This window comes from Arthrobacter sp. 01N444 (assembly GCF_056399305.1).
The window spans coordinates 114,156-170,620 of the sequence record NZ_JBFTRB010000005.1; the positions used below are offsets into that span (position 1 = coordinate 114,156).

The window sequence follows — 56,465 nt, forward strand, 5'->3', positions numbered from 1 at the left end:
GTTTTTCGTGGACCCGGGCGACGGCGGCCCGTGACCGGCCGTCGCGGTAGCTGAACGGCGCCGCGACCAGGTCACCGGCGTCGTTGACCAGCCCGTAGTCCACGGCCCAGGTGTCGATCCCGATGCTGGCGATGCTCTCGCCGCGGGCCGCGGCCGTCGTGGCGGCGGCCGCGAGCCCGGCGAGGACCTCGGCGAACAGCGCGTCGAAGTCCCAGCGGAGGCCGCCGTCGAGCTCCTTGACCCCGTTGGGGAACCGGTGCACGGTCTCCAGCTCGGCCCTCGCCCCACCGGGGCTGCCCGCGACCCGGCCGAGGATGACCCGGCCCGAGGACGCACCGATGTCGATTGCGGCAAAAGCACTGCCGGCAAACCGGCCGCCGTCGGTATCCGCTGGTGGCACCGCGTTCATCGCAGGAAGGCTCATCGCAGGAAGGCCGCGGCCACGCCGGCGTCCACGGGGATGTGGAGCCCCGTGGTGTGGGAGAGCTCGCTGCCGGTGAGCACGGCGGCGGCGTTGGCCACGTTTTCGGGCAGCACTTCGCGCTTGAGCAGGGTGCGCTGGGCGTAGTACTTGCCCAGTTCCTCTTCCTGCACGCCGTAGACGGCGGCGCGCTTGGCGCCCCAGCCGCCGGCGAAGATCCCGGAGCCTCGGACCACGCCGTCGGGGTTGATGCCGTTGACCCGGATCCCGTACTCGCCCAGTTCCGCGGCGAGGAGCCTGACCTGGTGGGCCTGGTCTGCCTTGGTGGCGGAGTAGGCGATGTTGTTCGGGCCGGCGAACACGGAGTTCTTGGAGGAGATGTAGATGATGTCCCCGCCCATCTCCTGGCCGATCATCACCTGCGCGGTCGCCTTGGCCACCAGGAACGAGCCCTTGGCCATGACGTTGTGCTGGAGGTCCCAGTCCTTTTCCGTGGTTTCCAGCAGCGGCTTGGAGATGGAGAGCCCCGCGTTGTTGACCACCAGGTCCAGTCCGCCGAAGGCCAGGACGGCTTCCTGGATGGCGGCGGCGATCTGGGCTTCGTCGGTGACGTCGGCCTGGACCCCGATGGCGACGTCGGCGCCGCCGAGTTCCGCGGCCACGGCCCGGGCGTTGTCCAGGTTCAGGTCAGCGATGACCACGCACGCGCCGTCGGCGGCGAAGCGGGTGGCGATCGCTTTGCCGATGCCCGACGCCGCCCCGGTCACCAGGGCGATCCGGCCAACATGGGATTTCGGCTTGGGCATCCGGGCCAGTTTGGCCTCTTCCAGGGCCCAGTATTCGATCCGGAACTTCTCGGCTTCCTCGATCGGGGCATAGGTGGAGACGGCTTCGGCGCCGCGCATGACGTTGATTGCGTTGAGGTAGAACTCCCCCGCCACCCGGGCGGTCTGCTTGTTCGCACCGAAGGAGAACATGCCCACGCCGGGCACCAGCACAATCGCCGGGTCCGCGCCGCGCAGGGCGGGGCTGTCCGGGGTTGCGTGCCGGTCGTAATACCCCTGGTAGTCCTCGCGGTAGGCGGCGTGGAGTTCCTTCAGCCGGGCCACGGAGTCTTCAACCGGGGCGTCGGCGGGCAGGTCCAGGACCAGCGGCTTGACCTTGGTGCGCAGGAAGTGGTCCGGGCAGGACGTGCCCAGGGCGCCGAGCCGCGGGTGCTCGGCGGCTTCGAGGAACGCCAGGACGGCGGGGTCGTCGCTGAAGTGCCCGAGCTGCGGCTTGTCCGTCGAGGCGAGTCCGCGGATCACGGGGGCCAGGGCGGCGGCCTTCGCGCGGCGCTCGGTTTCCGGGAGGGCGGCGTAGCCGGGCAGCTTGGGTCCGAACGGTTCGTTCTTGCCGTGGTCCTTGATGTACTCCTCGGCCTGCTCGATGATCCACAGCGAGTTGGCTTCGGCTTCCTCGCTGGTGGCGCCCCAGGCGGTGATGCCGTGGCCGCCGAGGATGGTGCCGACGGCGTGCGGGTTGGCGTCCTTGATCGCGGCGATGTCCAGGCCGAGCTGGAAGCCGGGGCGCCGCCACGGCACCCACGCCACCTTCTCGCCGAAGATCTCCTTGGTCAGGGCCTCGCCGTCGGCGGCCGTGGCAATGGCGATCCCGGAGTCCGGGTGCAGGTGGTCCACGTGCGCGGCGTCGACCAGGCCATGCATGGCGGTATCGATCGACGGCGCGGCACCGCCTTTGCCGTGCAGGCAGTAATCGAACGCGGCGACCATTTCGTCTTCACGCTCGACGCCGGGGTACACGTTCTTGAGCGCCTGCAGCCGGTCCAGCCGCAGCACGGCAAGGCCCTCGGCCTTCAGCGTGCCCAGGTCACCGCCGGAGCCCTTGACCCACAGGAGCTCGACGTCGTCGCCGGTCACGGGGTCCTTTTCGGTGCCCTTGGCGGAGGTGTTGCCGCCGGCGAAGTTGGTGTTCCGCTTGTCCGCGCCGAGGCGGTTCGAACGGGAGATCAGTTCTTCAACAGTCTTATTGGTCATTATTTAAGCGCCCCATCCGGCCTGGTGGCCGCCGACGCGGTCCTCGTTGATCTTCTTCTGGTAACCGCTGGCCTTGAAGGCGGCCATCGGGTCCGCGGGCAGGCCGCGGGATTCACGCCACTGCGCCAGCGCGGGGCGGACATCGGTGTAAAAGGCATCGTTGAAGATGCCGTTGGCGGCCAGGACGTCGCCGCTGCGCTGGGCCTCGGCCAGCGCATCGGTGTCGATCAGCAGGGCGCGGGCGGTCATTTCCTGGACATTGAGCACGGACCGGATCTGGCCCGGGATCTTTTCCTCCAGGTTGTGGCACTGGTCCAGCATCAGGGCGACGGCTGAATTCTCTCCTGCGGACTTGCCGAACCCGCCGCCGCGGATGACCTCGTGCATGATGCGGAAGAGCTGGAAGGGATCCGCCGCACCGACGATCAGGTCATCGTCCGCGTAGAAGCGGGAGTTGAAGTCGAAGGAGCCGAGCTTGCCCAGGCGCAGCAGCTGCATGACGATGAACTCGATGTTGGTGCCGGGGGCGTGGTGGCCGGTGTCGAGGCAGACAAAGGCTTTCTCGCCCAGGGCCAGGGTCTGGGCGTAGGAGGTACCCCAGTCCGGAACGTCGGTGTGGTAGAAAGCCGGCTCGAAGAACTTGTACTCCAGCACCAGGCGCTGCTCGTCGCCCAGGGCCGCGTAGATTTCCTGCAGCGACTCGGCCAGGCGGTCCTGCCGGCCGCGCATGTCGTCCTGGCCCGGGTAGTTGGTGCCGTCCGCGAGCCAGATCTTCAGATCCCGCGAGCCCGTGGCGTTCATGATCTCCAGGCACTCGAGGTGGTGGTCGATCGCGCGGCGGCGGACCGCAGGGTTCGAGGAGGTCAGGGAACCAAGCTTGTACTCGTCGTCCTGGAAGGTGTTGGAGTTAATAGTGCCGAGTCCCACGCCGAGGCCCGCCGCGAACTCCTTCAGGGCCGCGTAATCTTCCACCTTGTCCCAGGGGATGTGCAGCGCCACGGTGGGCGCGAGTCCGGTGAGTTCGTGGACCTTCGCGGCGTCGGCCAGCTTCTCGTGGACCGTGCGCGGGGTGCCGGGAGTGCCGAACACCTTGAAGCGGGTGCCGGAGTTGCCGTAGGCCCAGGACGGGACCTCGATGGCGAGTTCCCCGAGGCGGCCCAGGGCCGTTTCTGTGGTGTTCATGGTTGTTCCTTCTGCGGTTGGTGGTTGTCCCCGGCGGCGTTGGCCGCGGACAACTGGTCCTCGAGATTGAAGATTTCGGTGAGCTGGAGGAAGCCTTGGTCCGGCGCTCCGGCAAGGTCGTCGAAGAAGCCGGCCATCTCGGCCTGCCAGCGGGCGTTGACGTCAGTGGCTGCCATCCGGGCCTGGGCTTCGGTCAGGCTGTCCGTTTCGAAATAGCCGACCAGGAGCCCGTCGGGCCGGAGGAAGAGTGAGTAGTTGTTCCAGCCCGAGGCCTTCAGGGCCCGGAGCATCTCCGGCCAGACGGCCGCGTGCCGGCGGGTGTATTCCCCGATCAGCGCGGGCTTGACCTGGAGCTGGAAGCAGACGCGTTGCGTGCTCATGAGAGCACCACGTGGCGGTGTTCGATGCCCAGCAGGGATGCGGCAGCCTTGATGTCGGCGGCGCGGTGGCCGACGCATAGGGCCCAGTGGTGGCCGATTCCGGTCTGGCTCCAGACATCCACCCAGAGCCCGGGGTCCCCGCCGAAGTCCACCCGGGAGGTCGTGTTGCCGATCTGCAGGAGCGGGCCGGGAACCACCTCGCCCTCGGAGGTGACGAACACGTAGCTTCCGTCCGGGTCCTGGCCGAGGCCGAAGGTGGTGACGGGGCCGCGGCGAACATCGAATTCGACCGAGACGCCCCAGCCGCGTTTGCCGTGGTAGACGCCGAGTCCGCGCAGGAGCGGGTCCTGGGCGGACACGGCCAGGTGGGCCGGGCCGTCGTGTCCCATTTCGACCACGTTGTCGAGGAAGTTCAGGGCCTGGATCTCGGTAAATGATCCCCCGGCGCCGATCGCCTGGGCCGCCAGCATGGCGATGGAGGTCCGCAGCTCGAACTCGCCGGCCATCGGGATGCCCCGGGCCGTCAGGATGGAGGAGCCCAGGATCATCCCGGCGCCGAGCCGTTCGTGCTGTTCGCCGGCCAGTCCGCGGTGATAGTAGGCCACGGAGTCCAGGTCGAAGTCCTCCACAAGGCGGTCCAGGCCGACGGACACCTTCGCACCCCACGCGAAGTCGTCGTCGTTCACGGAGTCATCCACAACGAAAAGTTCGCGGGCGAGCCCGAGCCGTTCGGTCACCTCCGCCTCCGTGACGGCGTTGACCCGTTCGCGGAGGTCATCGAATTCGAGCACCTCCACGTGGGAGCCGAAGGTGGTGGACACGGTGGTGAGGTCGGTGGCGACATCGAGCATGCCCGGATAGAGGTGGCCCATGAGCCCGTGCCGGGCATTGCGGAGCCGGGCGCGGACGCCGGCGGCGTGGACCCACGCGGTGATCCGCTCCCAGGCGGACTCCTGCTTAAGGTGCCCCGAGACGGAGCGGAAGTCGATCCCGGCCCGGCGGAAGACGTTGGCGACCTCCGGCACCGGGCACTGGCCGCAGTAGGCCAGCCACTTGCCGGTGTCAAAGTTGGCGTGGTCCATCGCTTCGGTTGGCTGCAGGTCGATCACCAGGACGGGGGTCTTCGCGCGCTGGGCGATGGGCAGGACCATGGAGGATGTCAGGTACGTGGTGAGGAAGATGACGATGAGGTCGCAGTCGGCGACGCGGAGCTTTTCGCCGGCCGCGGCGGCCTCCTGCGCGTCGGAGATGAAGCCGGTGTCGACGACGTCGGCGTCGAGCTCCTGGAAGCGGCCGGTGACGTACCGGACGGACTCCCGCAGCTGCGGCAGCAGCTCCGGGAACTGGGGCCAGTAGGCGCCGAGACCGCCGGAGACCAGCCCGATGCGGGTGGGGCGGCGCCGGTGCGGTTGCAGCAGCCGGTCTGCCGGTTGTTTCTGGTTCATGTGGGGGCCTTCCGGCATGAAAAGGGGGATCTGGGGCTCCGGAACGTGGTTTCCGGGCACGGCTGTGGAGTTGACGCCGTGGGCCCGGTGCTGCGGCACCGGTGAAGTGGAACGGAGTGAAGTGGTGAGGTGCCGGGCGGGCTGTCGGCGGCCCGCCCGGCCGCTCGGGATGGGTCAGGAACGGATCAGAAGTTGTACTTGTCGATGTTCTCGGCGTTGAAGACCGTCGGCGGGCCGACGATCACCAGGCCGCCCTTTTCGACCTTGCGTTCGCCCAGTTCGCCGGCGGTGAAGGTATCCCCTTCGGCGCCGGTGATCTTGCCGTCCTTGAGGGCCTTGCCGGCGAACGCCGCCACGTAGCCGAGCTGTGCCGGATCCCAGAGGGCGAACTCCTTGACGGTGCCGTCCTTCACGAAGGGCCGCATTTCATTCGGCAGTCCGAGCCCGGTCAGGGCAACCTTGCCCTTGTAGGCGGACGTTGAGAGGTACCGGGCGGTGGCGGCGATGCCCACTGTGGTGGGCGAGATGATGCCCTTCAGGTTCGGGTGGGCCTGCATGAGGCCCTGGGCTTCCTGGAAGGACTTGGTGTCGTTGTCATCGCCGTAGACCTTGGCCACAAGCTTGATGTCCTTGTACGCGGGGTTGGAGGCGAGCTCCTCCTCCATGTACTTGATCCACTCGTTCTGGTTGGTGGCGTTGGCGGTGGCGGACAGGATGGCGATCTCGCCGCTGCCGCCGATCTGCTCGGAAATCAGCTTGGTCTGGATCAAGGCAACGTCCTTGGCGACGACCTGGCTGATGAAGATGTCGCGGCAGTCGGGATTGGTATCCGAGTCGAACGCGACGATCTTGGCGCCGGCGGAACGGGCTTCGCCGAGGGCGGTGCAGACGGCGTCGGGGTCATTGGCGGCAATCGCGATGACGTTCGTGCCGGCCTGAGTCTCGGCGTTGATGAACGAAACCTGGCTGGAGGCGGAGGCTTCCAGCGGTCCGACGACCTGCGAGGAGGCGAATCCTGCCTCAGTGGCGCCCTTCTTGCCGCCGCCCAGAACAACGTCCGTGTACGGGTTGTTCAGCTGCTTGGGGATGAAGGTGATCTTCTGGTCCCCGCCCCCTGCCGAGGGGCTGCTGGTGTCGGTCGAGGATGCAGAGCCGCTGTTGCAGGCTGTCAGCGCCAGTGCGGCCACGGCGGTGATGGCCACCATGCTTCCCAGTCGGCCGGTCCGGCCCTTGTTCTTGCGGTTCAACATCATTGTTCTTCCCTTTTCCTTCGTGCGGTCGGTACAGCCGGTCCCAGGCGGGCGCGGTTTGTTGTGGTGTGCAGATTTCAGGTGGCCTTGCGGGTGAAACTTCGGCGGACGCGGCGGGTGTGCCGCCATTGCCTGATGGCGGAGCCGATGCTCGGCGCCACCACTGAGAGGATCAGCAGCAGTCCGGTCACCGTGATGAGGACGACGTCGGACACCCGGGCCAGGCGGAGGGCGTAGTTGAGCGTGCCGATCAGCAGGACGCCGGCGATGACGCCGGGGATGGAGCCCTTGCCGCCGAAGATCGACACGCCGCCGAGCAGGACGGCGGCGATGACGGCCAGTTCCAGGCCGGAGGCGTTGTCGCTGCGGGCGCTTGTGTAGCGCAGCGTCCAGTAGATGCCGGCGAGAGCCGAAACGGCGCCGGACCCGACGTAGAGCCAGAACTTGCTGCGGGCGACGTTGATCCCGACGAAGCTGGCGGCTTCCTTGCTGTAGCCCATCGCATAGAGGCCGCGTCCGAACGGTGTGAAGTGCAGCAGCACGCCGAAGAAGACCATCACCACCACGACGCCGATCATCACCGTGGGGATGCCGGTACCGCCGATTTTGGAGGTGAAGAAGGCGGTCAGCGCCTTGGGGAAGTTGGCCACGGCGTTGTCGCCGATGATGACCAGGGCCAGGCCGCGGAACAACGCCAGGGTGCCGATGGTGACCGCCAGGGAGGGCAGTCCGAGGACCGCGATCAGGAAGCCGTTGAACATGCCGGCGGCAATTCCTGCCAGCAGGCTGATTGCCAGGGCCAGCCAGATGTCCGTCCCGCCGGCCCAGAGGACGCCCATCAGGGCGCTGGTCAGGCCGGCGGTGCTGGCCACGGACAGGTCGATTTCGCCCGTGATGATGATCAGCGTCATCGGCATGGCAATCAGCAGGACCGGGATCACGTCCAGGAGCAGGAAGCCGGTGGTGACCGGCGAGGCGAAGCGCGGGATGGCGATGGCGGCGTAGATCAGGAAAGCAATCAGGGCGTAGATGGTGACCGCGTCACGGCCCATCAGGATCCGCGCGGCCCCGGTCCGGCCCTTCGGTTCGCTGGCCAGCGGCTTGGTGTTGTCAGCCACGGGAGCCGGCGCCGTGCTGGTGGTGGACGTGGTTTCAGACATTGCGAGCCTCGCTAATCCGCAGTTTCTTGGCTGTGCGCAGGCTGGCCACGCGGTCGATGATGATGGCGGTGAGGATCAGCACGCCGACGATCGCCTGCTGCCAGAACTTGTCCACCCGCAGGGCGGTCAGGGAGCTGGTGATGGTGGTCAGGAGGACGGCGCCGAGCGCGGCCCCGGTCACCGATCCGCTGCCGCCGAAGATGGCCACACCACCGACGACGGCGGCCGCCACTACGGTCAGTTCCATCCCGGTGCCGGTGGTGGCGCCGACGGAGTTGAAGCGGCTGGCGTAAAGCACACCGGCCAGGCCGGCGAGCGCGCCGTTGGCCAGGAACGCGAGGAACACGCGCTTGGAGACCTTGATGCCGAAGGCGGTGGCCGCGTCCGGGTCCGAGCCGATGGCGTAAAGGTCACGGCCCGGGCGGGTGCCGGACATGTAGATGGCGACGGCGATTACGACGACGATGGCCAGCAGCGTGATGACGGGGAACCCCAGAAAGGTGTTCACCGAGAGGGCGCCAAACTCCTCCGGACGGTCGCCGGCGAAGTACTGCTTGCCGCCGGCCCAGGCGTTGTTCAGGCCGCGGTACACGTAGAGCGTCCCGAGGGTGATGACCAGGGCGGGTACTTTGGCGAGGGTGACCAGTGCGCCGTTGACGGCGCCCAGCAGCGCCCCGAAGGCCATGCCGATCACAAAGACTGCGATGATCGGCACGTCGGGCATGGCCGAGAAAAGGGAGCCGGTGCCGAAGGCGACCAGCCCCAGCATGGAGCCGACGGAAAGGTCGATGTTCCTGGTGATGATCAGCAGGGTTTGCCCCACCGCCAGAATCATGATGATCGTGGCGTTGAGCAGCAGGTCCTTCACGCCCTGCGCGGTGAGGAACAGCGGGTTGATCAGGTAGGTGACGAGTACCAGCAGTGCCAGCGCGATCAGCACGGGGAGTTCGCGCATCCGCAGCAGCGAGGCGACGGCGCCCCGGGCTCCGGCGTCGGGTGCCGGCGTCGTTGCGTTCTTGTGGTCCAGAGCTGAGCTCACAGGGTTCCTCCTGCGGAAGACGTGGCGGCGTGCATGACCGATTCGGGGTTCGCATCGGCACGGTCGAGTTCGGCGGTGATCCGGCCTTCGCGCATGACCAGGACGCGGTCCGCCATGCCGAGGACCTCGGGCAGTTCCGAGGAGATCATCAGGATCGCGATCCCGCGCCCGGCGAGGTCCGATATGAGCCGGTGGACCTCGCTCTTGGTGCCGACGTCGATGCCGCGGGTGGGTTCGTCGATGATCAGCAGCCGCGGGTCCGTGGCCAGCCACTTGGCGAGCACCACCTTTTGCTGGTTGCCGCCGGAGAGCGTGGAGACGGCGTACTCCTGCGAGCCGGTCTTGACCTGGAGCCGTTTGCTCCATTCCTGGGCCGCGCGCCGCTCCGCGCCCCCGTTGATCAGGCCCGCCGTCGTGTACTTGTTGCGCAGCGTGAGCGTGACGTTCCGGGCCACGGACAGGTCCATCACGAGGCCCTGCTTGCGGCGGTCCTCCGGCACGAAGCCCATGCCGGCGGTGATGGCCACCTGGGGATTCCTCGGCCTGAGCTTGCGTCCGTCGAAGGTGATATCGCCGGCGTCGTAGGGGTCGATGCCGAATACGGCACGGGCCACCTCGGTGCGGCCGGCGCCGACGAGGCCGGCCAAGGCAACGATTTCCCCGGCGCGGACCTCGAAGCTGATATCGCGGAACACCCCGGCGCGGCTGAGGCCGTCCACTTTCAGGACCACGTCGCCGATCTCGGCGGGGGTCTTGGGGAACAGGGCGCCAATGTCGCGGCCCACCATCTCGCGAACGACCTGCTCGACGGTGACGTCGGCCGTGCGGTGGGTGGAGATGTACCGGCCGTCCCGCATCACGGTGATGCGGTCGCACAGGTCAAAGACTTCGTCGAAACGGTGCGAAATGAAGAGGATGCCGGTCCCGCGGTCCCGGAGGCTCCGGGCCACGGCGAACAGCCGTTCCACCTCGACGCCGCTGAGGGCTGCCGTGGGCTCGTCCATCACCAGGACTTTGGCGTCCAGCGAAATGGCCTTGGCGATTTCAATGATCTGCTGGTCCGCGATGGACAGGCCTTCGGCGATGCGGGTCGGGTCGATCGGAACGCCGAGCCGCTCGAACAGCTTGCGCGCTTCCCTGACCATGGTCGCTTTGCTGATGAGCCCGAAGCGGCCCTTGGGCTGGCGGCCGATGAAAATGTTCTCCGCGACGCTCAGGTCGGGGAAGAGCGTGGGTTCCTGGTAGATGACCGAGATTCCGGCGTCCTTGCTCTCGGCAACATTGCGGAACTGGACGCTCTGGCCGGCCACCTGGAAGTCGCCGGAATCGGGGTGGTGCAGGCCAGCGAGGATTTTCACCAGCGTGGACTTGCCGGCGCCGTTCTCGCCGACGAGTGCGTGGATTTCGCCAGCCTCGATGTGGATGGTGCCGTCGGCCAGGGCGACCACCGGGCCGAAGGTCTTGGCTGCGTGGGAGAGCGAGAGGACCGGAACCTGCTCCCCCTCAGCGGGGCCGGACCGGGAACTGTGTGTCTGCTGCATAAAATTGACCGCACCTTTGGGGCTTAGTGAACTGTGCCTAGTGAACACGAAATGAATCGTTTCATAACGAGTTGTGATTTGAATCATAAGGTCTTCAAATCAACACGTCAACTGACGTCAGGCATTCGTGACGCTGCTTTTGATTCGTTTCAATAAAAGGGTTCAAAGTGGACCCCGGACGGATATCCTGAAGTGACTATTTTGCGTACGCGCCGCCTGGCCCCAGGGGCTGCGGCGTCCACCTTCAGGAGCACAGGAAATGGTTTCAGCGAGCGTCAAGGACGTCGCGGCACTGGCCGGCGTCTCGGTGGGGACGGTCTCCAATGTGCTGAACCGGCCGCAGAAGGTTTCCGCGGAAGTTACCCTGAGGGTCCAGTCCGCCATCGACAAGCTCGGCTTCGTCCGGAACGACGCCGCGCGCCAGTTGCGCGCGGGCATGAGCCACAGCATCGGCCTGGTGGTCCTGGACGCTGCCAACCCCTTCTTCTCGGATCTGGCCCGGGGCGCGGAGGACCGCGCCGCCGCGGAGAACTTCACCGTCCTCGTCGGCAACAGCAACGAGGACGAAGGCCGGGAATCCGCGTATCTGGACCTCTTTGAGCAGCAGCGCGTGCGGGGCGTGCTGCTGTCCCCGGTAGGAAATGTGATTCCCCGGTTGGAGCAGCTCCGGCGCAGGGGCATCCCTACAGTGCTCGTGGACCGCCAGACAGAGAACGCGAGCTTCTCCTCCGTGGCCGTGGACGACCTGGCGGGCGGGGAGATGGCTGCGGCCCACCTGTTGTCGCTGGGCAGGCGGCGGATCGCGTTTGTCGGCGGACCGGCAAGCATCCGGCAGGTAGCGGACCGTTTGGCGGGGGCGCGGAAGGCCATCGACGCCGTTGCGGGTGCAACGCTGGAGGTCATCGCCACGGAATCCCTGACCGTGCTTTCGGGCAGGGCGGCCGGCGAGTCCATCCAGGCCCGGCCCGAAGCCGAACGCCCGGATGCGATCTTTGCAGCCAACGACCTGCTTGCCGTGGGTGCCCTGCAGGGCCTGATGCTCATGGGCGGCGTCAAGGTGCCGCAGGAGATAGCCCTGATCGGCTACGACGACATAGAGTTCGCCGCCGCCGCCGTCGTGCCGCTGTCCTCCATCCGGCAGCCCAGCGCCCTCATCGGCTCCACCGCGCTGGAACTGTTGCTCCGGGAGGCGGCATCGGAGGACGGCTTTGCACCCACCCAGGTGGTCTTTCCGCCCGAATTGATAGTGAGGGCATCCACGCAGGGCTGAAAGGAGGCCCCGATGGGCAGCACAGATTATGAGTTCCGGACCGTCTGGCGCGTGGCGGGCACGCCGGAGGAGGTCGCGGCCGTCCTGGGCGACGCCACGGCCATGCCGCGCTGGTGGCCATCCGTCTATCTCAGCGTCGAGCCCGTGGCCGGCGGCCCGGAGCCCGGGCCCGGAATGCACAGACTTGTACGCCTCTACACGAAGGGCTGGCTGCCCTATACGCTCCGCTGGACCCTCACGGTTACAGAGCCCGTCACGGCCCGCGGCTTCGCCCTCACCGCGGCAGGCGATCTGAACGGCACCGGCCGCTGGACCTTCGAGCCGGACGGGCCGGAAACGGTCATCACCTACGACTGGCGCGTCAGTACCGCGAAGCCCCTGCTGCGGCGGCTGAGCTGGCTGCTGAAGCCGGCCTTCGCCGCCAACCACCGCTGGGCGATGGCCCGCGGCCAGGAGAGCCTCGCCCTGGAGCTGCGCCGGCGCCGCGCGGCAGCGGGGGGCAGCTCGGGGCGCACGGCGGCCGGGTCAGCGGCTGTCCCACCGCCCCCTCCGCCCACCTTTGCCTGGCTGACCCGCCGCGCAGCCCACACGGACACGTAGACGGCCGCCTAGCGTCCGGACTTCCGCCCGGGGCTCCGGCCCTGGACTTGTGCACAACAGTAAGTCAGTGTCTCATTCACTTGACCATTGAGGCGGGAGGCCATTCCACGGTTAGCTGGGTCACATCCTCGTTTCCCCGTGACCGTTCAGGACTCCTCATGACCTTGCAGAAAAACCGGCCTTCCGGCAGCGCCGCCCATTGGGACGATGTCGAGATCGGCGACGCCGTCCACCTCCACCGTGGCGGCCGCCTTGAGCACGCGGGCCTGGTGGATAACCGCACGCCCGACGGCGACGTCGTATGGGTGCTCTCCGACGGCGGGCACCGTCAGCTGTTCCACGTTGCCGACGGCTTTGAACTGAGCGTGGCAGAACCCGAAGGAGCCGGCCATGCTGGCAACTGACCGGCCAACGGCCCTGGCACGGCAGCCGGAAATCCTGTCCGGGTCCGCGTCCGGGACGGACCCCTGGGCCGCTTCCTGCCCCGACGACTGCCACTACTGCTCGGGGCCCGAGACCGACTAGGGCAGCTGCTCGCCGGCTGCGGAATAGAGCACGCGGCGCAGTTGACCTCGGCCGATGCCGGGAAATCACAATCCGGACATCAATCGGGCTCCGTCGCAGTGGCATCGTTGACTAAGGCAACGGCGGGGATAATGGTTGAGCCATGAGGTCTCAGCGAATGAAGCACGCACTGGTTGTGATAACGGCTGCCGCGGCGGCCCTCCTATTCAGCGGCTGCGGGGGCAGCTCGACGCAGGCCCAGTCGGCCACGTCCCCGCCCAGCCCGTCTGCCACGGAAACCAGCCAGCCGCCCGCGACGTCCGCTGCCGCGCCGGAATCCTCTGCGGCCGCCGCACCGTCCACCGCCAAGGGCGGCCCCCAGCTGTGCAAGGCCGCAAGCCTGACCGGCACCACCGACGCCACGGGCGGCGGCGCGGCCGGCAGCATCTACATGCAGCTGATCCTGACCAACTCCGGCACCGAACCGTGCCTGCTGAAGGGCTTCGCGGGCGTCTCCCTCACAGCAGGGGCCGACGGTGAGCCGATCGGCGCCGCCGCCACCCGCGACGACTCGGGCCCGGTCACCGACGTCACACTTGCCCCGGGCAAGGCCGGCACAGCCACCCTGCGCTACACCCAGGCCGCCAACTACCCGGACTGCACCAAGACACCGGCGGCAGGATTCCGGGTCTACCCGCCCAACGACACCGCGTCGCTGTTCATTCCGCAGCAACTGGACGCCTGCACCAACACGGAGATCAACCTGCTGACCATCGGTGCCTTCCAGCCCAAGTAACACCCGTCCCCCGCGTCTCTGATCCAGCGCGTCTGCGCTCCCGCCCGTCCCGGGGCACCTGGCCCCCGCGGGACCCGCCGCCCCATGATGTGGCCCGGCCAATAGTGTCGGCGGGGTAGGGCATGATGGAGGAATGAAGGGGCAGGAGCTCGCCGGCGGCACACTCGCGGCCGACGCCATGGACCGGTTCAGCCGGCCGACCCGGGACTGGTTCCTGGGCGCTTTTTCCGCGCCCACACCGGCCCAGAACGGCGCATGGAATGCCATCTCCTCCGGTGCGCACGCCCTCGTCGTCGCACCCACCGGCTCCGGCAAGACGCTCGCCGCGTTCCTCTGGGCGCTGGACCGGTTGCTTGTCTCCGCGCCCGCAGAGCCCGAAGCCCTGCCCGGCCTGGACCCGGCGGTCAAGGGTGGGCGCCGGAAGCCTGCTCGAGGCAAGGCGCCCCAGCGCAAGACCCGCGTGCTGTACATATCCCCGCTCAAGGCTCTCGGCGTCGACGTCGAACGCAACCTCCGCGCGCCGCTGATCGGCATCACGCAGACCGCCAAACGCCTGGACCTGCCGGCCCCGCTCATTAGCGTGGGCGTCCGGTCCGGGGACACGACGGCGTCGGACCGCCGCACGCTGCTCAGCCACCCGCCCGATATCCTCATCACCACCCCGGAATCGCTCTTCCTGATGCTGACGTCCAAGGCCCGCGAAACCCTCAGCGAAGTGGACACGATCATCGTCGACGAGGTCCACGCCGTCGCCGGCACCAAGCGCGGGGCGCATCTGGCAGTATCGCTGGAACGGCTGGACGCGCTGCTGCCCAAGCCCGCCCAGCGGATCGGGCTGTCGGCCACCGTGGAACCCAAGGAGCTGGTGGCGCAGTTCCTCGCCGGCTCGGCGCCGGTGGAAATTGTCGCCCCTCCGTCACGGAAGAACTGGGACCTGACCGTCTCCGTCCCGGTGGAGGACATGTCCGATCTCCAGGGCGCCGCCGGGGCCTTCGACTCCGGCCCGGCCTCCGGGCTGCAGCCCCAGGCCTCCATCTGGCCGCATGTGGAGGAAAAGATCGTGGACCTGGTGCTCGCCAACCAGTCCACCATCGTGTTTGCGAACTCCCGCCGCCTCGCCGAACGGCTCACCGCCCGGCTCAACGAGATCTACGCCGAACGCCAGCTCCTGGCAGCCGGCGGCGGCTGGACGGACTTTGGCGCCGGCGCCCCGGACTTCGACGCCGGACCGAATGACGTGCCGAGTCCGGTGCCGTCCGGCCGCGTGGGCATGCCGTCCGGCCGCGCCGCCGCGCAGCCCACATCCACCGCCACACCGGCCCACATGATGGCCCAGGCCGGGAGCACCGCCGGCGCCGATCCCGTGCTGGCCCGCGCCCACCACGGCTCCGTGTCCAAGGACCAGCGCGCCCTGATCGAAGATGACCTGAAATCCGGGCGGCTGCGCTGCGTCGTGGCCACGTCCTCACTCGAGCTCGGCATCGACATGGGTGCCGTGGACCTGGTGGTACAGGTCGAGTCGCCGCCCTCCGTGGCCAGCGGCCTGCAGCGGGTGGGCCGCGCCGGCCATCAGGTCGGCGAAGTCTCCCAGGGCGTCCTGTTCCCGAAGCACCGGGCAGACCTGGTCCACACGGCCATCACCGTGGAGCGGATGCTCGCGGGCAAGATCGAGCGGCTGAGCGTACCGGCCAACCCGCTGGACATCCTGGCCCAGCAGACGGTCGCCGCCACGGCCCTCGGTGCCATCGACGTGGAGGACTGGTTCAACACGGTCCGACGGTCGGCGCCGTTCGCCTCGCTCCCCCGCTCCGCGTTCGAAGCCACCCTGGACCTTCTTGCCGGGCGCTACCCCTCGGACGAATTCGCCGAACTGCGCCCCCGGGTCATCTGGGACCGGAACGCCGGGACCATCGAGGGCAGGCCCGGCGCGCAGCGGCTCGCCGTCACTTCCGGCGGCACCATCCCGGACCGCGGGCTGTTCGGCGTCTACATCATTGGCACCGAAGTCGAGGGCACCGGCGGTAGCGGTTCCTCCGGCGGCGCCAGTGCGGACGGCAGGGCAGCCAGCCCGGCCGCCGCCGCGGCCAAGGGCGGGCGCCGGGTGGGCGAACTCGATGAGGAAATGGTCTATGAATCCCGGGTTGGCGACATCTTCGCGCTCGGCGCCACCAGCTGGAAGATCGAGGACATCACGCACGACCGTGTCCTGGTCTCGCCGGCGTTCGGCCAGCCCGGCAAGCTGCCCTTCTGGAAGGGCGACTCCCTGGGCCGGCCGGTGGACTTGGGCCGCGCCCTCGGCGCGTTTATGCGCGAACTGGCGGCGTCCGACGTCGGGCCGGCCACCGAGCGGTGCAAGGCCAGCGGACTGGACGATTACGCCGCGAACAACCTGATCCAGTACCTCGCCGAACAACGGCTCGCCACCGAGGTGGTCCCCAGCGACACGACCCTCGTGGTGGAACGCTTCCACGACGAGCTCGGCGACTGGCGCGTGGTGCTGCACAGCCCCTTCGGCATGCCCGTGCACGCACCGTGGGCCCTGGCCGTGGGCCAGCGCCTGCAGCAGCGCTACGGGATGGACGGCTCGGCCATGGCCGCCGACGACGGCATCGTGCTGCGCGTGCCCATGATGGAGGATGAGCCGCCGGGCGCCGAGTTGTTCCTGTTCGACCCGGAGGAAATCGAGCAGATCGTGACGGCGGAGGTCGGCGGGAGCGCCCTGTTCGCCTCCCGGTTCCGCGAGTGCGCGGCCCGCGCGCTGCTCCTGCCCCGGCAGAATCCCGGCAAGCGGCAACCCTTGTGGCAGCAGCGGCAGCGTTCGGCGCAGCTGCTGGATGTTGCCCGGAAGTACCCGACGTTCCCGATTGTCCTCGAGACGGTCCGCGAGTGCCTTCAGGATGTCTACGACCTTCCGGCGCTGAAGGACATCGCCGCGTCCGTCGAGCGCCGCGAGCTCAGGATCGTCCAGACCACCACCCAGCAGCCCTCCCCGTTCGCGAAGTCCTTGCTCTTTGGCTACGTGGCCCAGTTCCTCTACGAAGGCGACTCCCCGCTGGCGGAGCGCCGGGCCGCCGCCCTGGCCCTCGATTCCACCCTGCTCAACGAGCTCATGGGCCGCGTTGAGCTGCGCGAACTGCTGGATGCGAAGGTCATCGAGGCCACCGAGCGCGAACTGCAGCGGCTGGCCCGCGACCGACAGGTGCGCGGACTGGAGGGCGTCGCGGACCTCCTGCGCCTCCTCGGTCCGCTCTCGCCAGACGAGGTCGCCGCCCGGCTGGAGCCGGTGGCGGCCCCAGCCCAGGGAAGCGAGGCTGCCGGGACCGCCGGGACTGACCAGACTGACCAGGGGGGCCTGCCTGTCGAAACCCCGGCAACCGAGGCCTCCGCCGCCGCCCACCTCACCGCACTGCAGCGGGCCAACCGGGCGATCAAGGTCAACATCGGCGGCATCGAACGCTTCGCGGCCGTCGAGGATGCCGCCCGGCTCCGGGATGCCCTCGGCGTGCCGCTGCCCATGGGTGTGCCGCTGGCCTTCATCGAACCGGTCGCGGACCCCCTCGGCGACCTCGTCTCGCGCTACGCCCGCACGCACGGGCCCTTCACCGCCGCCGAGGCCGCGGCGCGGCTGGGACTGGGCGTCGCCGTCGTCGGCACGGCACTGAAGCGGCTGGCCGCGGACGGACGCGTGGTGGAAGGAGAGTTCCGCCCGCACGCTGCGCCACCGGCGGGCACGTCAGCCAGCACGGCAGCCGGCGGTGAAGAATCCGAGGTGGAGGGATACGGCGAGGAGGCATTCCAGCCCGCCGTTTTGCCTCCCCTTTTGCCTCCCCTTTTGCCTGCGGCGGGTGTGAGCGAATGGTGCGACGCCGAAGTCCTCCGCAGGCTGCGCCGCCGTTCCCTCGCCGCGCTCCGCGCCGAAGTCGAACCGGTGGACGCCGCCGCCTACGGCCGATTCCTTCCCGCCTGGCAGAACGTGCGGACCCCGGGCGGCCGCGGGCAGTCCGCGCTCCGCGGCCTGGACGGCATTATCACGGCCATCGACCAGCTCTCCGGCGTGCCCATTCCGGCCTCGGCATGGGAGCCGCTTGTCCTGGCCAGCCGCGTCTCCAACTACCAGCCGGCCATGCTGGACGAGCTCATGGCCGCCGGCGAGGTCCTTTGGTCCGGTGCCGGCTCGCTGCCGGGCAACGACGGCTGGGTGAGCCTGCACCTCGCCGATTCGGCCGAACTGACGCTGAACCCGTCCATCGACTTCGAACCCGGCGACGCGCAGCGACGGCTCCTCGAGCACCTGCAGAACAACGGCGGCGGCTACTTCTTCCGGCAGCTGACCGAGGTTGCCGGCGGCATGGATTCGGTGCTCAGCGACCAGGACGTGGTGGCCGCACTCTGGGATCTCGCCTGGGCGGGCCGGATTACCGGCGACACGTTCGCCCCCGTCAGGGCCCTGATCGCCGGCGGCCACACCGCGCACCGGCAGGTGGGGCGCGCCCCGCGGGCCCGCGCGCCGCGGCTCAGCCGGCTCGGACGGGCGCACGGCACCGGCCTGCTCGGATCACCGGGACTCACCGGCGGCCGGTACGGATCCGTGACCGGCACCGCGCCCGCTCCCCCGCTCGCCGCGGGACGCTGGTCCGCGCTGCCCTCCCCGGAGCTCGATCCCACCATCCATGCCCGGGCCACCGCGGAGCTGCTCCTGGACCGCTACGGTGTGGTCACCCGCGGCTCGGTCATGGCAGAAAACATCCTCGGCGGCTTCGGCCTCATGTACAAGGTCCTGGCCCGGCTCGAGGAAGCCGGACGCTGCCGTCGCGGCTACTTCATCGAACACCTCGGCGCGGCGCAGTTCGCCGTCCCGGCCACGGTGGACCGGCTGCGGTCCTACGTCGAGGACGCCGAGTTGCACAAGGCCGAGCCGGTGGCCCTGGCCCTCGCCGCGACCGACCCCGCCAACCCGTACGGCGCCGCACTGCCGTGGCCTGCGCTCAACGTCGACGCCGGCACCGGCCACCGCCCGGGCCGGAAGGCCGGCGCCCTCGTGGTCCTGGTCGACGGCGCCCTGGCGCTTTATGTCGAGCGCGGCGGCAAGACCCTGCTCGCGTTCAGCGACGACCCCGACGTCCTGGCCGCGGCCGGCACGGCCCTGGCGGGTGTGGTGACCCGCGGCGCGGTGGACAAGCTGATCATGGAAAAGGTCAACGGCCACGGCATCCTGGACACCCCGGTGGCGGCCGCCCTGGCCCAGGCCGGGGCCTATTCCACCCCCAAGGGACTGAGGATCCGTGCCTGAGGGCGATTCGGTCTTCCGCGCCGCCGCACAGCTGCACGCAGCCCTGGCCGGGAAGGAACTGGTCTCCTCCGACTTCCGGGTCCCGCGCTTCGCCACCCTGAAACTCGGCGGCTGGACCGTGGCCGAGGTGGTGCCCCGCGGCAAGCACCTGCTGATGCGCGTCCAGGGCCCGACGCCCCGAGACCGGCTCACCATCCATTCGCACCTGAAGATGGAGGGCAGCTGGCAGGTCTACCCGCCCGGGGGCCGCTGGCGGAAGCCCGGCTTCACGGCCCGCTGCGTGCTGCGGACCGCCACGGCCGACGCCGTCGGGTTCTCCCTGGGCATCCTTGAGGTGGTACGGACCGACCAGGAGGACACCATCGTGGGGCACCTCGGCCCGGACCTGCTGGGCCCGGACTGGGACGCGGCCGAGGCCGAACACCGGCTGCTCGCGGCTCCGGACGTTCCGATAGGCGTCGCCCTGCTGGACCAGAGCAAGCTCGCGGGGATCGGAAACATCTACCGGTGCGAGGCCTGCTTCCTCGCGGGAGTCCACCCGGCGTCGCCCGTCTCGGCAGTGCCGGATCTGGCCGCCATCATTACCGACGCCCAGGTCCTGCTCTCCGCCAACCTCGGGCCGGGCCGGCGGACCACCGTGCTGAACGCGCGGGGCGTGCCGGTGGGCCGCACCGCCGGGCGTCCCGGTTACTGGGTTTACCGGCGCGAGCACCAGCCGTGCCTCAAATGCGGCACTCCGATCCGCCGCGGCGTCCTGGGCAAGGAGAACGGCGCCGGCACTTTCACCGAGGAACGGGACATCTACTACTGCCCCACCTGCCAGCCCCTGCCGGGCCCCGGAAGAGAAGGCGCCGGCTGACGGGGCCCGCGGGAATTAACCCGCGGAAATCAATCGGCCGGCCCGCTGCCCGCCGCCACAGGGACTGCCGTCCCGGCAACGGCGGCTTCCGTTTCAGTTCCGGCCGTTTCAGTTCCGGACGCTTCAGTTCCTGCCGCAGGGACCGGACGCGCTTCCGGAACGGTGAACCGCGGCAGCAGCAACTGCACCAGGGGGCCAATGGCCAGCGCGTACAGCACCGTGCCCACACCGACCGAGCCGCCCAGCAGCCAGCCCGCGCCAAGGACCACCACTTCAATGCCGGTGCGGCAAACCCGGACCGGCCAGCCCGTCCGCCGGGCGAGGCCCGTCATGAGCCCGTCCCGTGCGCCCGGGCCCAGGCGGGCGCCGATGTAGCAGGCGGAGGCGACGCCGTTGAGCAGCACGGCCCCGACGAGCAGGCAGATCTGGCCGCCCAGATGCGAAAACTGTGGAATCAGGGCCAGCCCGATGTCCGCGAAGACCCCCACCAGCACCGCGTTGCACAGGGTTCCGACGCCGGGCCATTGCCGGAGCGGGATCCACAGCAGCAGCACCAGGAAGCTGACAACAACCACCACCGTGCCGAGGCTGAGCCCGGTCCTGGCCGCCAGCCCCTGGTGGAGCACGTCCCACGGCGCCGTGCCGAGGCTGGCGCGGATGACCATGGCGAGGGAAATGCCGTAAAGAGCGAGGCCGATGAGGAGCTGGAGGAGTCTGCGGGTCAACATGGTCTCCATCCTCACGAAAACTGGCCTTGCAATCCATAGCCAGTTTGAAATACTGGCTCTATGTCCGTCTCTTTGACTCCGGGGTCGCTGGCCCGCCTGCTGGGCGAGTGGAACGTCGGTGCCGCCCCCGCTTACCGCGAGCTGGCCGACGTCGTCCGCCTGCTCATCCTCGACGGCCGCGTAGCCCTGGACGTCGCCCTGCCGAGCGAGCGCTCGCTGGCAGCGGCCCTTGGCATCAGCCGCACCACGGTGACGGCGGCCTACGCCCTGCTGCGAGAGCAGGGTTTCCTCAGCAGCGGCCAGGGCAGTCGGAGCCGGAGCTGCATCCCAAGCCAGGGGCCCTTGCATGCCGGCGGCCACGACGGAGCCCTGCGGCTAAGTGGCGCGCCCGGCCTGGCGGTGCCGGACGGGATCCTGGACCTGGCTTACGCCTCCCTGCCCGCGAGCGGCGAAGTGGTGCACCGGGCGTTTGCCGCGGCCCTGACCGAATTGCCGGCCCTGCTGCCTGGCTTCGGCTACGACGCCCTGGGCGTGGGCCCGCTCCGGGAAGCCATTGCGGCCCGGTACACCGCCGCCGGGGTCCCGACAACGGCCGCGCAGGTCCTGGTCACCTCCGGCGCCCAGCACGCGCTGAACATTGTGCTCCGCACATTGGCCGGGCGGTCCGGGACCACGGTGCTCGTGGAGCATCCGAGCTACCCGAACGCCCTCGACGCGATCCGGGCTGCGGGCTGCCGACCGGTCCCGGTGGCCATGCCTGCCGCAACACCCGGCGGCACAGGCCATAACGGCGCAGTCCACGGCGGCCGTCTCCACAGCCCAGGCGGTAACGGCCTTGCCCACAACGGCGCAGGCGGCTGGGACCTCGAGGCCATGGAAACGGCGCTGCTCCAGCAGCGCCCCGCGATGGCGTATGTGGTGCCGGACTTCCACAACCCCACCGGCCGGCTGATGCCCGATTCCCAGCGGCGCCGGCTCGTGAAGGCGGCCGCGGCGTCGGGCACTGTGCTGGTGGTGGACGAGACGCTGCGGGAGTTGAACCTCGACGGCGCCGCCTCGACCCCCATGGCCGCTTTCAGCCCGGCGGTGGTCTCCCTCGGTTCCCTCAGCAAGTCGCACTGGGCAGGGCTGCGCACCGGCTGGATCCGCGCCAGCGAGCCCCTCATTCAGCGTTTCGCCGCTGCCCGAACCACCCTGGACCTGGGCGGGCCGGTGGTGGAGCAGCTCGCCGGGGCGCATCTGGTCAATGCCATGACGGAGCCGCTCCCCGACAGGCTGGCCGCGCTGCGCGGGAACCGGCACAAACTGGTGGAACTGATTCGGGAGCACCTGCCCGGTTGGGAGCCCGAATGGCCCGTCGGCGGCCTGTCCGTCTGGTGCCGACTCCCGGCGCCGATCAGCACGGCACTTGCGGTGCTGGCCCCCGACGTCGGGATCCGGCTCGCCGCCGGACCCCGGTTCGGCGTCGGCGGCGCGTTTGAGCAGTACTTGCGGTTGCCGTTCACGCTGCCACCGGAGCAGCTGGAGACGGCCGTGCTGGCATTGCGTTCGGCGCAGGACCGGCTGGAGGCCTCCCCGCAGCTGCGGCGCAACCTGTCGTCCCCGCCGGCCGCGGCCATCGCCTGAACCGAGTCGCGCACAGGCCCGTCCCGCGACGCCCTTTCTTTCCCGCGTCTCGAGGTCGCCGGAAACGTCCGAAGTCGCCGGACCATTCCGGCGACTTCGGCCCGTTCCGGCGAACTCGAACGTTCAGGGCATCGCCAGGCAGGATGCGCGTCGCGGGATCAGGCGTAGACCTTCGTCAGGAACCCGGCCCAGGCCTTCGCCGTCGCCCCGGCGTCCCCGCTGCCGCTGAAGTCGTGCACGGTCATGCCCACCGGCGCGCCGAAGGCGTTGCGCCCGAAGAAGCGGTACATCGTGTCCGCGGTCCGCAGGCCGAGGAAGTTCTCGTTGGCGAAGTCCACTTCGCCGGCCAGCGGCCCGACGCCGTCGAGCTCCAGTTCCACCGTCTCCCCCGGAGCGGCAGTGTCGACGCCCAGGGCCCGCTTGAGCCGGTCGAAGCCGTCCGGGGTCTGCGAAGCCGCGGGTGCCTGGATGTCCGCGAAGACCACGGGCTTGCCGTCGAAGTACTTCAGGTACTGGCCCAGGGTGTGCAGATAGAACGCCGTGTGCTTGCTGGCGCCGTCGTACTGCTCATCCCAGTTGTCCGCAAAGATGCCGCTGTGCACATAGTGCAGCCGTGCCCGGCCACCGTCGAGCGGTTCCAGGACGTGCTCCAGCTGGTTGAACCAGCCATCCGGACCGTCCATCCGGGACACCAGACGGGTGGGGTATTCGTCCACGGTCCGGACCGCCGGCCATTGGTCCGTGGGGAACATCCAGGCCGGGGTGTCCTTGGTGACGGCCTCCCACACCCGTTCCGGGGTACCGGGCAGTTCGGTGTCGTAGACGATTTCGAATTTCCGTTGGTCAGTCATTGTCCTGCTCCTTGGCTTGTGGGGTTGTTTGCGGGGTTGCTGTTTGTGGGTCTGAGTGCGCTGCCTTCGGCTGCGGCGCCTTGAGCGCCGGGTGCAGCGCGACGACCAGCCGGTGCTTGCGTCCCTCCGGCCGGCGACCTGCCTGCGAACCTGCCTGCTGATCTGCCGCGGAACCTGAGGGGAGGTCACCGCCGTCGTGGTATTTGTCCACGAGCCTGGTCACGGCGACGCCGAGCTCCTCGGCGAAGGCCGCCCGGTCCGCCGCCGAACGGAAGGTGATCTCGCCGTCGATGGCAAAGGTGGCGAGTTTCTGCCGGGCCGCGGCCGCCCCGGCGATCAGTTGCCCCATCTCCTGGACCATGCGGGCAGCGAGTGCCAGCAGCCAGAAGGCGGAAAAGCGGTCCGAGAACCGGTGCGGGTCCGGCGCCACCGAGGCCAGCGCCGCCGGCGAAATCAGGTACGACGCCGCCGTCGCCCGCAGAATGCGTTCGGTCACGTTGCCGCGCCGCCGCTCCTCGACGAGCTCGACGAGCCCATGCCGCTCGAGCGCTTTGAGGTGGTAGTTCACCTTCTGCCGCGGCAGGCCCACCCTCGCGGCGAGCTGCGTCGCAGATCCGGGCTCGGCCAGTTCGCGCAGGATCCGCGTCCGGATCGGGTCCAGCGAGGCCTCGGCCGCGGCCGGATCCTCAATCACTCCGATGTCCAACATGCTTCCAGTCTGCCTTCCGACAATTTTATTTGTCAAGAACTTTTTTCTCGTCGGCGCTCGTGTGCGGGCAGCGGCGCATGGCGAGTTCGCCGGAAGCGTCCGAGGTCGCCGTATGTTTCCGGCGACCTGGCACGGGTCCAGCGAACTGGAGCTCAGGGCGGCCGCCGCGGCTCGGGGCTGGGGTAGGACGGGCGCAAGGGAGGGGTGGCGGCGGCATCGCGAATTCGCCGGAAGCGTCCGAGGTCGCCGGACCTTTCCGGCGACCTGGCACGGGTCCAGCGAACTGAAACACAGGCACACGGAGGTAGAGGACGGCGCCTAGGCGATGGACACGGACGGCGGGGGTGTGACGGGCGCAGGGCGGGGATGGCATCGCGAGTTCGCCGGAAGCGTCCGAGGTCGCCGTATGTTTCCGGCGACCTGGCACGGGTCCGGCGAACTGGAGCTCGGGCCCGCGGCGGGAGAGGACGGCGGGTAGGCGAGGGACACGGACGCCGGCAGCGCGCGGGGCGTGACGGGCACAGCTCGGCGACGCATGGCGAGTTCGCCGGAAGCGTCCGAGGTCGCCGGATGTTTCCGGCGACCTCGCGAGTATCCGGCGAACTGGAGCTCGCGGAGCGTCGGGTCGCGGGGGTGGCGGCGGGGCGGGGGTCGGGGGAACTGGGGCCGGGCCGCGGGGGCGGGTCGCGGGGGCGGGATCGCGGCGGCGGTCGCGGCAGCACTGCGCAGGGCGCGGGAGGCCGGGCCCGTAGAATGGTCGGGTGATGCAATCCCCCCTTCCCGTGCGCGACGGCGTCAACGCGACGCGTCTGCGCCTGCCGGACGAGGGTCCCTGGGAGACCGCGCTGGACTACATGATGCACCGCTGGGGGCACATCGATCCGCAGGGCATCGAGGACCGGTTCGACGCCGGCGAGATCGTCGGCGAGGCGGGGATCGCCCTGGACCGCAGCACGCCGATGCAGGACCACACGTTCATCTGGTACTACCGGACCCTGCCGCCGGAGACCCGGATCCCGGTGGAGCTGAACATTCTGCACCAGGACGATCACCTGCTGGTGGTGGACAAGCCGCACTTCCTGCCCACCACCCCCGGCGGGACGTACATCCAGGAATCGGCCTTGGTCCGGCTCCGGAACCAGCTCGGCCTCCCGGACCTGATTCCCATGCACCGTCTGGACCGCATGACCGCCGGCATCCTGCTGCTCTCCACGAACCCCGAGACCCGGGGCAAGTACCAGGTGCTCTTCGAAAAGCGCCAGGTCCAGAAGGAATACGAGTGTGTGTCCGCCGCGGAGCCCGCACCGGGCCATCCCGCGGTGGACTTTCCTGTGGTGGTGCGCAACCGGATGACCAAGTCCCGCAGCTACCTGCTGGCCGAGGTCGTCGACGGCGAACCCAACGCGGAAACCCGGATCGAGCGGCTGCGCACGTTTGACGCTTCCGGCGCACCCGACGGCGGCGCACCCGACGGCGGCGCACCCGACAGCGCACCCGACGTCGACGGCGGCCCGCACCGCCGCGCGCTGTACCGGCTGGAGCCGCACTCCGGGAAGACCCACCAGCTCCGCGTGCACATGGCCTCACTGGGCCTCGGGATCGTCAACGACGCGTTCTACCCGGAACTGCTGGACAAGACTCCGGACAATTACGCCAAGCCGCTGCAGCTCCTGGCCCGCGGGATCCGCTTCGTGGACCCCATCTCCGGCAGCCCGGTGGAATACCGCAGCAGACTGGAACTCAGCGAGGCCCGCTAGCGGCTGGAAGTGCGGTACCTTGTGCCCATGGACTTCGGAAATGCGGACAGCTGGGGCGCCGCGATCTATTTCTGGATCTTCCCCTTCGTGATCGGCGATGCGATTTTCCCGCCCGTCCCCTCGGAAATGCTGGTCATCACCGGCGGCGCGCTGTCAGCGGAGGGCCGCATCAACGGCTTCCTCGTCGTGCTCCTCGCCGCCGCGTCCTCATGGCTGGGTGACCTTCTCGTCTTCCAGCTGTTCAAGCGCCGGCTGAGCCACGTGCTCGACCGCTGGAAATGGGGCCTGGGGTTCCACGCGGCGGTGCATTCGGCGATCGCGAAAGCCGGCCGGTCCTCCACCTACGGCGCGATCATCGGCCTCCGCTTCATCCCCGGCGGGCGGCTGGCCACGACGGCCGCGGCGGGCATCGCCAACGTCTCCACCCGCGGGTTCAGCCTCTGCGCGGCCCTCGGCGGCCTGCTCTGGGCAACCTGGTCCGTGGCACTGGGCTATTTCATGGGCTCCGCCACCGGGCTGCCCTTCTGGGCGAGCTCCCTGATCGGCGTCGGCGTCGGGCTGCTGGTCGGAGCGGTCGTGGGCGTGATCGTGACGCGGCGCCGGGGCAACCCCTCCCCCGTGGAGTCCGCCGTGATCGACCCGGACGAGGAACTGGACTTTTAGACGGGCGCCCAGCGGCCGCGGCTGCGGCGCACCACGGTCAGCGCGCCGGTGAGCGCAACGCGTTCGACGGCGTCGCGCATCATGGCTGCCGACTCCAGCGCCTGGCTGTTTTCGGCGCTGTAGGCGGTGGCCTCGACCAGGAAGCGCAGGTTCAGCTGCGGTACGCCGCCGGCGAGCTCAAGCTGGTGCGATTCGACGTGGTGCCGCGTCCCAAGCGCATCGATGGCCGCGGCCATGACGGTTTCGGGAGCGGTGCCCGGCTTGAGCCCGGTGATCTTCAGTCTGGTCTGGAACGACGGCATGGAACAACCCTAGCCGCGCCGCCACGCTCCCTCACCTTCCGCACCCAAAACCCCAACGCTCCCTCACCTTCCGCACCCAAAACCCCAACGCTCCCTCACCGGGAGAGGGAGCGTCCGGGGAATAACCGCAGGATCTGAGGGAGCGTCTGGGCCGAGGTGCAGGCTACCCGGTGTTGCGCAGCCCGGCAGCGACTCCGTTGACCGTGATCAGCATGGCCCGCTGGAGCCGTTCGTCGATCTCGGCCCCGGTCATGCCCGCCGCGGCCTCGGCCCGGACGCGGCGCAGCAGTTCCACCTGCAGGTAGCTGATGGGGTCGAGGTACTGGTCCCGGATCTCGAGGGAGCGCTTCAGGGTGGGCTGGGCATCGAGGATCACGTGCTCGCCGGTGAGGTTCTGGATCTCCTCGACCGTGAGATCATATTCGGCCCGGATGGCACGGAACAGGCGGTGCAGTTCCGCCGGCACCAGGGTGGAGACGTAGTAGCCGGCAATGTCCATGTCCGTCTTCGCCAAGGTCATCTCAACATTGGAGAGCACCGAGCGGAAGAAGTGCCAGCCCTCGATCATCTCCTTGAGCTGGGCCGAGTTACCGGCCTCGCGCGCGGCTTTGAGGCCGGAGCCCACGCCGAACCAGCCCGGAACGATCTGCCGCGACTGTGTCCAACCGAACACCCATGGGATGGCGCGGAGCCCTTCGAGCCCGGCGCCGGAGTCGGGGCGCTTGGACGGACGCGACCCGATGTTGAGGGAACCCAACTGCTCCACCGGGGTGGAAGCCATGAAGTAGGCGGGCAGATCCGGGTCATCAATCAGCGTGCGGTAGCGCGCAAACGCGGCGTCGGAGACGGTTTCCATGACGTGGCCGTAGCGCACGCGCTGGTCCTCCGAGGTGCGCGGGGTGCGGTGCAGGGCCGAGCCCTGCAGCACCGCGGCCAGGGAGAGTTCGAGGTTTTCCCGGGCCAGCTCCGGCAGGGAGTACTTGTCCGAGATAACCTCGCCCTGCTCGGTGAACTTGATCTCGCCCTCGAGCACGCCGTTGGGCTGGGCCATGATGGCATCGTAGGTCGGCCCGCCGCCGCGGCCCACAGAGCCGCCGCGGCCGTGGAAAAGGCGCACGCGGACGCCGTGCTTGGCGGCCACGTCGCGGAGCTTGCGCTGGGTCTTGTAGATTTCCCACTGGCTCGTCATGACGCCGGATTCCTTGTTGGAGTCCGAGTAGCCGAGCATGATTTCCTGCACGTCGCCACGGAGCCGGACGAGCTCGCGGTAGGAGGCATCCGAGAGCAGCCGGTCCACGATCTCGGCCGAGGCGCGGAGTTCGTCGACTGTCTCCAGCAGCGGCGCGAAGCCGATCTTGGCGTAGGGCGCCTCGCCGAACAGGCTGACCAGGCCGGCCTCGCGGGCCAGCACGGCCGCGGCCAGGACGTCGTCCGCGCCGCGGGTCATGGAGATGATGTAGGTCTCGATCACGTCGGGGCCGTAGGTGCGCAGGGCCCGCCGGATCTCCCGGAAGACGTCGTATGTGCCGTCGGCGACGCCGTCGAGCTTGATCGGGTGGCCGGAGAGCGGACGCCGGGACGCAAGTTCGGAGCCCAGCACCTCGAGCCGCTCGGCGCGGCTGAGTTCCGCGTACCGGACACCGGGCCCGCCAAGGCGGTCCATGAGCTGCCCGACGGCGTCGTGGTGGTGGTCGGCGTGCTCGCGGATGTCGAGGGTGGCCAGGTGCAGGCCGAAGGAGGCGATGGCGCGGCGGACCCGGGACAGGGCGCCGTCGGCGGCGAGGGCCGCGTGGTGGTTCCGCAGCGACCGTTCGAGCAGGCCGAGCTCGGCGAGGAGCTCCGCGGTGGCGGTGTAGTCGCGGCCGGGCTCGTGCGCGGATCCGGCCGCGACCCGGCGGCCGGTGTTGATCAGCTTGGCCTTGATGCAGGTGAGTTTGAGCCGGTAGGGCTCCTGAGCGTTCAGCTCGAGGACGCGGCGGTCCAGGCCAGGCAGGTTCCCCAGGTCGACGTCGATCGAGTCCAGGAGCTCCTGGTCCGCCCCGGCCAGCGCGGTCGAGTTGGACAGGATGGAGATGAGCCCGTCGATCAGGCCGATGCTGATCCGCACGGCGTGCTGGTTCTGGATCTGGAGGATTTCGCGGGTGACGGCGGCGGTGACGTTGGGGTTGCCGTCGCGGTCCCCGCCGATCCAGGAGCCGAAGCGGATCGGGGCCTTCTGTGGCGGCAGCGTGACGCCGTGCTCGGCAAGCAGCTCGGAGAGGTCCGAGAGCATTTCCGGCATGGCGTCGCTAAGGATGCCGGTGAGGTAATAGATGGCGTTCCGGGCCTCGTCCACGGGGGTGGGCCGGACCTGGCGGAGCTCGTCCGTCTGCCACATCTGGTCGATCACTTCGGACAGGTGGCGGTCCTGGCGGCGGCGCGCGGAGGTGCCCTCCGCCGTGGATTCGGACAGGATGTCCGAGAGCCGGCGGATTTTGTCCAGCACGGAGCGGCGGGAGGCCTCGGTGGGGTGTGCGGTGAAGATGGGGCGGACGTCGAGTTCGTTGACGACTTCCTGCAGCACGGAGTTGCCGGCCTGGTCCGCGATCTCCTCCACGGCTTTGGCGAGCCAGCCGTCCTTCTCCTGCCGGGTGCGCAGCCCGCGGACCCGGTGGACCTGCTCGGCGGCGTTCGCCAGGTGGAAGTAGAACGCGAAGGCGCGGACCAGGTCGGTGGCCTGCTCCAGCGGCAGGGAACCGAGCAGTTCGCGGACCTGGGCGACGACGTCGTACGAGCTCCACGGCCCTGTAGCGTCGGCGCCGCCGCGGGCGGCTTCCTTGGATTCCTTGGTCAGCAGGCGCACCTGCTCCACCAGGTCCAGGAGCTCGGGGCCGTGCTGGCGGACCAGGGATTCGCCGAGGAGGGTGGAGACCCGGCGGACATCAGCCCGGAGTTCGGCGGCAAGATCGGTGTCGGAATGCATTGCAGTGTCAGCCATGGAAACTATCTTTCGAGGGGTCGACTTGGCTCGTACACTGCGCTGGATACTGTGAGCCCGATTACTTCTTCCCATGGGATGTTACCCGCAGGCACTCCCTGCTGGAATTCCGTCTCAGATAGTGTCAGGCCCCGCCGCGCCGCGCCGGCGCCCCTCCCCCGGGACCCCAACCAGTTCGCAGCCGGGGCCGTTCTGGGCGCCCAGAACGGCCCCTGCTGCGGGCTTGGCGGGTGAAGGGGTTAGCGCGCGATCTTGAAGTTGAACTCGCCGGTTCCCAGCGCGCCCCAGATCCGCAGCCAGATCGGCAGGATCATTTCCGCCCCGCGGGCACTCGTGATGTCGCCGAGATCGATCACGTCGCGGTGGCCGAAGCCCTTGAGGAGTTCCGTCACGGCCGCCTTGGCGCCGGCGTCATCCCCGGAGACGAACACCGTGTGGTCACCGCCGGCCACCCGGGCCGGATCGACCATCACGGACGCGGTCATGGTGTTCAGCGTCTTCACCACCTTGGCCTCCGGGAAGGACCGCTGGATCTCTTCGCCGAGGCTGTCCGTGTTCACCGGGTTCAGCGACGGCGGCATGCCCTGCGAGAAGTCCAGCGGGTTGGCGATGTCCATGATGATCTTGCCGGCGAGGTTCGGGGTCCCCGCTGCGGCCAGCGCGGCCAGCGAGCCGGCACCGTTGGTGGCATTGACGATCAGCTCGGCGCCGGATACCGCGTCAGCAAAGGCGGCGACGTCGACCACGGCGTTTGCGGCGTGCCACTCGGCGAACGGCGCGGTGCCCATCATGTCCGGCTCGGTCCGGGCGAGCGTCGCCTGCGGGTCGCGGGTGCCGATCACGACGTCGTGCCCCAGCCCTGCCAGTGCGCCGGCAATCGTGCGCCCCACCATGCCGGTTCCCAGTACTGCAATCTTCATGGCGTCCTCATTCTGAAGTCGTGGAGTAGACAGGTTCGTCTATGTGTTGGCATGACGCTATCAGACAGACCTGTCTACGGCAATAAGCGCATGCCGACGCCCCGTCCACCCCGCTTCAGCTGACAAAGTTTGAAATCTGTCAGCTGATTGTTGTATGGTCATCGCATGACGACTTCCACTCTCGGCACCCCCCGCACCCTGGGCTCCACCGGCCCCAGCACCGCCGCCATCGGCCTCGGCCTGATGGGCATGTCCGATCTTTACGGCCCCGCCGACGACGCCGAGAGCGTCGCCACGATCCAGGCCGCCCTCGACGCCGGCGTGACCCTGCTGGACACCGGCGACTTCTACGGCATGGGCCACAACGAAATGCTGCTGCGCGAGGCGATCCGCGGCCGCCGGCGCGAGAGCGCCCAGATCAGCGTGAAGTTCGGCGTCCTGCGCGATGCCCGGGGCGGATGGAACGGCGTGGACACCCGTCCGGTGGCCATCAAGAACTTCCTGGCCTACACCCTTCGGCGCCTCGGCACCGACTACGTGGACATCTACCGGCCGGCCCGCCTGGATCCGTCCGTTCCGGTGGAAGAAACCGTGGGAGCACTGGCCGAGCTCGTGCAGCAGGGCCTGATCCGCCACATCGGCCTCTCGGAGGTGGGCGCCGACACCCTGCGCCGCGCCAACGCCGTCCACCCGGTCTCCGACCTCCAGATCGAGTACTCCCTCCTCTCCCGTGGCATCGAGCAGGACATCCTGCCGGTGGCCCGGGAGCTGGGCATCGGCATCACGGCATACGGCGTCCTGTCCCGCGGCCTGGTTTCCGGCCACTGGCCGGCCGCCGGAACTGGGAACCGGCGCGATTTCCGGGCCCACCTGCCCCGGTTCTCCGGCGAGAACCTGCAGCGGAACCTCGAGCTCGTCGAACGGCTCCGCGAAATCGCGGACCGCAAGGGCGCGACCGTCGCCCAGCTCGCCATCGCCTGGGTCCTCTCCCGCGGCGAGGACATCGTGCCCCTCGTCGGCGCGCGCCGCCGCGAGCGGCTCACCGAATCGCTGGGAGCAGCCGAACTGGTCCTCTCCGGCGCGGACCTCGCGGAGATCGAGGCCGCCGTCCCGGCCGACGCCGCCGCGGGCACCCGCTACGACGCAGGCCAGATGGCCATGCTCGACAGCGAACGCCGGTGACCCCTGCCGCCGTCGTCCTGACGGAAGAGCGCATCCTCGACGCCGCGGAAGACGTGCTGCGGCGCTTTGGGCCGGCCAAGGCCACGGTGGTTGACGTCGCGAAGGCCCTGGGCGTCAGCCACGGCAGCGTGTACCGGCACTTCCCCACGAAGGTGGCGCTGCGGGACGCGGTGGCCCGGCGCTGGCTGGACCGCCTCGCGGAGCCGCTGGATCCCGCCCGCGATACGGACGGCCCTGCCGCGAAACGCCTGCTCCGCTGGCTCGAACGCCTCGCGGCCATCAAGCAGGGCATGGCGCTGAACGATCCGGAGCTGTTTGCCACGTTCGGCCAGCTGACCGCCGAGGCGCGGGAAGTGGTGGCGGCCCACGTTGACCACCTGGCCGCAGCGCTCACCGAGATCATTGCCGACGGCGTCAGCAGCGGCGAATTCGCCGTCCCGGATCCGGTGCCGGCCGGCCGCGCCGTCCTGCACGCCACGGCGCGGTTCCACCACCCGCTGCACGCTTCGGAATGGTCGGACCCCGCCATCGGGGCCGAGCTGCGCGAGGTCTGGCGGCTGCTCGTGCGGGGTCTGGCCGCCCGCCCGTAGCCGCCGGATCAGGCGGGGGCGGGCCGGCGGTACGTCATTGACGAGGTACAACGCGAATGACATTGCGGCGTAGACAGACTTGTCTGTGTACGATTGAGCCATGACCTCGCCAGCAGCCACTGCCGCCCCGGCTGCCCGCACCCCCGCCGGGCATGCCAGGGAGAAGATCCTGGCGACTGCCTTCCGGCTCTTCTACGCGCAGGGTTTCCGGGCCGCCGGCATCGACACCATCATCGCCGAGTCCGGCGTCGCGAAAGCCACGTTCTATAAGTACTTTCCGGCCAAGGACGACCTCATGCTGGCCTACCTGGAGAAGGTGGACAGCGTCTGGACCGGGCAGCTGCACGCCGCCGCCGAGGCCGCCGGCGAGGACCCGGCCGCGCAGCTCGTGGGCCTGTTCGATGCCCTGACAGCCGCCTGCCGGCGCGACGGCTACCGCGGCTGCGCTTTCATCAACGCGGCCGCCGAGTCGGCCGCCGGTACCCGGGTCCACGACCGGACCGTGGCCCACAAGCGGCAGATCCGCGCCTGGATCCGGGACCTCGCCGCGCGCGCGGGCGCCCGGGACCCGGACCAGCTCGCCCGCAGCCTGACCCTGGTACTCGACGGCGGCCTGGCAAGCGGGGTGCTCGACGGCGACCCGGCCGCGGCCGCCGCAGCCGGAACTACTGCCGCCCAGCTCGTTGCGGCCAGCCTCAACACCCCACCCGCCACCAGCTGAAACCCCTTGGAGGTGCCCATGACCGCCCCTGAACCCGGGACTGGCTCGAAGCCCACGCCTGATGCAGTGCAGAACCCGCAGCTGGCCCGCTGGCAACGCTTCCGGAACAGCCGCAACACGGCCCTCGCCAGCGAGCACGGCTGGCTCACGCTGACCTCCTTCCAGTGGCTGGAAGGCGAGCCGGCCGCCGTCGAGCTCGCCCCCGGCCTCTGGTCCACGGACGGCACTGCGGCGTTCCTCACGGCCGTCGCGTCCGACGGTCTGACCCTCGTCGAAACCGGCGAACCCGTGGACGGGACCATCAGCGCCGTGCTCGCCGACGAGGAATCACTGATGTGGGTCCGGTACGGCGGCGACGACGGCCGCCAGGTGGTGGTGGAGCTCGCCATGCGGGCGGACAAGTACGCCATCCGCACCCGCGACTCCCAGTCGCCGGTGTTCACGGAGTTCGATGGCGTGCCCACCTTCGGCTTCCGCCCGGACCTGGTCATCGAGGCCCGGTTCGTGCCCTACCCCGAGCCTGTGGATGTCCCGATCGGCACGGCCAACCCGCTCGTGGACGGGGTCCACCGCTCGGTCGGCGAGCTGGTCTTCCGGCTTCCCGGCGCGGACCACGAGATCCACCTGCAGGCCGAGGAGGAGAAGCTCGGTGCCCTGACGGTGACGTTCCACGACGAGACCAATGGGGAAAGTACGGACGAGTGGCGGAAGGTGTCCACCGCAAAACCCCGCCCGGACAATACCGTGATCCTGGACTTCAACCGGGCCATCAACTACCCCAGCGCCTTCACCCCGTACGGCACCTGCCCCATGCCGGTGCGGAACAACAGCCTTGATGTGAAGATTGAGGCCGGCGAGAAGGAACCCGGCCTCTTCTAAACGGGTCTAAACGGTCAAGCCGTCTTCTAGACGATCGCGGACACCCCGGTGACGGCGCGGCCCGTGATCAGGGTGTTGATCTCGAACGAGCCCTCGTAGGTGTAGATCGCCTCGGCGTCGGAGAAGATCTTGGCCATCCGGTAGTCGGTGACGATCCCGTTGCCGCCCAGCAGGGACCGGCCCATCGCGACGGTTTCGCGCATCCGGGCGCTGACATAGGACTTGGCGAGGGCCACCTGCGGCATGTCCGCGGCGCCGGCGTCCTGCAGCTGGGCGATCCGGACCATCATGCCCATGCTGGCCACGGCGTTGCCGAGCATGGTGACCAGCTGCTGCTGGACCAGCTGGAACTTTGCCAGCGGGCGGCCGAACTGCTGGCGTTCGACGGCGTACTGCCGGGCGACGTCGAACGCCGCGAGCTGCTGCCCCACACCTTGCCAGGCCACCATGATCCGGGAACCGCGCAGGAGTTCGTTGGTGTCCTCGAAGCTGCTGATCCCGGCGAAGCGGTCCGTTTCGGCCACCCGGACGTCGGTGAAGACGATGTCCGCGTTCTGCACCGTGCGCAGGGCAATCTTGTTCTCGATCCGGCTCCGGCTCACGCCCGGCAAGGTGGCGTCGACGATGAAGCCGCGGATGCCGCCGTCGGCCTCGTCCCGGGCCCAGACCAGCATGTAGTCGCAAAACGTGCCGTTGCCGATCCAGCGCTTGGCGCCGTTGAGCACCCAGATGTCGCCGCCGCCGGCCGCGCCGCCGGGGACCCGGCGGGCCCGGGTTTCCATGCCGCCGGCAACGTCCGAGCCGTGGTCCGGTTCGGTGAGGGCAAAGGCACCGGTGGTGCGCAGGCTTGCCGCGTCCTCGAGCAGGCGCGCCTTCTGCTCCTCGGAGCCGAAGCCGTAGAGAGACTCCACGAAGAGGTCATGGTGGACCAGGAAGAAGGTGGCGAGCGAGGTGTCCACCCGGGTCATCTCGGCGATGACGATCCCGGCGAACAGGTTGCTGTAGCCGCGCTGGGCCGGGGCGCTGAGCTCCAAGGCGGCCAGCTTGGGCAGGATGTGGGCCGGGAATTCGGCCTTGTTCCACCAGTCCGTGGCGAACGGGGCAACCTCGACGGCCAGGAACTCGCGCAGCTGCGCCAGCTTGGCCCGCTCCGCCGTGCTGAGCAGGGCTTCGTAGTCGAAGAAGTCCGCCGTGGGCAGCCCCGCCACAGAGGGTGCGGCCACTGTCGGTGCGGCCGGGGCCGCCGTGGCGGCCGGCCCTGTCGCGGTCACTTCGGCAGGGGCCATCTCAGACCCGGTCATTTCGGGCCCATGCGGATGGCACCGTCGAGGCGGATTGTCTCGCCGTTGAGCATGGCGTTCTCCACAATGTGCGCGGCGAGGTTCGCGTATTCGGCCGGGCGGCCCAGCCGTGAGGGGTGCGGCACCTGCTGGCCCAGGGAGTCCTGCGCCTCCTGGGGCAGGCCGGCCATCATGGGAGTCTCGAAGATGCCCGGCGCGATGGTGACCACCCGGATCAGCGAGCGCGCGAGTTCACGGGCAATCGGCAGCGTCATGGCGGCGACCGCACCCTTGGAGGCGGCGTAGGCGGGCTGGCCGATCTGCCCGTCGAACGCGGCAACGGAGGCGGTGTTGATGATGACGCCACGTTCGGGGCCGCCGAGTTCCGTGGCGGCGGGCTCGGTGGCTGCCATGGCGGCCGCGGCGAGGCGGATCACGTTGAAGGTGCCCACGAGGTTGATCTGGATGACGCGGTTGAAGGCCTCCAGCGGAAGGACGCCGCCGCGGCCCAGGACCTTGCCGGGGGTGGCGATCCCCGCGCAGTTGACCACGATGCGCAGCGGGCCCAATGCTGAGGCGGCGTCGACGGCGGCCTGCACCTGCGCCTCGTCCGTGACGTCGGCCGGGACAAAGACGGCCCTGCGGCCGCCTCCGGCAGCAGCTACTCCAGCGCCGGCAGCGGCGGATGCGGTCAGTTCGGCGGCAAAGGCGTCCCCGGCGGAACCCGGCAGGTCCACGAGGACCACCGACGCGCCGGCGTCGAACAGGCGCCTGGCCGTGGCCGCTCCGAGACCGGAGGCCCCGCCCGTGATCAGCGCGACAGTACCCTTGATGTCCATCCATCCTCCTTGATGTGGAACCGAACCCCGGCGGCGAAGCCTCGACGCGGGCGACGCCTGCAGAGGCGGCCCGCGGGGAACATTAGTTAGTGAATGTTAACTGGAATGCGGCCAATGCGCACCTTTGGGCCGCACACGCCGAGGGCGCAGTCACAGTCGCGGGCCGGACGGGCTCCCGCGATTACGCTTGAGCCATGACCCGAGCCGACGCCTCCGCCCCCAACTGGTCCTTCCGTGCGGACGAGGCCGCCCGCTCAGTGACCAGGCTCTTCGGGCAGCGGCTCTTTTTCCTCCCCGGGACCCACATCGCCGCGATCCTCCGGCCCTCGGGCCGGCTGAAGAACCTGTCCCGGCCCTGGCACTACTGGTGGCAGGCACACTACCTGGACTGCCTCGTGGACGCCGGCCGCCGGGAACTGGGGCCCCCCGGGCATCCGGGAGCCAAGTTCGACGGCGAGAACCGGCCCAGCGCCGGCCGGCTCGCCTCCCGGCTCGTCACAGGCATCCGGCTGCGCAATTTCCTCACGGTGGTCAACAACTACTACGACGACATGGCCTGGCTGGCCCTTGCCACGCTCCGGCTGGACAAGCTCGCCGAGGACACCCGCAAACACACCGGCCGGGAGCGCAACGCCAAGGTCCTGCAAAGCCTGACCCTGCAGTTCGACTCCGCTTCCACGGATGACCTCGGCGGCGGTACATTCTGGAGCACGAAGCGCGACTTCAAGAACACCCCCGCCACCGCACCCGTGGCCCTCTACTACGCGCGGACCGGCAACCGGACCAAGGCGCAGTCCCTGCTGGACTGGCTGGACGCCAGACTCTACGAGCCCGGACAGGGCCTGTACCGCGACGGCCTCCGGATTTCGGGAACGGGCGAGGCGGTGCTGGAAGAGACCATCTACACCTACAACCAGGGGCCCGTCCTCGGCGCCCTGCTGGAACTCGGGGGCGAGCCCAACCTCGGGCGTGCGGCCGCACTGGTGGACGCCGTGGCGGCCAACCTCACGCAGCCGGCCCCGCTGCTGGGCCGCACCGCCGCGGTGCTGCGCTGCGAGGGAACGGGCGACGGCGGGCTCTTCACGGGGATCCTCGTCCGCTACCTGGCCCTCGCCGCCGTCGACGAACGCCTCCCAGCCGAAACCCGGGCCACGGCGGCGGCGCTCGTGAACGATACGGCGGAGGCCCTCTGGGAGGGCCGCCGGATCCTCCCTCCGAACGACCGCCTCGCGCGCCGCGGCAGCCATCTGGTCTTCTCCGACCGCACCGACGCGCCGGCACGCCGCAGTTACCCGGAAGGCGCCGCCGTCGAGCTCTCCACGCAGCTGCAGGCCTGGATGGTGCTGGAGGCGGCCGCCTCGATCGCGCAGGCGCCCGCCCGATAACCCAGCGACAATTACGTCACGCAATAGTATCGTAATTGATGTGATCCTCATCACTTAAACCAGCCTCAGGTTGGTCGCTTAGGTTTGGCTAACCTACAGTCTTTCTTAGTGAGCATGCCCTAACTTCCCCGCTCACGGGGGGCAGGGCACTACGACGACTTCCTTGTAGAAAGTAGCCCCATGAAGATCCGCACCAACGCGCTGGCGGGCATCGCCCTGGCCGCCACTGCCGCCCTGGGCCTGGCCGCCTGCGGCTCCGGTTCCTCCTCCACGGCCGGCAGCAGCGCTGCCGCCAACGGCTCCGCCGCCGGCGAGATCACGGTCTATAACGCCCAGCACGAATCCCTGACCAAAGAGTGGATCGACGCCTTCACCGCCGAGACCGGCATAAAGGTGACCGTGCGCCAGGGCGACGACACCGAGATGTCCAACCAGATCGTGCAGGAAGGCCAGGCCTCACCGGCGGACGTCTTCCTCACCGAGAACTCCCCCGCCATGGCCCAGGTGGAAAACGCCGGCCTCTTCGCGGATGTGGACAAGGCCACCGTGGACCAGGTCCCCGCCGAATTCCGCCCCTCCACCAACAAGTGGACCGGCATCGCGGCCCGCTCCACCGTGCTGGTCTACGACAAGAACAAGATCAGCGCCGACAAGCTGCCCAAGTCCATGCTGGACCTGGCCAACCCCGAGTGGAAGGGAAAGTGGGCTGCCTCGCCGTCGGGCGCCGACTTCCAGGCGATCGTCTCGGCCCTGCTGGAACTCAAGGGCGAAGCCGCCACTGAGGCCTGGCTCAAGGGCATGAAGGAAAACTCCAAGCCGTACAAGGGCAACAGCACGGCTATGAAGGCCGTCAACGCCGGCGAAGTCGACGCCGCGCTGATCTACCACTATTACTACTACGGCGACCAGGCCAAGACCGGCGAGAACTCCAACAACGTCACGCCGTTCTACTTCAAGAACCAGGACCCGGGCGCCTTCGTCTCCATCTCCGGCGGCGGCGTGCTGAAGTCTTCCAAGAACGCCGCGGCGGCCCAGTCCTTCCTGAAGTTCATCACCGGCAAGAAGGGCCAGGAAGTGCTCCAGAAGGGCACCTCCTTCGAATACGCTGTCGGCTCGGACGTCCCGTCCAACGACAAGCTGGTTCCGCTCAAGGAGTTGCAGGCCCCCACCGTGGATCCCGCCAAACTCAATTCCGCCAAGGTCACCGAGCTGATGACCCAGGCAGGACTGCTGTAGCCGCAGTGACTAACAAGCTGGCGGTCCCCGGTCCCTCTGGGGATTTGACGACTGACACGACGACGGCGGGCAGGGGTAAACGCCCCCGCCCGCCTTTCGGCGTCTCTGTCGTGTCCATCATCGCGGTCCTCATCGCCCTGTTTTCCCTGGTGCCCCTGGCCTACGTGGTCTTCATGACAGCCTCCACCGGCTGGGACACCGCAATGGCCCTGATCTTCCGCCCGCGCGTGGGCGAACTCCTGCTCAACACGGTGCTGCTGACCGTGGTGACGGTGCCGCTGTGCCTCGTCCTGGGCGTCGGCGGCGCGTGGCTCGTCGAACGCACCAGCCTTGTGGGCCGCAAGTGGTGGGCCGTGCTGCTCGCCGCCCCGCTGGCCATCCCCGCCTTCGTCAACAGCTACGCGTGGGTTTCCGCGGTGCCGTCCCTTGGCGGGCTGTGGTCCGGGGTCCTGATCGCCACCCTGTCCTATTTCCCGCTCGTGTACATCCCGGCCGCCGCGACGCTCAGCCGCCTGGACCCGGCGATCGAACAGTCCGCCGCCTCCCTCGGCCTCGGCGCCTGGCGCGCGTTCTTCCGCGTGGTGCTCCCGCAGCTGCGCATCGCCATGACCGGCGGCGGGCTGCTGGTCGCGCTGCACCTGCTGGCCGAATACGGGGCCTTCGCGATGATCCGCTTCGACACCTTCACCACCGCGATCATGGTCCAGTACCAGTCCACGTTCAACGGCACCGCCGGGAACATGCTGGCCAGCGTGCTGGTGTTCCTCTGCCTGATCCTGCTGCTCGTGGAGGTCCGCAGCCGCGGCAGCGCCCGGTACGCCAGGATCGGCTCCGGGGCCCAGGCACGCGCCTTGCGGCTGCCCCTGCACGCCTACCAGCTCCCCGCCCAGCTGTCCCTGATCGCCCTCACCGGGCTGGCGTTCGGGCTGCCGCTGACGTTTGTGCTGCGCTGGATCGTCGCCGGCGGCCCGGAAATCTGGGCCGCCGAAGAATTCATGCCGGCCCTCCTGCAGACCTTGGCCTACGGCCTCGCGGCGGCCGTCGCCACCACCGTGGTCGCGTTCCCCATGGCTTACCTGGCCGTGCGGCGTCCCGGCTGGTTCAGCAAGTCCCTGGAGCTGTCCAACTACATCACCAGCTCCATGCCCGGGATCGTGGTGGGCCTGGCCTTCGTGACCGTGAGCATCCGGATGGTGCCCAGCATGTACCAGACCTCAGCGCTGCTCATCGCGGCCTACGTGCTGCTGTTCCTCCCCCGGGCCCTCGTGAACATCCGCTCGGGGCTGTCCCAGGCACCGAAGGAACTCGACGAGGCCGCCCAGGTGCTCGGCAAGCCGCCGCTGCTGGCCTTCCTGCGCGTGACGCTGCGGCTCACGGCCCCCGCCGCGGCTGGCGGCGCGGCCCTGGTGTTCCTGGGGATTGTCAACGAGCTCACCGCCACCCTCCTGCTCTCGCCCAACGGGACCCGCACCCTCGCCACCGAGTTCTGGAGCAAGAGCAGCGAGATCGACTACGCTGGCGCCGCCCCCTATGCGCTGCTGATGATCCTGATCTCGGCGCCCATGACCTATCTCCTCTTCCAGCAGTCCAAGAAAGTAGCCGGACAGTGACCGATGTCTACCCGTCGCGTGAGGCCCCCTCGCGCCTCCCCGAGCCGCGGGTCGCGGCTTCCGTGGCCACCAGCACCAACAGCCACCTGGAAATCGACGCCGTCACCAAGAACTTTGGGCCCCAGGCCGTCCTCAAGGGCGTCAACCTCTCCGTCGCCAAGGGCGGAACGACGGCGATCGTGGGACCCTCCGGCTCCGGCAAGACCACGCTCCTTCGCCTGATTGCCGGCTTCGAGCACCCGGACACCGGCAGCATCTCGCTCAACGGAAGCAAGGTGGCCGGGGAGAACGCCTGGGTCCCCGCGCACAAGCGGCACGTCGGCTACGTCGCCCAGGACGGCGCCCTGTTCCCGCACCTGACGGTCGGGCAGAACATCTCCTTCGGTCTGGACGCCGCCCAGCTTCCCGGCGGCCGCCGCGGCGTCAAGGCGCGGGTGGGCGAGCTGCTGGAAATGGTCTCACTGGACCCGGCCATGGCCAAGCGCCGCCCGCACCAGCTCTCCGGCGGGCAGCAGCAGCGGGTTGCCCTTGCCCGGGCGCTGGCCCGCAAGCCCGCGCTCATGCTGCTGGACGAGCCCTTCTCCGCCCTGGACGCCGGCCTGCGGGTGGCCACCCGCCGCGCCGTGGCCCAGGTCCTGAAGGACGCCGGCGTCACGACGATCCTCGTCACGCATGACCAGGCCGAGGCGCTGTCCTTCGCCGACCAGGTGGCCGTGATGCGCGGCGGCAAGCTGGCCCAGATCGGCAACCCGTTTGTCGTCTACACGCGTCCGGCTGATCGTGCCACCGCCGAGTTCCTGGGCGACGCCGTGATCCTGGATGCCTGGATGGAAGGCTCCCTGGCCACGTGTTCGCTCGGCGGGATCCCCGTGCGCCGCCCGCCGGCCCAGGGCCGGGTCCAGCTGATGCTGCGGCCCGAGCAGATCCGCATTTCCGAGGACGGCCCCATCCGCGGCACGGTGGTGGACACGGACTACTTCGGCCCCGAAACCACGGTGCGGCTCCAACTCCCCGTCCCGCCGGTCCTTGCCGCCGGCGCCATCCCGGACCACCGCTACCCCGGCGGCGGGGAGATCATCACCATCCGGCACTGGAACGCCTCGATCGCCCGCCCCGGCACGGAGCTGCGGCTTCGCGTGGTGGGCGAGGCGGTCGCCTTTCCGATGGATGAGCAGCCGTAACGTCGAGATTCGGCATCCTGAAGCCTCTGTGCCCCGAAGGCTCACCCGCGACGGGTGATTCCAGAGTTACTGGAGCGGCTGTCCGGGCGATGGGTTGACCGGGGATGCCCCGCGCACGAGAATGCGAACCATGAGTGATCATCGCGGCCTTTCCGGTCCGGCTCCGTTCACCGCCGATGACTTCGCCGAACGGTTGCGGCGAGCAGCCCACGCCGCCCAGGATGCCGGGCTCGACGGCATCCTGGTCACTCCCGGACCGGACCTGCTGTACCTCACCGGGTATGCACCCGTGGCCATCACTGAACGCATCACCATGCTCGTGGTCCCCGTCGACGCGGATCCCGCCATGATCGTTCCGAGGCTCGAGAGGCCCGACGCGGAAGCGGCCGCCGGCGCCTCGAATCTGCGGATCACCGACTGGACCGACGGGAGCGACCCCTACACGGAATCTGCCACGCTGATGGCCGGCACCGGACGTTATGCCGTCTCTGACTCGGCCTGGGCCATGCACCTCCTCGGCCTGCAGGATCGGCTGCCCAAGTCGTCCTACGTCTCGATGACGACCGCCCTGCCGATGCTTCGGGCGATCAAGGATGACGACGAGATCGAGCGGCTGGCGGCGGCCGGCGCGGCCGCAGACCAGGCGTATGAGGAGATCGTCACCGTGCGGTTCGCTGGGCGCAGCGAGACCGACGTCGGTTCTGATCTCGCCGACCTGCTTCGCCAGTTCGGTCATTCGCAGGTGGACTTCACCGTCGTCGGTTCGGGTCCGAATGGAGCCAACCCTCACCACGAGATCGGCCCGCGGATCATCGAGGACGGGGACATGGTGGTGCTCGACTTCGGCGGCCTCAAACACGGCTACGGATCAGACACGACGCGGACCGTGCACGTCGGCGAGCCCACCGCCGAGGAGCGCGAGGTTCACGACGTCGTCAGACTCGCGCAGCAGGCCGGGTTCGAGGCCGTGCGTCCAGGCGTCGAGTGCCAGGAGATCGATCGCGTGTCCCGGGCGGTGATCACTGAAGCCGGCTACGGCGACTACTTCATTCACCGCGTCGGGCACGGAATCGGGCTGACGACTCACGAGCCGCCGTACATGGTCGAGGGCGAAACCCAGATCCTCCACCCCGGCATGTGCTTCTCGATCGAACCCGGAATCTACCTGCCGGGCAGGTTCGGCGTACGGATCGAGGACATTGTGACGGTCGTTCCCGACGGCGGACGGCGACTCAATCAGACCTCGCACGAGATGAGAATCGTCCACTAGTTAGCCGACCTGGTCCACGATCTGGCGTGGCCTCGGAACGAGACCGCTTCTGAGAGTCCTCAGGAGCGATCTCGTATTGGCCAGGCTGAGCGCCAGTCAGAACCCATGCGACCACCGATGCCGCCGTCAGGCGCGGTTCAGTGTCCATCGGGCAACCTTGATCTAAGTTCTTCTGCATGGGAAGCGATGGCCTGACGCTGGTCTCGGGTGAATCTTCTGGCCTGCATGTCGAGGACTGCCCGGCTGGGCACTTCTCCCACGCCCAACAGTTGACCCACGCGACGGATTGCTTCGTCCAAGTCCTCTGAATCCTCAATCACCTGGAAGACCTCGTCCCGCCGATCCATCGCCTGCACCAGAGCCTCGACGATCATCAACTGCTGTTCCCTCATCTGCCGGTCATGCTCATCCATGCCGCGATTCTTGCACGACCGCAGTCTTGGAGCATTTCCGTCCAGTTTGGGGATCGGCTTACGGGCGCTAGTGCGACACCGAGCGAGTTGTTGAGCTGGCCCCTCAGGTCAGGCCACGGCGGGGACTGGGGGGATGTCGTGTGTCCGGTTGGCGCGGCCCTTGACGAGGAAGATGGCAAGGAGCGCCAGGAGTATATAGGCCCAGTTGAAGAGCCCCGCGAGTGATATCAGTTCTTCCGCCCCAGCTGTGGCTGAGGTGGCGTCGATCCCACCGGTGGCGAGGAACGTTGTGGGGTCTGTGGCGGCATGCAGCAGGATGGCCCACGTGATCCGGCCCGTCGCGCGCATGGAGAGGTACATCATGGCACCGAATCCAAAGGTGTAGACGACGGTAACGGCAACAACCAGGGGGGCCATTCCGGTGAGGAGGTTTCCGCTGTGCAGCAGCGCGAAATACAGGGATGACAAGACAAAGACCAGTCGTTCGCCATAGCCGCCGTTTCGGAGCATGTTCACTACTATTCCTCGCGTGGCGAGTTCTTCAGTGAACCCCACACACAATCCGAAGAACGCCATAACCAGAACAAGCCCGATGGAGTAGGCGGACCAGTTGGTTGCCATCAGCCGTAGGAAGATTGGGATGACGACGAGGAGGACTGCGACCCACATCCAGGCCTTCCCGCGGACGGGTTGGGGACCGAAGATTTCCTTGACCCAGCCGAGAGAGCGAGCGAAGAGAAAGAGGAGTATTCCCGAGAGCAAGATAGGGAGTGCTAAACCTAGGAATGCGCTGAGCGGATCGCTCAGGGGGCTTCCCAGGTCGATGGAGCCCCCAACCAGTGCACCTATTCCCAGCCCGATCAGTTCGTACACGCCCCAATACACGGCGACGATCAGGAGCGCTTTCCACCACGTCCCCCGGTTCCAAAACCGGACCCACGTAGAACTGTTATTTTCCATGATTAGAACTTCCCTCCCCGCTCGTTCCCCCACTTAGTCGGGCCACCACGCTAAGAATAAGCGATAGAGCGGAGGCGAAAGTTCTCTCTGATGTCCGGCAAATCATCTTTGGCCACCGTGGCAACGTGACGAAGAGCGACCGCCAAGATGGTTCTGATGAACCCGATGGAAGCGTCCCGTAGGTCGGACACACGACGAAGCTAATCGGCTACGCACGCGTTTCGACGCGGCCGCAGTCCACAGCCCGGCAGCCGGCGGACCTTCCGGCCGCCGGCGGCCGACGCCATGACCTCTTAGGCGGTCGGCAGCGGGCTGTGGCGCATTGAGACCGCCCAGTGCCCGGCATAGGGTAGGCGGATGACTGTTCAGCCCGGCCTGCACCGCCAACACTGCTCCGTTGCCGCCCCCACCCAGCTGTGGCTCGACCCTGACGGCCGCCTGGCCGGCGAGGTCAAACCGCCCGGAGCCGGTGACTCCGCTGATCCGGCCGGGTTCACCGGGCTGCTCCACGGCGACACCCGGATGCTCTGCCGGGCGCTCGTGCGCGTCAACGGCCTGGAACCCGAACCGGCCACCGTCGAGGCCGAGCCCGGCGGCGTCCTGCGCGTCCGGGGCCTGGTCCGGGGCATCCCGGGACCCACGGAGGATCCCGCCGTCGAGCTCCTCCAGATCTGGACGGTGACGCCGGGCGTGGTGCGGCACACCCTTCAGCTGCGCACCTCGCTGGATTCCCTCGACGTCGAAATCGACGTAGCCCTCGCGGCCGACTTCACCGACATGGCCCAGATCCGCCTCAGCCGCTTCCGTGACCCGTCCGCGCCGGTCTCTGCCGATGGGTCCACGCTGCGCTGGCAGGAGGGTGGCAAGACCCTGGCGGTCGCGGCCCCCGGCGCCGTCACCCCGGAAGGCCACCTCGCCTGGCGCGGAACCCTGGGCCGGGGCCGGCCGTTCGAGGCCGAATGGCAGGCCGTCCTCACCGATGACGACGACGCCGTGGTGGCTGCCCGCCCGCCCGCGGCCAGGCCGCCGCGGACCGGACCTGCCGGGGCCCTGGGCCTGCTCCTGGATAACTCCCTCGATGACGTGGCCGGGCTCCGCCTGGCCACCCGCCAGCTGCCGGACGCCCCGTTCATCGCCGCCGGGGCGCCCTGGTACTTCACGCTGTTTGGACGGGATTCGCTGTGGGCTGCGCGGCTGCTGCTGCCTCTGGACACCGGCGCGGACAACGGGCTGGCGGCGGGCACCCTGCGCGCGCTGGCTGCTTTCCAGGGCACCCGGACGGACGCGGCGGCCGCCGAGGAACCCGGCAAGATCCTGCACGAACTGCGGTCCAAGGAACTGGTTCTTGAGAGCCAGAACCTGCGCCTGCCGCCGGTGTACTTCGGGGCGGTGGATTCCACCCCGTTGTGGCTTTGCCTGCTCGGTGAACTCTGGCGCACCGGCCGGGACGAGGACGCCGTGCGGTCGCTGCTGCCGAACGCGGCACGCGCCGCGGAGTGGCTGCTCGCCGCCGGCTCCCCGGTAGACGGCGCAGCGGACGGCGCAGCCGGAACGGACGGCGCAGCCGGCAACGGCGGGTTCCTCAGCTACCGTGACTCCACGGGCCACGGCCTGAGCAACCAGGGCTGGAAGGATTCCCGGGACGCCATGCAGTTCCGCGACGGCCGGCAGGCCGAGGGGCCCATCGCCCTGTCCGAGGTGCAGGGCTACGCGTACCAGGCAGCCATGGGGACGGCGGAACTGTTCGACGCGTTCGGGGAACCGGGCGCTCAGGCGCTGCGCGACTTCGCCGCGGCCCTGCGGCTCAGGTTCCGGGAGCGTTTCTGGGTTGAGGACGACGGCGGGCCGTTCCCGGCAATGGCCCTGGACGGGCACGGGGTCCCCTTGGACATCCCGGGCTCGAACATGGGACATCTGCTGGGCACGGGCATCCTGGACGCGGCCGAAGCCCGGATCGTCGCGGACCGGCTGGTGAGCCCCGAGCTGTTCTCCGGCTACGGCGTGCACACGATTTCGCGGCGGGCCGCAGGGTTTTGGCCCTTCAGCTACCACTGCGGCTCGGTCTGGAGCCACGACACCGCCATCGCGATCCGCGGCCTCCTGGCCGACGGTTTTGTCGCAGAGGCACGCACCCTCGCCGACGGCCTGATCGCGGCGGCGGCCTCCTTCGGGCACCGGTTGCCGGAGGTGTTCGCCGGGGTGCGGGCCGAGGACTCGAGCGTCGCGGTACCGTATCCGGCGTCGTGCCACCCGCAGGCGTGGTCCTCAGCCTCGGCGGTGGTGATCGCCCAGGCGATGGGCGTCGGACTCTGACGGTCCCGCCTCCACTGAGTGTTGCCCGGACGGGGCCGCGGCGGCGCGCAGCCCGTCGGCCAGGATAACGATCCCGGTAACGGCGAGCGCCAGGCCCATGGAGGCGAGCACGTCCGTCAGCCAGTGGTACCCCAGGTACAGGCGGCTGAAGGCAACCACCAGTGTCCCGGCAGCCGCTGCCGCGAAGCCGAGCACCGACGTCGTCCGTTTGCCCGTCCGCGTGCCGCGGGCCGCCAGCAGCAGGTAACTGAGGACGCACAGGAAGACGCCGGCCCCGAAGGTATGGCCGGAGGGAAAGGACAGGGCGTCGTCCGGTCCCAGCATGAAGCCGCTGGCGGCGGGCCGGCTCCGGCCGACGTCGTGCTTCACCAGCGTGGACACCGCGAAGGTGGCCGCCATGGCGCCGACCAGCAGGGCGGGACGCCAGACTTCACGCTTGAAGACCGCCCAGGCCAGCGCCACGGCGCAGCCGATCACCGTCATCCACAGTGGCGACGTCACCGTGGTCACGGCCGCCAGGATGGCGGTGGCCAGGGGGGTCCGGGACGCCACGATTCCGTCGTGCACGGGCCCGTCCAGGTCGGCCACGCCGCTGTTCGACTGCACGGCGGCGAGCACGGTCCAGAAGATCGTCTCGCCCGCGATTAACAGGCCCGCTGCCACGAAGAAGAGCCGCTGCTGGGACGGCAGCGGCAGGCGGGCAGGGGGTCGCGGGGCACGCTGGGCAAGGAGCATTCGCCCAATCCTGCCAGAGGCAACTCCCCGCAGCCAGCAAGGGCGCTGGGAATTCTCTGGGATGCGCGGCGGGCGAGCGCTACGGTTCCGGGGGACGCCTGGTCTGCGGGTACGGCGTGTCGAACCTGGCCAGCATCTCCACGAACCCGACGATCTTCCGCTCCCGGGTCGAGGCCTGCTTGACCGAGTTGGTGCGGTAGATCAGGGCATACCGGTTCACGGACGTCAGGACCTCGAACATCGCCTGCGCCCGCGGCTCCGCCGCGATGGCGGCGGCGAGGTCATCCGGGACCTCCGCCGTCGCCGCGCCCGAATAGGCGGCCTCCCAGCGCCCGTCCGCCTTGGCGGCGGCGACGGCCGCCTGCCCGGCGGGGGCCATCCGCCCTGCCGCCTCCAGGCGGTCAATCCGCTCCACGTTCCGGGCCGACCACACGCTCTTGGGTCCCCGCCGGGTCATCCGCTGGAACGAGCTTTCCTCGTCCCGGCGCCGCCCCTGCCCGTCGATCCAGCCGAAACACAGCGCCTCCTGCAGCGCGGCCTCGTAGTCCAGCTCCGTCACCGATCCGCCCTTCTTGTGCAGCACGAGCCACACCCCGGGACTCTGCGCGTGGTGCTGCTCCAGCCAGGCGCGCCACTCGGCGGCGTCCTTCACCAGCAGTTCCTCCAGTTCAACAGCCATGGCCCCATTGTGCCCTGCCGTGCTGACCGGAGGGGTGCTTTGGTGGCACCATGTCAGGAGGAGCCAAAAACCGTCCCTCGCAAGGAGATCCCATGCTGCGCGTCCGCCCGATCCACTACACCTCCCGCATGGACCAGTGGGAGGGCCTGCTGTCCGCCCTCGGCATGGTGCGCACAGTCGACGACGGCAACTGGCAGGAGTTCGACGCCGGCTCGGGCCGCCTCGCGCTGCACCGGGTAGCGGCGGGTGCCGCCGGGGCTGATGCCGGGGACGGTGCCGGTGCCGGAATGGTGCTGGATGGAAAGACGGACTTCGGCGTCGAGGTCGGAGACCTGGCAGAATTCGCGCGCCGCACCAATCTGGCCGGCGCGGAGGACGGGACCACCCCGGCCGAGCTGGTCAGCGCCCGTCACGGCGATACCTGCCGGATCACGGGCGCGGACGGGTTCGCTTTCTTCGCGGACAAGGCAGCCCACGGCGCACAGTGCGCGGACGCCGATCCGGCCCTCGCCGTCGTCGAAGTCTGGTTCACGCCGGACGCGGCCGCCGCCGCGCAAACCCTGCGGAACATGGGCGCCCGGCTGCGGCCGGCCCCGGACGACGACGAAACCGCGGATTTCACGGCGAAGAACGGCGGCGTGCTGATGGTCCGGCCCGCCAGCGGCGCGGCCCGGACCGGCCTGGGGTTTGAATACACCGGTGACCTCGCCGGCCTGCGGGACCGCCTCGCGGCCGCCGGCCACCGGGTCAGCCTGACGGAAGAGGCCTTCGGCCGGACCCTGCACGTGGCCAACCCGGACGCCGCTGACCTACCGGAGAACCCCCACGGGGCGATGCTCTGGATCTCGCAGAAGCCCGAAGGCGCCTGAGAAGGCACTCGCCAGGCGCCCGGGGGTTTCCGGGGCGGCCGCGGAGGACCTGTGGAGTTCAGCCGTTGGTGGCCGCGGTCAGTCCTCCAGCGCCCCGTTGCAGAGCCGGTTCACTACCTCGGTGAGCATCGCCAGGCCCGCCACGATGTCCTCGTCCGTGGTGTATTCGTGCTCGTTGTGGGAGATCCCGTCCACACTGGGCACAAACAGCATCACCGTCGGGACCAGGTCCTTCATGTTGGTCGAATCGTGCCCGGCCAGGGTCATGACCTGCTTGTTCGCAAGGCCCAGGTCCGCCGCCACCTTGGCCGCGAGTTCCACGCCTTCGGGCTGGTAGGGGGTCACGGGCCAGGTGTGGGCGTGGTTGCGCTCCACCGTGACGTTTGCCAGCCTCTCGATCCCGGCGATGCGCTCGTCCAGCAGGGCGTCGGCCTCGGCTAGGACAGCTTCATCGGCGCTGCGCAGGTCCAGCAGCAGGCTCACCCGGGACGGCACCACGACGGGCGAGTTGGGGTAGACATTCAGTTGCCCCACGGACGTGTGCAGCACGCCGGGGAAGGTGTCGGCGAGTTCCCGGGCGGCGACCACCATCATGGACGCACCCAGCAGCGCGTCCTTCCGGTCCGCGATCACGGTGGATCCGGTGTGGGCCTGCTCGCCGTGGACCACGAACTCGTACTTGTTGGCCGCCCAGTTGGAGTTCACCAGGCCGATGGTGATGCCTTCGCGTTCCATGCTCCGGCCCTGTTCAATGTGGATTTCGGCGCAGTACGCGGCTTCGGGGCCCTCGTAACTGCCCCGGCAGCCGATCGCGTCCAGGGCCTCGCGGACCGTGACTCCGGCCGCGTCCTTGGTGGCCAGCGCGGTTTCGAGTTCGAGCTTTCCGGTGTAGACGGAGGAACCCATCATGGACGGCTTGAAGCGTGAGCCCTCCTCGTTGAACCAGTTGACCACCGCGATGTTGAAACGGGGCTGCCCGGCGTCCCCGGCCGCGGCCCACTGCTCCACGAGGCGGAACGCCGCGTGGGCTGCGGCAAGCACGCCGTACGCGCCGTCGTAGCGTCCCGCCGTCGGCTGGGAATCCATGTGGGAGCCCACCACGACGAAGGGAGCGCCCGGCACGGCCTCGTAAAGGCCCCACTGGTTGCCGGCCCGGTCGAACCGGACGGTGAAGCCGTTGGCCTCCAGGAGGCCGGTGAGCCACTGCCGCTGCTGGCCGTCCGGCACGCTGGCAGCCTGGCGGTCCACGCCGCCGTTCTCGGTAGCGCCGAATTCGCTCATGGTGTGGAAGTCCCGCACGAACGCGGCGTCGCGGGTGCTGAAAGTGGTGTGAGTAGTCACGGTTTTCCCCTATGAACGGTTGGTAGCTGGGTTGAAGAATGGACCGGTTGCGGCCGGATGGGCCGCAACCGGGGTCATGATGCCGGCGGTCCGGAACGTAAAGTCCCCCCCGACGGCGGTGGCCAGCACCTGGAGCCCGGCGATGCTGGCCGCGGTGAGCGGGGACCCGGACAGGACGGTGAAATCGGCGAGCTTCCCGACGGTCAGCGAGCCTTTGACACCGGAGGCGCCGGTGGCTGCGGCGGCTCCGGTGGTATACGCCGCCAGGGCCTGGAGCGGGCTCAGCCGCTCGTCCGGGTTCCCGAAAACGGCCCCGGAGGCGGTGCGCCGGTCCACGAACGCCTGCATGCCGCGGAGCACGTTTCCGTCGGCCACGGGGCGGTCGGAACTGCCGGCGAGTGTCACACCGGCGGACAGGAACGACGCCGCCCGGTAGGCCCAACCGAGCCGTTCCGGGCCGAGGGACAGCGTCATGCCGTCCCCGCCGTCGGCGAAGAAGCTCGCCTGCGGGGTGACGGCGATGTCCGCGGCGGCCAGCCGTTGCAGCTGTTCCGGCCGGGTCATCGAGGCGTGTTCGATCCTGTTGGGCACGGCCCGGGGGCCGTATTTGGCGGCGCAGCCGGTGATGATGTCGATCGCGAGGTCAACGGCGCGGTCGCCGATGGCGTGCGCCGCGATCGACCAGCCGGCCGCGTAGGCGGCCTCGATCTTTGCCCGCAGCTCATCCGGTTCGGCCTGGAAGTAGCCGGTGTTGCCGGTGTTGTCCGTCCCGCCGTGGCTGCAGTAGTCATGGCTGACCGCGGCCGTTTCGCCGAGCAGTGACCCGTCCAGGAACACCTTCGCCGGGCCCAGGGACAGGAAGTCGCCGCCGAAGCCGCTGGCGATGCCCAGATCCAGTCCGGCCGGCGTGGTGCCCGGCGGGTGCTGCCCGCCGAGCGGGTGGAGCACATCCAGGACGGGCATCAGCTGCGCCCGGGCGTGCAGCCTGCCCGCGGCTGCCGCCCGCTGGTAGGCGGCCAGTTCCACGGGGCTGTGGCCGATCCAGCCGCCGCCGATCCCGGCCTCGGTGAAGCTCGTGATGCCCTCCGCGGCGTAGTAGGTGGTGGCCCGGTCCAGTGCGGCTTCGATCGCCTCGGACGAGTACGGCAGGATCAGCTGCTGGATCAGCTGCTGCGCGGTTTCCTGGACCAGCCCGGTGGGGCGGCCGTCGGCGTCGCGGACAATGACGCCGCCGTCGGGGTCCGGAAACGACGCCGGTTCGGCGCCGGCCAGCCGGAGGGCGGCGGTGTTGACGACGGCCATGTGGCCGGAGTTGTGCCGCATGAACAGCGGCCGGTTTCCCGTGATCCGGTCCAAAACGGTGATGTCCGGGAACTCGCCGCCGTGCTGCTGCTGGCTGAAGCCGGTGGCCAGCAGCCAGTCCGGCGCCGGTCCGGTCCCGGGTTCTGGCCCTGCCTCAGACTCTGGCCCTGCCTCAGGCTGCGCGCTGTCTGCCGCCATGCCGGCCTCCAGCAGGGCGTAGAGCTGGTGCAGGCCGCGCGCGGCGGAGACGTCCAGTTCGCCCAGGCCGAGCCCGAACCAGGTGGTGTGGCAGTGGGCGTCGATGAAGCCGGGGGTCACGGTGGCGCCGCCGAGGTCCAGGACTTCGGCCGCGTCCAGGCCGGCCAGGTCGTCGTCGAGGCCCACAATCCGGCCCTGCCAGACGCCCAGCGAGGTGGCATGCGGGCGGCGCTCATCCATGGTGATGATGTCCGCGTTGCGCAGCAGCAGATCGAGTTTCAAGGGTTACCTACGCGGTTCTTTAGCGGTGGGAGGTGGTGACTGACTTGATGCGGGTGTAGTCCTCCAGGCCAAAGACTGAGAGGTCCTTGCCGGTCCCGGAGTGCTTGAAACCGCCGTGCGGCGCCTCGGCGGGGATCACCTGGTGGCAGTTGATCCAGACGGCGCCGAAGTCCAGCTCGTTCGAGACCCGCGTGACCACTCCGTGGTTGTTGGACCAGACGCTGGAGGCCAGCGCGTACTTGGTCCCGTTGGCCAGCTCCAAGGCTTCGGCCTCGTCCCGGAAGGGCTGGATGGTGACGACGGGTCCGAAGATTTCCTCGCAGACCACCTCGTCGGCCTGGAACACCCCGTCGATCACGGTGGGTTCGAAGTGGAAGCCGGCGCCCGTCCGCTTGCCGCCGGCCAGGACCCTGGCGTTCGCGGGCAGCCGGGACATGAAGCCTTCCACCCGGTCCAGCTGGGCGGCGCTGTTCAGCGGGCCCAGGTCCGCGGCGTCGCCGCCCACCTGCAGCGCTGCGGCTGCCGCGGCGAGCGCGGCACCGAACTCCTGGTGGATGGAGTCCTCGACGAGCACACGGGTCACGGCGGTGCAGTCCTGCCCGGCGTTGAAGAACGCACCGAGCGCGATCTCCCTGGCCGCCACGTCAATGTCGGTGTCGGCGAAAACGATCGCCGGTGCCTTGCCGCCGAGTTCCAGATGGACGTCCTTGAGGGTCTTCGACGCCGCGGACATCACCTGGGCCCCGGCCCTGGTGGAGCCGGTGATAGACACCATTTCCGGGATCTCGTGATCCACCATGGCGGCACCGGTCCCCCGGCCACCGCAGATGACGTTGACGACGCCGGCGGGGTAGGCCTCCTGCGCCAGTTCGCCCAGCACCAGGGTGGACCAAGGCGTGGTGTCGGCCGGTTTCACGACCAGCGTGTTGCCGGCGGCGAGCGCCGGTCCGATCTTCCAGATGGCCATCATGAACGGGTAGTTCCACGGGGTGATCTGGGCGACCACGCCGAGGGGTTCACGCCGGACGGTGGAGGAAAAGCCGCGGACGTATTCGGTCTGGGCGGTCCCGGACACCACGCGGCAGGCGCCGGCGAAGAAGCGCAGCTGGTCGGCGCCGCGGAGGATCTCGATCTCGCGGGTGATCTGGCGCGGCTTGCCGGTGCAGGCTACCTCGGCGTCCAGGAGCCTGTCGACGTTGGCCTCGATGAGGTCGGCGAGTTTGAGCATCATGGCCTGGCGTTCGGCGGGGGTGGTCCGCTTGTAGCTCTGGAAGGCGGTGTGGGCGGCCTGGAAGGCGCGGTCCACGGTGGCGGCGTCGCTGTCCGGGGCGGTGCCGAGCTGGACTCCGGTGGCGGGGTCGAAGAACGGCAGGGTGGCCGCGTCCGAACCGTCGGCGGCGCTGCCGGGGACGATCTCACCGTTGATGATGTTGTGCAGGGTGATCATGACGGGCTCCGGTCAGTTGCTGGCGGTCTTGGGTGAGCGGGTGGTGGGGTCCTGCGGGAGGTGCAGGACCGCGGGCAGCCCGGAGTCGACGGCACGGCGGAAAGCGGCGCCGAAGTCCTCTGCCTTCTCCACGCGTTCGCCGTAGCCGCCGTAGGACCGGGCCAGCGCGGCGAAGTCCGGGTTGGTCATGTGCGTGCCCGAGGGCCGGCCCGGGTAGTGGCCTTCCTGGTGCTCACGGATCGTGGCGAAGATGCCGTTGTCCACCACGAGGGCGATGAACTTCCCGCCGTGGCCCATGGCCGTGGCCATTTCCTGGCCGTTCATCATGAAGCAGCCGTCACCGGCCACGGAAATCACCTGGCGGCCGGGGTAGGCCAGGGAGGCAGCCACCGCCGCCGGGATCCCCATGCCCATGGCCCCGTTGCGGGGTGCGGCGAGCGAGTTCGCGGTGTTGTGCTTCAGGTAGCGGGCCGGCCACAGCGAGTGGTTCCCGGCCCCATAGGTGATGACGGCGTCGTCGTCCATTTCCTGTTTGAGGATTTCCATGACGACGTCGAGGTCCACATATTCCGAGTCCACTCCGTTCCCGCTGTCCGGCTGCGCGGTGGAGAACTTCTCGTAGTCGGCGCGGGCCCCGGCCAGCCAGCCGGCCTCGGGATCCGCCGCGGAATCCGTGGCGGCGAGTGCGGTGGCGAAGGACGAGACGTGGGCTGGAATGTGCTGGTCCAGCCGGCCGAAGTGGCCCAGCAGATCGGCGCCGGGGTGGACGACGACGGTGACGGCATCCAGTCCGCGCTTGTAGCCGTCGGAGAGCACGTCGGCGCGGACGCAGCCGACGAAGACCAGCAGGTCGGCCTCGTCGAGGCGGCGGGCGTTGGCGTCGCTGCGGGCGTAGCCGAGGTAGCCGGCGTAGGCGTCGCTGTTGTGCGGGACGGCGTCGTAGGCGCGGAAGTCTGCGAGCACCGGGACGCCGTGGCGTGCGGCCCAGCCGGCCAGCGCGTCGGAGGCTCCCTGGTCCCAGCCTTCGCCGCCCACCACGATCAGGGGCTTCCTGGACGCGGCCAGGCGCGTCTCGAGGCCGGCGAGATCGGCTGCTGCAGGTTCAGTCCGGGCGACTGTCCGGGGCTCCACCGTGGCCGATTCGATGGAGTGGACCAGCACGTCTTCGGGCAGGCCGATCACCACGGGTCCCGGCCGGCCGCTGAGTGCTGTGAAGATGGCGTCGTCCACCACGCGGGCGGCGGAGGCGGCGTCGTCGAGCGTCACGACTTTCTTGGCGGTGCTGCCGAACCAGGCGTTGATGTCGAATTCCTGGAACGACTCCCGGCCGCGGTCCGCGACCGGGATGAGGCCCACGAACAGGATCATCGGGGTGGCGTCCTGGTATGCGGTGTGGATGGCGATGAAGGCGTTGGCCGCGCCCGGACCTCGGGTCACCATGGCCACGCCCGGAAGCTCCGTGAGCCGGCCTTCGGCGAGGGCCATGAATCCGGCGCCGCCCTCGTGGCGGGTCACCACCGTTTCAATGGAGGATCCGTGCAGGCCGTCCAGCACGTCCAGGAAGCTCTCCCCGGGGACGCCGTAGACGCGCTGGATACCGGCTCGTTCCAGCTGGGCAACAATCAGGTGCCCGGCGGTGGTTGTTGTGCTCAATGCTTCATTCCCTTTTCTTCGATGCTCAGTGCGGGGAGGAAAATGCCGGACAGCGCGGTCAGCGCGGAGACCACCAGCAAGATGATGGCGCCGGGCCAGAACGAGTTGCCGTTGGCGGCCACGAGGGCCGTGGCGATCAGCGGCACGAAGCCGGAGATGACGCCGGCGCTGTTGGAGGTGATGGCGACGCCGGTGTACCGGACCTTCGTGGCGAAGAGTGCGGTCAGGGCCGTGCCGGACACCGCGTACGGGACGGACAGGGTGGATACGCCGACGATCATGGCCAGGATGACCAGGACGGGGTTGGCGGTGTCGATGGCCAGGAAGACGGGTACGGCGATGACGGCGGAGGCGACGCCGCCCCAGAGGATGACCTTGCTGGCGCCGAACTTCTCGCCCATGCGCCCGGCCCAGACCAGCGCGAAGATTTCCACGACGGCGGCCAGCAGCGAGCCGAGCAGCAGCGTTTCGTAGGGCATCTTGAGCACCTTGGTGCCATAGAAGACCACGAAGCTGGTGATGAGGTAGAAACCGCCGATACCCAGCAGCGCGGAGCACATGCCCACCAGGATCTGGCGCCAGCTCTTCGTCAGGACTCCGCGGATGGGGGCGTGCTCGGTCTCGCCGGACTCCATGAGGGCTTCGAATTCCGGGGATTCGCTGAGCTTGCTGCGGATCCACATCGAAACGGCCAGCAGCGGGATCGCCGCGATGAACGGGATGCGCCAGCCCCACGCGTCGAAGTTGGCCTGGCCCACCAGGTACAGCATTCCGAAGAACCCGCCGGAGGACAGGATGGTGCCGATCGGCGAGCCGAGTTGCGGGAGGGCTGCGTAGCGGGCGCGTTTGGCGACCGGGGCGTTTTCGACGGCGATAATGACGGCGCCGCTCCACTCGCCGCCGACGGCGAGGCCCTGCAGGATGCGCAGCGCGACCAGCAGGATGGGGGCCGCGACGCCGATCGTCATGTAGTTCGGCAGCAGGCCGATGAGCCCGGTCACGAGGCCGATACCCACGATAGTGACCATCAGGATCTTCTTGCGCCCCACCTTGTCGCCCAGGGCACCGAAGATGAAGCCGCCGATCGGGCGGGCCACGAAGCCCACGGCCAGGGTGGCGAAGGAGCTCATGGCCGAGACGAAGGGGTCCTGGGACACGAAGTACTGGGCGTTGAACACGAGCGCCGCGGCGGTGGTGAACAGGAAGAAGTCGTACCACTCCAGCGCTGTGCCGACGAGGGCCGCGAGGGCGACTTTCTTGGCCACGCTCTCATCGACAACCCCGGGCAACTGCGGACTGGCGGTGGTAGTGGCGTTGCTTGCGCTGCTTGCCATGATTACTCCAAAGAAATGTGACGGGTCTTGACGGTGGCCCTGTGCGGTCACCCCCATCCGGGGACAGTTCCGTCCGTGACGATTCGGGCCGAGACGATTCGGGCGCCGACGCTTCCGGCGGGTGTGAGTGGGCTCACGCTTCGTGCTTCATTCCATTCTGCCAGTAGCTTTTCCCAAAATAACTAGCAGTGCGCCACGCTTTACAGACCCTAGAATGTGAGAATGCACAATTTTGAATCGCCGGGCGATGCTTTCCGCTGGAGCGAGCTGGTGGACCAGCTGGAAGGGCGGCTGGACCTCCTGGCCCAGGCGTTCACCGCCCGGGTCCGGCAAATCCCGGAATACGGCGACAGCCAGGTGACTGTCCTGGAAATCCGGGACACGGCGCGGGAGACGTTCCGCCGGCTCATCCATGGGCTGCGGGGCGGCCCGGCGGACACTGCACGGGACGGGCTGCTCG

At 69.0% G+C, this 56,465-nt stretch carries 48 protein-coding genes (2 of these 48 cut by a window edge); 22 read left to right on the top strand and 26 right to left on the bottom strand.

The features are described from left to right. The 9 genes from AC1DKN_RS08215 to AC1DKN_RS08255 all read right to left on the bottom strand — a co-directional run. Positions 1-409 carry the beginning of a rhamnulokinase gene (locus AC1DKN_RS08215; protein WP_476870985.1) on the bottom strand. 1,136 nt of this gene lie to the left of the window's left edge, so the window shows 409 of its 1,545 coding nt (coding positions 1-409); the start codon lies at positions 407-409; its stop codon lies beyond the left edge, outside the window. An 11-nt stretch (positions 410-420) separates the two neighbouring features. Then, on the bottom strand, positions 421-2,457 hold the full coding sequence (locus AC1DKN_RS08220) for a bifunctional aldolase/short-chain dehydrogenase (protein ID WP_476870986.1): 2,037 nt from the start codon (positions 2,455-2,457) through the stop codon (positions 421-423). Between the two features lie 3 nt (positions 2,458-2,460). Further along, positions 2,461-3,639 carry an L-rhamnose isomerase gene (gene rhaI / locus AC1DKN_RS08225; protein WP_476870987.1) on the bottom strand — a complete coding sequence of 393 codons (1,179 nt, stop codon included), beginning with the start codon at positions 3,637-3,639 and terminating at the stop codon, positions 2,461-2,463. Then, on the bottom strand, positions 3,636-4,019 hold the full coding sequence (locus AC1DKN_RS08230; RefSeq protein ID WP_476857784.1) for an L-rhamnose mutarotase: 384 nt from the start codon (positions 4,017-4,019) through the stop codon (positions 3,636-3,638). The genes rhaI and AC1DKN_RS08230 overlap by 4 nt, the downstream gene beginning before the upstream one ends. Beyond that, the gene (locus tag AC1DKN_RS08235) at positions 4,016-5,464 is read right to left on the bottom strand and encodes an arabinose isomerase (protein ID WP_476870988.1); all 1,449 of its coding nucleotides are present in this window, start codon (positions 5,462-5,464) and stop codon (positions 4,016-4,018) included. Before AC1DKN_RS08235 ends, AC1DKN_RS08230 begins: the two co-directional genes overlap by 4 nt. A gap of 185 nt (positions 5,465-5,649) precedes the next feature. After that, complete coding sequence (rhaS, locus tag AC1DKN_RS08240; protein ID WP_084476154.1) at positions 5,650-6,717, bottom strand: rhamnose ABC transporter substrate-binding protein; 1,068 nt, start codon at positions 6,715-6,717, stop codon at positions 5,650-5,652. Positions 6,718-6,791: 74 nt separating this feature from the next. Then, the gene (locus AC1DKN_RS08245; protein ID WP_476860444.1) at positions 6,792-7,874 is read right to left on the bottom strand and encodes an ABC transporter permease; all 1,083 of its coding nucleotides are present in this window, start codon (positions 7,872-7,874) and stop codon (positions 6,792-6,794) included. Further along, on the bottom strand, positions 7,867-8,913 hold the full coding sequence (locus AC1DKN_RS08250) for an ABC transporter permease (protein WP_243182157.1): 1,047 nt from the start codon (positions 8,911-8,913) through the stop codon (positions 7,867-7,869). Before AC1DKN_RS08250 ends, AC1DKN_RS08245 begins: the two co-directional genes overlap by 8 nt. Beyond that, positions 8,910-10,454, bottom strand: a complete 1,545-nt coding sequence (locus AC1DKN_RS08255; RefSeq protein ID WP_476850648.1) for a sugar ABC transporter ATP-binding protein — start codon at positions 10,452-10,454, stop codon at positions 8,910-8,912. Before AC1DKN_RS08255 ends, AC1DKN_RS08250 begins: the two co-directional genes overlap by 4 nt. 259 nt (positions 10,455-10,713) lie before the next feature. Here AC1DKN_RS08255 and AC1DKN_RS08260 point away from each other — a divergent pair, with 259 nt between their 5' ends. The 7 genes from AC1DKN_RS08260 to AC1DKN_RS08290 all read left to right on the top strand — a co-directional run bounded on the left by AC1DKN_RS08260 (position 10,714) and on the right by AC1DKN_RS08290 (position 19,773). Next, positions 10,714-11,724: a LacI family DNA-binding transcriptional regulator gene (locus tag AC1DKN_RS08260; protein ID WP_476870989.1), complete on the top strand. Its 1,011-nt coding sequence runs from the start codon at positions 10,714-10,716 to the stop codon at positions 11,722-11,724. Between the two features lie 12 nt (positions 11,725-11,736). Beyond that, positions 11,737-12,324 carry an SRPBCC family protein gene (locus AC1DKN_RS08265; protein WP_476870990.1) on the top strand — a complete coding sequence of 196 codons (588 nt, stop codon included), beginning with the start codon at positions 11,737-11,739 and terminating at the stop codon, positions 12,322-12,324. Between the two features lie 158 nt (positions 12,325-12,482). Continuing rightward, positions 12,483-12,728 carry a hypothetical protein gene (locus tag AC1DKN_RS08270; protein WP_476860447.1) on the top strand — a complete coding sequence of 82 codons (246 nt, stop codon included), beginning with the start codon at positions 12,483-12,485 and terminating at the stop codon, positions 12,726-12,728. Continuing rightward, positions 12,715-12,849 carry a hypothetical protein gene (locus AC1DKN_RS08275; RefSeq protein ID WP_476860448.1) on the top strand — a complete coding sequence of 45 codons (135 nt, stop codon included), beginning with the start codon at positions 12,715-12,717 and terminating at the stop codon, positions 12,847-12,849. The genes AC1DKN_RS08270 and AC1DKN_RS08275 overlap by 14 nt, the downstream gene beginning before the upstream one ends. A 142-nt stretch (positions 12,850-12,991) precedes the next feature. Then, the gene (locus AC1DKN_RS08280) at positions 12,992-13,624 is read left to right on the top strand and encodes a DUF4232 domain-containing protein (protein ID WP_476870991.1); all 633 of its coding nucleotides are present in this window, start codon (positions 12,992-12,994) and stop codon (positions 13,622-13,624) included. Between the two features lie 133 nt (positions 13,625-13,757). After that, a complete protein-coding gene (locus AC1DKN_RS08285; protein WP_476870992.1) occupies positions 13,758-18,914 on the top strand; it encodes an Lhr family helicase in 5,157 nt (1,718 codons plus the stop codon). Continuing rightward, entirely contained in the window at positions 18,907-19,773 is an 867-nt protein-coding gene (locus AC1DKN_RS08290) for a DNA-formamidopyrimidine glycosylase family protein (RefSeq protein WP_476870993.1), read from the top strand. The genes AC1DKN_RS08285 and AC1DKN_RS08290 overlap by 8 nt, the downstream gene beginning before the upstream one ends. A gap of 29 nt (positions 19,774-19,802) precedes the next feature. On the opposite strand, the gene yczE is transcribed toward AC1DKN_RS08290, so the two are convergent. Continuing rightward, positions 19,803-20,510, bottom strand: a complete 708-nt coding sequence (gene yczE / locus AC1DKN_RS08295) for a membrane protein YczE (protein WP_476871061.1) — start codon at positions 20,508-20,510, stop codon at positions 19,803-19,805. 51 nt (positions 20,511-20,561) lie between these two features. On the opposite strand from yczE, the gene yczR reads away from it, so the two are divergent. Continuing rightward, entirely contained in the window at positions 20,562-22,127 is a 1,566-nt protein-coding gene (yczR, locus tag AC1DKN_RS08300) for a MocR-like transcription factor YczR (protein ID WP_476870994.1), read from the top strand. Between the two features lie 158 nt (positions 22,128-22,285). Here the strand turns inward: yczR and AC1DKN_RS08305 are convergent, their stop codons facing one another. Both AC1DKN_RS08305 and AC1DKN_RS08310 read right to left on the bottom strand, forming a co-directional pair. Then, the gene (locus tag AC1DKN_RS08305) at positions 22,286-22,978 is read right to left on the bottom strand and encodes an SRPBCC family protein (protein WP_476870995.1); all 693 of its coding nucleotides are present in this window, start codon (positions 22,976-22,978) and stop codon (positions 22,286-22,288) included. After that, positions 22,971-23,687: a helix-turn-helix domain-containing protein gene (locus tag AC1DKN_RS08310; protein WP_476870996.1), complete on the bottom strand. Its 717-nt coding sequence runs from the start codon at positions 23,685-23,687 to the stop codon at positions 22,971-22,973. Before AC1DKN_RS08310 ends, AC1DKN_RS08305 begins: the two co-directional genes overlap by 8 nt. A 764-nt stretch (positions 23,688-24,451) precedes the next feature. Between AC1DKN_RS08310 and AC1DKN_RS08315 the strand changes: the two genes are divergently transcribed. Both AC1DKN_RS08315 and AC1DKN_RS08320 read left to right on the top strand, forming a co-directional pair. After that, the gene (locus AC1DKN_RS08315; protein ID WP_476871062.1) at positions 24,452-25,444 is read left to right on the top strand and encodes an RluA family pseudouridine synthase; all 993 of its coding nucleotides are present in this window, start codon (positions 24,452-24,454) and stop codon (positions 25,442-25,444) included. A 27-nt stretch (positions 25,445-25,471) separates the two neighbouring features. Further along, on the top strand, positions 25,472-26,107 hold the full coding sequence (locus AC1DKN_RS08320) for a DedA family protein (RefSeq protein ID WP_476850577.1): 636 nt from the start codon (positions 25,472-25,474) through the stop codon (positions 26,105-26,107). On the opposite strand, the gene AC1DKN_RS08325 is transcribed toward AC1DKN_RS08320, so the two are convergent. The 3 genes from AC1DKN_RS08325 to AC1DKN_RS08335 form a co-directional block, all read right to left on the bottom strand. After that, a complete protein-coding gene (locus tag AC1DKN_RS08325) occupies positions 26,104-26,409 on the bottom strand; it encodes a hypothetical protein (protein ID WP_476870997.1) in 306 nt (101 codons plus the stop codon). The two genes, AC1DKN_RS08320 and AC1DKN_RS08325, sit on opposite strands and share 4 nt — an antisense overlap. Positions 26,410-26,572: 163 nt before the next feature. Further along, positions 26,573-29,386, bottom strand: a complete 2,814-nt coding sequence (ppc, locus tag AC1DKN_RS08330; protein ID WP_476870998.1) for a phosphoenolpyruvate carboxylase — start codon at positions 29,384-29,386, stop codon at positions 26,573-26,575. A 239-nt stretch (positions 29,387-29,625) separates the two neighbouring features. Beyond that, positions 29,626-30,306: an NADPH-dependent F420 reductase gene (locus AC1DKN_RS08335; RefSeq protein ID WP_476870999.1), complete on the bottom strand. Its 681-nt coding sequence runs from the start codon at positions 30,304-30,306 to the stop codon at positions 29,626-29,628. Between the two features lie 165 nt (positions 30,307-30,471). Here AC1DKN_RS08335 and AC1DKN_RS08340 point away from each other — a divergent pair, with 165 nt between their 5' ends. The 4 genes from AC1DKN_RS08340 (at position 30,472) to AC1DKN_RS08355 (ending at position 33,678) form a co-directional block, all read left to right on the top strand. Next, the gene (locus AC1DKN_RS08340; protein ID WP_476857861.1) at positions 30,472-31,488 is read left to right on the top strand and encodes an aldo/keto reductase; all 1,017 of its coding nucleotides are present in this window, start codon (positions 30,472-30,474) and stop codon (positions 31,486-31,488) included. Next, positions 31,485-32,078 carry a TetR/AcrR family transcriptional regulator gene (locus tag AC1DKN_RS08345; RefSeq protein ID WP_476871000.1) on the top strand — a complete coding sequence of 198 codons (594 nt, stop codon included), beginning with the start codon at positions 31,485-31,487 and terminating at the stop codon, positions 32,076-32,078. The genes AC1DKN_RS08340 and AC1DKN_RS08345 overlap by 4 nt, the downstream gene beginning before the upstream one ends. 100 nt (positions 32,079-32,178) lie before the next feature. Beyond that, the gene (locus AC1DKN_RS08350) at positions 32,179-32,799 is read left to right on the top strand and encodes a TetR/AcrR family transcriptional regulator (protein WP_476857860.1); all 621 of its coding nucleotides are present in this window, start codon (positions 32,179-32,181) and stop codon (positions 32,797-32,799) included. Positions 32,800-32,817: 18 nt separating this feature from the next. Beyond that, positions 32,818-33,678, top strand: coding sequence for a DUF1684 domain-containing protein (locus AC1DKN_RS08355; RefSeq protein ID WP_476860091.1), 861 nt, complete (start codon positions 32,818-32,820; stop codon positions 33,676-33,678). Between the two features lie 26 nt (positions 33,679-33,704). Here AC1DKN_RS08355 and AC1DKN_RS08360 read toward each other — a convergent pair whose 3' ends face one another. Together AC1DKN_RS08360 and AC1DKN_RS08365 are read right to left on the bottom strand one after the other, a co-directional pair. After that, a complete protein-coding gene (locus tag AC1DKN_RS08360) occupies positions 33,705-34,979 on the bottom strand; it encodes an acyl-CoA dehydrogenase family protein (RefSeq protein ID WP_476871001.1) in 1,275 nt (424 codons plus the stop codon). Continuing rightward, on the bottom strand, positions 34,976-35,797 hold the full coding sequence (locus AC1DKN_RS08365; RefSeq protein ID WP_476871002.1) for an SDR family NAD(P)-dependent oxidoreductase: 822 nt from the start codon (positions 35,795-35,797) through the stop codon (positions 34,976-34,978). The genes AC1DKN_RS08360 and AC1DKN_RS08365 overlap by 4 nt, the downstream gene beginning before the upstream one ends. Before the next feature lie 194 nt (positions 35,798-35,991). Here AC1DKN_RS08365 and AC1DKN_RS08370 point away from each other — a divergent pair, with 194 nt between their 5' ends. From AC1DKN_RS08370 to AC1DKN_RS08390, 5 genes are all read left to right on the top strand, one after another. Beyond that, on the top strand, positions 35,992-37,182 hold the full coding sequence (locus tag AC1DKN_RS08370) for a glycoside hydrolase family 76 protein (protein WP_476871003.1): 1,191 nt from the start codon (positions 35,992-35,994) through the stop codon (positions 37,180-37,182). A 180-nt stretch (positions 37,183-37,362) separates the two neighbouring features. Continuing rightward, a complete protein-coding gene (locus AC1DKN_RS08375) occupies positions 37,363-38,418 on the top strand; it encodes an iron ABC transporter substrate-binding protein (protein WP_230007976.1) in 1,056 nt (351 codons plus the stop codon). Between the two features lie 110 nt (positions 38,419-38,528). Then, the gene (locus AC1DKN_RS08380) at positions 38,529-40,028 is read left to right on the top strand and encodes an ABC transporter permease (protein ID WP_043436715.1); all 1,500 of its coding nucleotides are present in this window, start codon (positions 38,529-38,531) and stop codon (positions 40,026-40,028) included. Next, positions 40,025-41,209 (top strand): ABC transporter ATP-binding protein, encoded by a 1,185-nt coding sequence (locus AC1DKN_RS08385; protein WP_476857856.1) that lies wholly within the window; start codon positions 40,025-40,027, stop codon positions 41,207-41,209. The genes AC1DKN_RS08380 and AC1DKN_RS08385 overlap by 4 nt, the downstream gene beginning before the upstream one ends. 130 nt (positions 41,210-41,339) lie before the next feature. Next, on the top strand, positions 41,340-42,479 hold the full coding sequence (locus AC1DKN_RS08390) for an aminopeptidase P family protein (protein WP_476871004.1): 1,140 nt from the start codon (positions 41,340-41,342) through the stop codon (positions 42,477-42,479). A 137-nt stretch (positions 42,480-42,616) separates the two neighbouring features. On the opposite strand, the gene AC1DKN_RS08395 is transcribed toward AC1DKN_RS08390, so the two are convergent. Further along, entirely contained in the window at positions 42,617-42,892 is a 276-nt protein-coding gene (locus AC1DKN_RS08395; protein ID WP_476850567.1) for a DNA gyrase subunit A, read from the bottom strand. 108 nt (positions 42,893-43,000) lie between these two features. Continuing rightward, a complete protein-coding gene (locus AC1DKN_RS08400; RefSeq protein WP_476860086.1) occupies positions 43,001-43,852 on the bottom strand; it encodes a lysostaphin resistance A-like protein in 852 nt (283 codons plus the stop codon). A 357-nt stretch (positions 43,853-44,209) separates the two neighbouring features. On the opposite strand from AC1DKN_RS08400, the gene AC1DKN_RS08405 reads away from it, so the two are divergent. Beyond that, positions 44,210-46,165: a glycogen debranching N-terminal domain-containing protein gene (locus AC1DKN_RS08405; protein ID WP_476871005.1), complete on the top strand. Its 1,956-nt coding sequence runs from the start codon at positions 44,210-44,212 to the stop codon at positions 46,163-46,165. Here AC1DKN_RS08405 and AC1DKN_RS08410 read toward each other — a convergent pair. Next, the gene (locus AC1DKN_RS08410) at positions 46,118-46,900 is read right to left on the bottom strand and encodes a phosphatase PAP2 family protein (protein WP_476857852.1); all 783 of its coding nucleotides are present in this window, start codon (positions 46,898-46,900) and stop codon (positions 46,118-46,120) included. The genes AC1DKN_RS08405 and AC1DKN_RS08410 overlap by 48 nt on opposite strands. A gap of 79 nt (positions 46,901-46,979) precedes the next feature. After that, positions 46,980-47,579 (bottom strand): YdeI/OmpD-associated family protein, encoded by a 600-nt coding sequence (locus AC1DKN_RS08415; protein WP_476871006.1) that lies wholly within the window; start codon positions 47,577-47,579, stop codon positions 46,980-46,982. A 92-nt stretch (positions 47,580-47,671) separates the two neighbouring features. Between AC1DKN_RS08415 and AC1DKN_RS08420 the strand changes: the two genes are divergently transcribed. Continuing rightward, positions 47,672-48,448 (top strand): VOC family protein, encoded by a 777-nt coding sequence (locus tag AC1DKN_RS08420; RefSeq protein ID WP_476857851.1) that lies wholly within the window; start codon positions 47,672-47,674, stop codon positions 48,446-48,448. Between the two features lie 78 nt (positions 48,449-48,526). On the opposite strand, the gene AC1DKN_RS08425 is transcribed toward AC1DKN_RS08420, so the two are convergent. From AC1DKN_RS08425 to AC1DKN_RS08445, 5 genes are read right to left on the bottom strand one after another with little or no spacing between them, the layout of a single operon-like run. Continuing rightward, positions 48,527-49,789: a M20 family metallo-hydrolase gene (locus AC1DKN_RS08425; protein ID WP_476871007.1), complete on the bottom strand. Its 1,263-nt coding sequence runs from the start codon at positions 49,787-49,789 to the stop codon at positions 48,527-48,529. Between the two features lie 9 nt (positions 49,790-49,798). Next, positions 49,799-51,571 (bottom strand): amidohydrolase, encoded by a 1,773-nt coding sequence (locus tag AC1DKN_RS08430; protein ID WP_476871008.1) that lies wholly within the window; start codon positions 51,569-51,571, stop codon positions 49,799-49,801. A gap of 19 nt (positions 51,572-51,590) precedes the next feature. Next, entirely contained in the window at positions 51,591-53,018 is a 1,428-nt protein-coding gene (locus tag AC1DKN_RS08435; protein WP_476871009.1) for a gamma-aminobutyraldehyde dehydrogenase, read from the bottom strand. A 12-nt stretch (positions 53,019-53,030) separates the two neighbouring features. Continuing rightward, positions 53,031-54,671, bottom strand: coding sequence for a thiamine pyrophosphate-dependent enzyme (locus AC1DKN_RS08440; RefSeq protein WP_476871010.1), 1,641 nt, complete (start codon positions 54,669-54,671; stop codon positions 53,031-53,033). After that, positions 54,668-56,005, bottom strand: a complete 1,338-nt coding sequence (locus AC1DKN_RS08445; protein WP_223914472.1) for an MFS transporter — start codon at positions 56,003-56,005, stop codon at positions 54,668-54,670. The genes AC1DKN_RS08440 and AC1DKN_RS08445 overlap by 4 nt, the downstream gene beginning before the upstream one ends. Before the next feature lie 222 nt (positions 56,006-56,227). Between AC1DKN_RS08445 and AC1DKN_RS08450 the strand changes: the two genes are divergently transcribed. Then, a protein-coding gene (locus AC1DKN_RS08450; protein ID WP_476871011.1) for a PucR family transcriptional regulator crosses the window boundary here: on the top strand, positions 56,228-56,465 show its 5' end (the start). It continues 956 nt past the right edge of the window; only the first 238 of its 1,194 coding nucleotides appear in the window; the start codon lies at positions 56,228-56,230; its stop codon lies off the right edge, out of view.

What these genes read in the sequence shown, in the direction of transcription:
- AC1DKN_RS08220 (WP_476870986.1), bottom strand. Translation starts at nt 2,457, where the DNA reads ATGACCAATAAGACTGTTGAAGAACTGATCTCCCGTTCGAACCGCCTC.
- rhaI (WP_476870987.1), bottom strand. Translation starts at nt 3,639, where the DNA reads ATGAACACCACAGAAACGGCCCTGGGCCGCCTCGGGGAACTCGCCATC.
- AC1DKN_RS08230 (WP_476857784.1), bottom strand. Translation starts at nt 4,019, where the DNA reads ATGAGCACGCAACGCGTCTGCTTCCAGCTCCAGGTCAAGCCCGCGCTG.
- AC1DKN_RS08235 (WP_476870988.1), bottom strand. Translation starts at nt 5,464, where the DNA reads ATGAACCAGAAACAACCGGCAGACCGGCTGCTGCAACCGCACCGGCGC.
- rhaS (WP_084476154.1), bottom strand. Translation starts at nt 6,717, where the DNA reads ATGATGTTGAACCGCAAGAACAAGGGCCGGACCGGCCGACTGGGAAGC.
- AC1DKN_RS08245 (WP_476860444.1), bottom strand. Translation starts at nt 7,874, where the DNA reads ATGTCTGAAACCACGTCCACCACCAGCACGGCGCCGGCTCCCGTGGCT.
- AC1DKN_RS08255 (WP_476850648.1), bottom strand. Translation starts at nt 10,454, where the DNA reads ATGCAGCAGACACACAGTTCCCGGTCCGGCCCCGCTGAGGGGGAGCAG.
- AC1DKN_RS08260 (WP_476870989.1), top strand. Translation starts at nt 10,714, where the DNA reads ATGGTTTCAGCGAGCGTCAAGGACGTCGCGGCACTGGCCGGCGTCTCG.
- AC1DKN_RS08265 (WP_476870990.1), top strand. Translation starts at nt 11,737, where the DNA reads ATGGGCAGCACAGATTATGAGTTCCGGACCGTCTGGCGCGTGGCGGGC.
- AC1DKN_RS08270 (WP_476860447.1), top strand. Translation starts at nt 12,483, where the DNA reads ATGACCTTGCAGAAAAACCGGCCTTCCGGCAGCGCCGCCCATTGGGAC.
- AC1DKN_RS08275 (WP_476860448.1), top strand. Translation starts at nt 12,715, where the DNA reads ATGCTGGCAACTGACCGGCCAACGGCCCTGGCACGGCAGCCGGAAATC.
- AC1DKN_RS08280 (WP_476870991.1), top strand. Translation starts at nt 12,992, where the DNA reads ATGAGGTCTCAGCGAATGAAGCACGCACTGGTTGTGATAACGGCTGCC.
- AC1DKN_RS08285 (WP_476870992.1), top strand. Translation starts at nt 13,758, where the DNA reads ATGAAGGGGCAGGAGCTCGCCGGCGGCACACTCGCGGCCGACGCCATG.
- yczE (WP_476871061.1), bottom strand. Translation starts at nt 20,510, where the DNA reads ATGGAGACCATGTTGACCCGCAGACTCCTCCAGCTCCTCATCGGCCTC.
- yczR (WP_476870994.1), top strand. Translation starts at nt 20,562, where the DNA reads ATGTCCGTCTCTTTGACTCCGGGGTCGCTGGCCCGCCTGCTGGGCGAG.
- AC1DKN_RS08305 (WP_476870995.1), bottom strand. Translation starts at nt 22,978, where the DNA reads ATGACTGACCAACGGAAATTCGAAATCGTCTACGACACCGAACTGCCC.
- AC1DKN_RS08310 (WP_476870996.1), bottom strand. Translation starts at nt 23,687, where the DNA reads ATGTTGGACATCGGAGTGATTGAGGATCCGGCCGCGGCCGAGGCCTCG.
- AC1DKN_RS08315 (WP_476871062.1), top strand. Translation starts at nt 24,452, where the DNA reads ATGCAATCCCCCCTTCCCGTGCGCGACGGCGTCAACGCGACGCGTCTG.
- AC1DKN_RS08320 (WP_476850577.1), top strand. Translation starts at nt 25,472, where the DNA reads ATGGACTTCGGAAATGCGGACAGCTGGGGCGCCGCGATCTATTTCTGG.
- AC1DKN_RS08325 (WP_476870997.1), bottom strand. Translation starts at nt 26,409, where the DNA reads ATGCCGTCGTTCCAGACCAGACTGAAGATCACCGGGCTCAAGCCGGGC.
- ppc (WP_476870998.1), bottom strand. Translation starts at nt 29,386, where the DNA reads ATGGCTGACACTGCAATGCATTCCGACACCGATCTTGCCGCCGAACTC.
- AC1DKN_RS08335 (WP_476870999.1), bottom strand. Translation starts at nt 30,306, where the DNA reads ATGAAGATTGCAGTACTGGGAACCGGCATGGTGGGGCGCACGATTGCC.
- AC1DKN_RS08340 (WP_476857861.1), top strand. Translation starts at nt 30,472, where the DNA reads ATGACGACTTCCACTCTCGGCACCCCCCGCACCCTGGGCTCCACCGGC.
- AC1DKN_RS08350 (WP_476857860.1), top strand. Translation starts at nt 32,179, where the DNA reads ATGACCTCGCCAGCAGCCACTGCCGCCCCGGCTGCCCGCACCCCCGCC.
- AC1DKN_RS08355 (WP_476860091.1), top strand. Translation starts at nt 32,818, where the DNA reads ATGACCGCCCCTGAACCCGGGACTGGCTCGAAGCCCACGCCTGATGCA.
- AC1DKN_RS08360 (WP_476871001.1), bottom strand. Translation starts at nt 34,979, where the DNA reads ATGACCGGGTCTGAGATGGCCCCTGCCGAAGTGACCGCGACAGGGCCG.
- AC1DKN_RS08365 (WP_476871002.1), bottom strand. Translation starts at nt 35,797, where the DNA reads ATGGACATCAAGGGTACTGTCGCGCTGATCACGGGCGGGGCCTCCGGT.
- AC1DKN_RS08370 (WP_476871003.1), top strand. Translation starts at nt 35,992, where the DNA reads ATGACCCGAGCCGACGCCTCCGCCCCCAACTGGTCCTTCCGTGCGGAC.
- AC1DKN_RS08375 (WP_230007976.1), top strand. Translation starts at nt 37,363, where the DNA reads ATGAAGATCCGCACCAACGCGCTGGCGGGCATCGCCCTGGCCGCCACT.
- AC1DKN_RS08390 (WP_476871004.1), top strand. Translation starts at nt 41,340, where the DNA reads ATGAGTGATCATCGCGGCCTTTCCGGTCCGGCTCCGTTCACCGCCGAT.
- AC1DKN_RS08395 (WP_476850567.1), bottom strand. Translation starts at nt 42,892, where the DNA reads ATGGATGAGCATGACCGGCAGATGAGGGAACAGCAGTTGATGATCGTC.
- AC1DKN_RS08400 (WP_476860086.1), bottom strand. Translation starts at nt 43,852, where the DNA reads ATGGAAAATAACAGTTCTACGTGGGTCCGGTTTTGGAACCGGGGGACG.
- AC1DKN_RS08405 (WP_476871005.1), top strand. Translation starts at nt 44,210, where the DNA reads ATGACTGTTCAGCCCGGCCTGCACCGCCAACACTGCTCCGTTGCCGCC.
- AC1DKN_RS08410 (WP_476857852.1), bottom strand. Translation starts at nt 46,900, where the DNA reads ATGCTCCTTGCCCAGCGTGCCCCGCGACCCCCTGCCCGCCTGCCGCTG.
- AC1DKN_RS08415 (WP_476871006.1), bottom strand. Translation starts at nt 47,579, where the DNA reads ATGGCTGTTGAACTGGAGGAACTGCTGGTGAAGGACGCCGCCGAGTGG.
- AC1DKN_RS08420 (WP_476857851.1), top strand. Translation starts at nt 47,672, where the DNA reads ATGCTGCGCGTCCGCCCGATCCACTACACCTCCCGCATGGACCAGTGG.
- AC1DKN_RS08435 (WP_476871009.1), bottom strand. Translation starts at nt 53,018, where the DNA reads ATGATCACCCTGCACAACATCATCAACGGTGAGATCGTCCCCGGCAGC.
- AC1DKN_RS08445 (WP_223914472.1), bottom strand. Translation starts at nt 56,005, where the DNA reads ATGGCAAGCAGCGCAAGCAACGCCACTACCACCGCCAGTCCGCAGTTG.